Source organism: Flavobacterium restrictum, from assembly GCF_007097245.1.
Lineage (GTDB): Bacteria > Bacteroidota > Bacteroidia > Flavobacteriales > Flavobacteriaceae > Flavobacterium > Flavobacterium restrictum.
The window spans coordinates 1-57671 of record NZ_VJZT01000016.1; the positions used below are offsets into that span (position 1 = coordinate 1).

Consider the following 57671-nt stretch of genomic DNA (forward strand, 5'->3'; position numbering starts at 1 on the left):
ACATATCTAGAAACGCTTAAATAGGATACAGAAGGAAGGATGTTCCAATTGTCTTTTACAGCAAATGGTTGAGAGAAGTGCTTCTCAAAAAAGCCTAATTTGCCATTACTTGCACTTGTTCTTGTGTCTACGGCATTAACTCCTATTGAGACTGCCCATGGGTTGTTACTGTCTTGTGCGTGAGAAGTTAAACCCATCACCATTAAAGCAGCAACTAAAAGTTTGTTAAGGTGTTTCATACTTAAATTTGTTAAGTTTTTTAATTAATAAAATTTTGAAGATTAAATCATGTCAAATAGTAAAAAAAGATGCAATCTTTATTTTTGTTTCCATTCGAGTATTTTAATTTTCTTTTATATGTACAAACCGATATAGGTTTGAAATATTCGGTAAAAGTACTGTTTTTTATTAATAAAAAAGCAGTATTTATTTTGCATTAAAACATTTTGTAAAAAACAAAATTTTAATCCCTATTAATTGAGAAATAATGATCAAGCATAAGATTATTGAATTAAAATCGAAAATTATTCAAAAACACAAGGCGTGTGTAATTTTATAAATAGACAATAAATTTAGATTAATGATGATGTATTTACTCAAACACGTTTTTGTTTGCGTTTTATAAATAAAAAAAAGCCGTTCAATTAAGAACGGCTTTTTAAAATATTTTTTTTTAATATTATTTGATATTAACTTTCATTCCATCAACACCACCAACATAAATAACTTCTGTTCTTCTGTTTGTAGCTCTACCTTCTTTAGTTTTATTAGAAGCAACTGGTTGCGTTTCTCCATAACCATGAGACTCTAAATTAGCAGCAGAAATTCCTCTTGCAATTAAAGCGTCAACAACAACTTTAGCTCTATCTTCAGAAAGTTTTTGGTTTAATTTGTCAGAACCTGTACTATCAGTGTGACCATTAATACTGAATTTAGCAGTTGGGTAGTTTTTTAGTATTTCTTTGATAGCATCTAATCTAGTAGAGTTTTCACCTTTTCTAGCATCGCTTAAAGTAGCTTTACTTGATGTAAAATAAATAGCTCTTGCATTAACTCTAAGTGCTTCAACATCAGTTTGAGTTAGTTCTGGACACCCTTTGTTGCTAGCAGGACCAGCCACTATAGGACAATCATCTTCAGTATCTGGAACACCATCTTTGTCTGCATCTAATATTGGACATCCTTGGTTAGCTATAGGGCCAGCTACAGTAGGACATTTGTCATCTTTATCAGCAAGACCATCTCCGTCAGTATCAGGACATCCTTTGAAAGCAGCTAAACCAGCAACTTCAGGACAAGCATCATCTTTATCAGCAATTCCGTCTCCATCAGTATCAGGACAACCGTTCAAAGCAGCTAAACCAGCAACTTCAGGACAAGCATCGCTACCGTCAATGATTCCGTCTCCATCTGTATCAGGACAACCGTTGAATTGTTTCAAACCAGCAACTTCAGGACAAGCGTCGTCTTTGTCATAAATACCATCTCCGTCTGTATCTTTTCCTCCAAATTTGAAAGTAAGACCTAAAACGTGTTGTACATATGAAGGAGAATCAATTACTCCCATATTATCTTCTCTATCTCCAAACGATTTTTTGTAAGTAGAAGAGAAAGAAAGACCTACATTTTCAGTAAACCATAGTGTCAAACCTAAACCCATATTTACAGTACCATAGCTATCTTTTCCTAGGAAAGTATAACCACCACCAACATGAAGATCTGGATCGATTACTTTTGATTTAATTAATTCCATGAAACTGTATTTTACGGTACCATCAACACCATAATACATTAAATCACCAGGATTAGTTACATAGATAAATCTTGAATCTCTAATAGCGGCATGACTATTTGAAATATCATAATAAACAGCTTTAGTGATTTTGTTAACAGATCCAGCAAGTCCGAAAGTAAATCCAGAGCCTACATATCTAGAAACGCTTAAATAGGATACAGAAGGAAGGATGTTCCAATTGTCTTTTACAGCAAATGGTTGAGAGAAATGCTTCTCAAAAAAGCCTAATTTGCCATTACTTGCACTTGTTCTTGTGTCTACGGCATTAACTCCTATTGAGACTGCCCATGGGTTGTTACTGTCTTGTGCGTGAGAAGTTAAACCCATCACCATTAAAGCAGCAACTAAAAGTTTGTTAAGGTGTTTCATACTTAAATTTTTTAATTACAATTTAGTTAATTACAGGCAAAAGTAATACGTAATTTTTAAAATACAAAATGAAATGTTAAAAAAAACCTACAAACTGAAAAAAATTTAACTATTAAAGCAATTTAAGTTCGTTTCCTACGGCTATAAATGCTTCTATTGCGGTATCTAAATGCTGTTTTGTATGACTTGCAGATAGTTGCACTCTAATTCTAGCTTTCTCTTTTGGCACTACAGGAAAAAAGAACCCAATTACATAAATCCCTCTTTTTAATAATTCATTTGCCATATTTTGTGCTAATTTGGCTTCATAAAGCATTACAGGAACAATTGCGGAGTCACCATTTATGATGTCAAAACCTGCTTTTATCATTCCGTTTTTGAAATAATTGGTATTCCATTCCAGTTGGTCTCGCAAAGAATTGTCTTTTTCTAGCAATTCGAAAACCTTTATAGATGCTCCAACTATTGCTGGTGCTAACGAATTGGAAAATAAATACGGTCTGGAACGCTGCCGCAAAATTTCAATAATTTCTTTCTTGGCAGTTGTATAACCCCCCATTGCTCCACCAAGTGCCTTGCCTAAAGTGCCTGTTATGATATCAACTCTACCCAATACTCCTTTGGCTTCTAGTGTTCCTTTGCCCGTTGCACCTATAAAACCGGCAGCATGACATTCATCGACCATGACCATTGCGTCGTATTGATCGGCTAGATCGCAAATTTTATCTAGCGGTGCTACCACGCCATCCATAGAGAAAACGCCATCGGTAACTATGAGTTTAAAACGAGTTCCTTTTTGGGTAGCTGCTATTAATTGCTTTTCGAGATCCTCCATATTCGAGTTTTCGTATCGATATCGTGCCGCTTTACACAAACGAACCCCATCAATTATTGAAGCATGATTCAAACTGTCCGAAATGATACAATCCAATTCGCCTAACAAGGGTTCAAAAACGCCGCCATTGGCATCAAATGCTGCGGCATACAATATTGTATCTTCGGTGCCGTAGAAATCAGCTATTTTTTTTTCTAATTTTTTATGAATATCCTGCGTGCCACAAATGAATCGCACCGATGACATTCCAAAACCATGCGAATCCAAAGCGTCTTTTGCCGCTTGAATTACTTCGGGATGTGACGACAATCCAAGATAATTATTAGAACAAAAATTCAAAACCGTTTTGCCATTTACAATGATTTCGGCTCCTTGTGGCGAAGTAATAATTCGCTCCGATTTGAAAATTCCGTTGTCTTCTATACTTTGAAGTTCGGATTGCAAGTAGTGTTGAATTTTTCCGTACATGATTTTAATTCTTTTGGTTTACAATTTAAAGTGACACATTGAACAATACAAAAATACGTTTTTGTAGCTTCCAATTTCTTTCTTTGGTGACTAGGATGCTAAATTTACAACAGCAATTTTTGCTCCTATATATACAAGTGCTTTCTTGACCACTTTCAAACCCATTTTTTCAATGGCTTGTTGGTAGTTTTCTAATTGCGTTTGGTATTTGGGCTGATGGCTTCCCGTTTTATAATCTAACAGAAAAACGTCTCGCTTTTTGGTCACCACCATTCGGTCTGGCTTGATGGTAGTTCCTTCTTTTTGAATAATTGTTTGCTCATTCAGCACTTCATTTCCAGCTTCAAAATAGCTAGAAAGTTCCGGATGATTTACAATTTCTAAAATCGTTTTAGCAACGGTTTCCTTTTGATTAAAAGTAATCAACCCGTTTTCGATGGCTTTTGTAATGGCCAAATCCACGTCGGTTTTGGTTTTTACAAACGATAAAATTTCGTGAATTACATTACCGTATTCAATGGCTTCTTGCTGATGCGTTCCCCACATGAGCGATTCGCGTTGGGCAATTTTTATGTTTTTGGGGTCTAAAATTCTAGAAACAAACGGAATCACTTTTAGTTCTTTTAATTTTTGACTTTCGGCTGACAATTTTTTAGATTCTCCAAAATGGTATTCCAATTGGTCCTCGCTATAAAGTTGCAAATGAATTAAATAATGAATAAAAAAAGTAGCCATATTATTAGGGAAAACGCCTTCTTTATTGGGTTTGAAATTTTGCGAAATGACATACAATTGCTCCTCGGCTCTGGTCAAAGCCACATACAAAACATTAATATTATCCAGTAATTGCTCCTCTATTTTTTGATCGTAAACCAATTTTGCTTCTTTGCCAAAACCTTCTACCGCTTTGCTATTATCAATCAAAACTTTAGGTAAATTGATATTTTCTTCCTCAAAATTTATCCAAAGTTTATCCTTTCTTTGGGAACTATAATTTTCTTCTGCAAAAGGGAAAATCACCACAGGAAACTCCAATCCTTTGGATTTGTGAATGGTCATAATATGAACGGCATCGCTTCCTTCTGGCGATGGAATTCGGAATTTCTCGGAGTTTTTGCTCCAAAAATCCAAAAAGTCAACGATTCCTGCTTGGTTGCGAATGTCTCTTTCGAGAACAATATCTAGAAAATGTTGCAAATACGCATTTCCATTTTTTAGGGTCAAAAATTTTGAAATTATGATTTCTACCGCTTCATAAAGTGCTTTCTTGCGCATGTTTTCAAAGGTTAATTCAATGTCAAATTGAAGCAACCATTGCTCAAAATCGGATTCCTTTACTTGTTTCATTCCTTCCGAAATAAAATCATGAATTCCCATTCCTGTTGTATTATTTTGAGCTAAATATTCCAAGAAATACGCCTTTGATTCTAAATCGGCATTGTTATTCAAATATTTTAATAAATGAATGATGAAGCGAACTTCGGTGGCATTTTGAATCAACAAAGTCTCGGACGAAAGTATGGGAATGCCTTGCTCGATAAGGTAATTGGCAATGGCAGTTCCGTTTTTTTTATGCCGAATCAAAACGGCTATATCGCTGTATTTGAACCCTTTTTGACGTACTTTTATAATCGTATTTAAAGTCCCCAAAACATACAAATCGGTTTTGTCTAAAGCTTCCTCATCGTCATCGTCTGTTTTTTCGATTTCTGGTAAAAAAGAAATATTCACATAACCGCCCGTTTTGGAATTTGGTTTTTGATGGCTGTGATTTTCATATAAATCCTTGTAATCTTCCTCCTTAAAATCTGCTGACAAAAGCTTAAAAAACCGGTTGTTGAAAGCAATCACTTCGGAGTAACTGCGGTAATTTTTATCGAGATGTTCCAGTACTTTCTCGGGATTATTAAATGGATTTTGGTCTTTGCTCAAGGCAATAAATTGTTCCGCTTTGCCACCACGCCAGCGGTAAATAGATTGTTTAGGATCGCCCACAATCATCAACGTTCCTTTTTCGCCATCAATTTCGCTGGATGTGGCGTTGTCAATAAGCGGAATCAGGTTTTGCCATTGCATCTCGGACGTGTCCTGAAATTCGTCTATAAAAAAATGGCGGTAGCGTTCGCCCAATCGTTCGTAAATAAAAGGGGCAGGCTGGTTTTGAATTTCCCTGTAAATAATAGCGTTGAATTTCGAGATAGAAAGCACGTTTTGTTCCTCTTGAATTTTAGCCAATTCGTTGCTAACGGTGTTCAATAACGACAAAGGCGTGATGTTTTTCAGGAACGCCTTATAAAAATTTATCTTTTCAAAAGCTTTATAAATACGAGCTAAAAACTGCAATAAATCAGGAATTATGTTTTCGATAATCGCTCTGTCTTTGGCGGTTTTATTGATTTTTATGTCGTCAAATTCGTGGTAGGTTTTGTTTTTAGGATTGAATTTTCCTTCTTGAATGCTCAATAAATGCTTGGGAAAATGTCCTGCCGAAAAGGATTTAATATCAATACCATTTTTATCTATAAGCGCTAATGCTTCGGTGGCAAAATCGGCACTTTCCTTTTCTAAAACGGTACACAGTTTTGCTAATTTGGTTTTAATTTCGATAAAATCACCAATGGATTTGTCCTGAAAATGGGTAATTTCGTTTCTGTTATTTTCGTTCAAAACCAACCGTCCTGTTTCGAGAATTTCTCGTGAAATATCCCAAGATTTATCGTCATCGGTTTTTTCCATCGTGAAATCAATGAGCAATTTGGTCAAGGTTTCATCCTCGCCAGCTTGTGCTATGATGGCATCAACGGCTTCAATAAGAAGATTTTCGGTGTCTAAAGTCACTTCAAAAGTCATGGGTAAACCCAAATCATGGGCAAACGCCCGAATGACTTTGTGCGTAAATTTATCGATGGTCGAAATATCAAAAGCAGCATAATTATGAATGATATGCTTGATTATTTGTTGGGATTTGGTCTTGATTTGAATAATCGAAAGCTCCGTGTCAACGGCTAAATCTTGCATCAAATCCTGTGCTTTTTCGCTAGGTTCGTCCTTGGCAAATTCAGATAAACTGCCTACGATTCTGGACTTCATTTCGTGAACCGCTTTGTTGGTAAACGTTATGGCCAGAATGTTGCGGTAGGCATCATTTTTTTTGGCAACAAGAATAATTTTAAGGTATTCTTTGACCAGTGCGTAAGTTTTTCCGGATCCCGCCGAGGCGTCGTATATGGAGAAGGAGGGTCTTTGCATCTATATTTTTGATTGATGATTAATGATTTTAGATTTTTTTGTATCAAATACCCTAGCCCTAATGGAAGTGAAAATCCTCATGAGTCGGGTTTCGGCTCATAAGATTACGTCACTTTGCGTTTATTTTCAAGGAGTTCAGTGAACTTCGTTTGTAGCATACAGCAGGAAATAGCTTGAAAAAACGCAACTATCCCTAGGTTGCTTTTAAAATTTGTTCGAATAAAATTTAAAAGTAGTATTTTTGCAGCATGGAAACAAATAGACAGAAAAAAATAGGCGGTGTGATCCAAAAAGATTTGGTTGACATTTTGCAAGGTGAAGTGAGAAAAAACGGAGTTACAAATTTGATAATTTCGGTATCCAAGGTAGTTGTAACTTCTGATTTATCAGTAGCGACGGTACATTTAAGCATTTTTCCGCAGGAGAAAGCCAAGGAAACTTTGGCAGCGATTAAAACCAATTCGACTTTGATAAAACATGATTTATCGCAACGGGTGCGCTTGCAATTGCGCAAAGTACCTAATTTGGTTTTCTTTATTGATGACTCTTTGGACTACATCGAGAAGATTGACAATGCTTTGAAAAACCAAGAAAACCCTATTGAAAACAGGGATTTACTAGAAAAACGCAGACATTCTTAAACTTGAATTTTCCCCTTTACATAGCCAAACGGTATATTTTTAGCAACAGCAAAAATAATGCTATCAATATCATTAATCGTATTGCTAGCATGGGAATTATTGTGGGTGCCATGGCTTTGTTTGTGGTATTGTCGGTTTTTAGTGGTTTAAAAGTTTTTAGTCTTTCGTTTACCAATGCTATTGATCCGGACTTAAAAATAAGCAGTACGTTGGGGAAATCGTTTTTGGTTTCGCCCCAACAAGAAAACCAAATTAAGCACATTGAGGGTGTGGCATCCTACACCAAAATCATCGAAGAACGGGTTTTGTTTACCTTTAATGGCAAGCAGGAAGTAACGTACTTGAAAGGAGTTGATGCTAATTTTACGAAAGTAAATGCGATTCAACAAAAACTTTTCAACGGGCAATGGTTCAAACCCGATACCTACCAAGTGGTTGTTGGGTACGGAATTGCCCAAAAATTTTCGATGGGATTGTTGGATTTCAATAATTTACTCGAGGTGATGGCGCCAAAACCCGGAAAAGGAGCAATCGAAAATCCGCAAGATGCCTTCAACACCACTGATTTGCTGCCTGTGGGGATTTATGCCATCAGCGAAGACTTGGATTCGAAATATGTTTTTGCCGACTTGGGTTTGGCGCAAGAATTACTGCAATACCAAACCAACCAGATTTCGGGAATGGAGTTTAAGACAAAAATAGGTGCCGATGAAAGTGCTATTACCACTAAACTTCAAACAATTTTCAATCGGAAAATAAGAGTAAAAAATAGAGCGCAACTCAATGAATCGCTTTATAAAATGTTGAATACCGAGAATATTGCGGTGTATTTAATTTTTACTCTTGTTATTATTGTGGCACTTTTTAACTTGATTGGTGCCTTAATCATGATGATTTTGGACAAAAAAGGAAACCTAAAAACCTTGTTCAATCTAGGGACAGAAATCAAAGATTTACGAAAAATATTCCTGCTTCAAGGCACTCTGTTGAGTGTTTTTGGCGGTATTATTGGGTTGGTTTTAGGGATTCTAATTGTGCTATTGCAAGAGCATTTTCAATTGATTATGATTACACCTACGCTAGCATATCCTGTAGTTTTTACACTAGAAAACGTGTTGCTTGTTATGGGAACTATTGTTATTCTTGGGTTTATTGCATCGTTGATTGCGAGCAGTAGAGTGAGTAAAAAGTTGTTGGATTGAGGTTTCACCGCTGATTTTCTGTGAAGATTTCACTTTAATTTTGACAGTGTTTTTTAAGTGAATCAAAAAAAAGCAATTAAGGATATGGATTTAAAATAGTTGCTATTTTAAACCACTTCATATCCTGCGTAAGCCTCTTCGATTTCATTCAAAACGGCAAATAATTCTTCTGGATGGTCTAGGGTTACTAGTTTTAGTTTGAAAGCTTTAAAAAAATTGAATCCTATTTCAAATAAAGCCCAATAACCATTAGGGATAGAGCAAAAAACATTCCTATAAACCATTTTAAAAGTTCCGTTTTATTCTGCTCCATTTTCAATTCGAGTTTTAAAAAATCCTCTCTTACGGAGCTTTTGAAGTCAATATTTTCGTACTTTATATCGTTCTGAACTTCCTCTTTTATCGCTTCTGCAAATTCTTTTGCTTTAGCATCAGTTAGGTGAAATTCAGTTTTTAAAAAATTATATAAATTAAGATTTACCGTACTCATTTTTTATCTCTTTAGATTGCACAAATATAATGAAAATTAGAAAACAAAATTTAGTTTTTCAAATTTTAAACCACTTCGTATCCAGCGTATTCAGCTTCAATCTCATTCAAAACGGCAAATAATTCTTCGGGATGATCTAGGGTTACTAGTTTTTGTTTGAAAGGTTTAAAAGAATGAATTCCTTTGAAATAATTGGTGTAATGAGGACGCGTTTCAACAATACCCAAACGTTCGCCTTTCCAATCCATTGCCCAAGTGAGGTGATTTCGCACGGCTTCGGCTCTGTCGGCAACGGTGGGTTTTGCAAGATGTTCGCCCGTTTTGAAGAAATGTTTGATTTCGTTAAAAATCCAAGGATAACCAATAGCGGCACGACCAATCATAATTCCGTCGATGCCGTATTCGTTTTTATATTCTAAAGCTTTTTCGGGAGAATCGATATCTCCGTTACCAAAAATGGGCATGGTAATTCTCGGGTTGTTTTTGACACGGGCAATGTGTGACCAATCGGAATGGCCTTTGTACATTTGGGCACGAGTACGGGCGTGAATGCTCAATGCGGCTACGCCTATATCCTGCAAACGCTCGGCAACTTCATCAATATTAATAGAATTGTCATCCCAACCCAAACGGGTTTTTACCGTTACGGGCAAATGGGTGCTGTCGATAACGGCTTGCGTTAAGCGAATCATTAAATCAACGTCCTTAAGGACTCCTGCTCCAGCGCCTTTACAAACTACTTTCTTAACAGGACAGCCAAAGTTGATATCAATCAAATCGGGGTTTACGGTAGAAACTATCTTTGAAGAAAGTGCCATTGCCTCTTCGTCTCCACCAAAAATTTGGATTCCAACTGGGCGTTCGTAATCGAAAATGTCTAATTTCATTCGGCTTTTGATGGCGTCACGAATAAGTCCTTCGGAAGAAATAAATTCGGAATACATCATATCGGCTCCGTGTTGTTTGCACAATCTGCGAAATGGAGGGTCGCTTACATCTTCCATAGGTGCTAACAGTAGGGGAAATTCGGGTAATATAATGTTGCCAATCTTGATCATCGTCCTTAATTTTTTGCAAAATTACAACTTTTAGACTTAAAAAAACGGACTAACAACAATGGACTGATATTGTGGTGTTAAAGATTATTAAAAAGGCGGTTTAAATTTACGAAACCCTAAACTTCGCAATTCAATTCGTCTTCTACTACTTTTCGCAATTCTTTTCTTTTGGGCAAATGCAATTAAACGATTATCTAGGTTTCTAATTGTTGCGACGCTGACGCACTAATTGATGTTTGCTTATTTTTAGTCTCTTGAAAAAGGTGCGGAGCTACCATACTTATTGGATAAGTTAAATAAAACTGTCTAAAACGCGTGTTGTCAATAAGGTTAAAACCCTTTACCATTAAATTAAATGTCCGTTTCCCCTTTACTTAACTTTTCAATCTCTTTCTTCACTTCGTCTATCAATTGTTGTTCGGTTGGCAAATACAATTGGTATTTACTGGCTATAATTTTCGAATTGTTCTCGGGCAATGTTATTTTTACTACTGCATCGTTTTTGTCGGTACACAACAAAATTCCGATGGTTGTGTTTTCAAATTCCTGCTTTTCATATCGGTCATAATAATTGACATACATTTGCAATTGTCCAATATCCTGATGTGTGAGTTTTGTAGTTTTTATTTCTATTAGAACAAAACATTGTAATAATCGATTAAAGAAAACAAGGTCTATAAAAAATTCGTCACCCTCTATGTGAATTCGTTTTTGTCGTGCCACAAATGCAAAACCATTGCCTAGTTCTAAAATAAAATCCTGCAAATGAGTAATAATGGCAGTTTTTAAGTCTTTTTCATAGTAGGCACTTTCTCTTTTAAGGCCTAAAAATTCCAATACCATCGGGTCTTTGATGATTTCTTTGGCATCTGTAGGGTATTTTTCTTCACGTGCTACCGCCAACACATCTTTTATATTATTGCTTAACAAAAGACGTTCAAAAAGCTGGCTATTTACTTGTCTTTCCAATTGCCTTGCTGTCCAATTATTTTTTGTCGTTTCGGCTATGTAAAATTCTCTTTTATCTTCATTATCAATGCGAATAAGCATACGATAATGTGTCCAGCTGAATTGTGAACGCAGTGCGTTCACAATTGGAAAAATGCGAAAGAACTGTCGGAATAAGTTTAGTTGCCTATATGAAAAACTCGAACCATATTCAGGTTCGAGTGTGTTTGCTAACGATTTTATAAGAAAATCACCATAGCCCGCCCTTTCTCTTCCTTGCTGTTCTTCCTCAAAAATCACCTTGCCAATTTGCCAGTACATCAACACTCTTTCGGTATCGACAGAACGAATGGCTCTATCTCTTGCCGTAGCAATGATAGCGTGTATTTCGTGTATGAGTTCTTTTTTTAATTCCATTTTTAATTTTTTTATCGATTACCATTCACAATCTTCTTCCCCTTCTCCACTAATCCCATAAACCATTGTGCCCACATTATCTATTATACGAATTGTCATCTTTGTCTTTGCCAAAAATCCATTGACCAATACTTTTACCGAATAACCATCCCCCACCAACCAAAACAACAAATAACACCAAAATAAATAGTAGTGCTCCCATAACTTTTCTCTTTAATTTGAACTTTCAACTATCCCAATCTCCTCCTCCGTCAACCCATACAACTCATAAACCATCTTATCAATTGCCGCATCGGTGTTGTCAATTTGTGTTTTTAGGGTAATGGCTTTTTTCTGTTCTTGGATAAAATAATCCTCCCATTCCGATTCTTGCGATAGAGAGAGTTTTACTTTCTTTTTGCCCAATTCCTTGATAAAATCGCCATAAGACAACAAATACCAATCTTGCAGTTTTTTGGGCAATGTAACAGCATCAACAAGGGGTTTAAACCCCTTGTCATCGGTAATGTCGAAAAATTTCCTTTGAAGGGTTCTTTGGAATTTTTGCGCAAGGAGTTGAAACTCCTTGTTGAGTGTTAGCATCAAATCTGCTTTTTCTATGAAAGAGTGTTCTTGCTCTTCATTAATTATAGGAATAGGGATTTGTTCAAAATATTGTGGTTTTACTTCAATATAACCACCACTTCTTACAACACAAATAGACAATAGAAATTTCCAAACAATTTTAGAATTTAAAATACACAGCAAAGCTTTACTTGCTACGGGTAAAAATACAGCGGGTGCATTGATATAAACACCTTCAGCATCAAAAGCAAATTTATTTGAGTTTTGAAGGTTCGGAAATATAATTTTAGGCTTTTCAAATAAATCATAATAAGCGCAATTTCTTAATTCCCACCAAAAATCGCCTTTGTCATATCTTTTTTTAGCCAAGTCTTCAAAAGGCAGAAGAATTTTCATTATTTTAGGAAAATCAATCTTTAATTTCTCTAATGCTTCGCTTTCGTTAATTTCATTTCCGTAAGTTCTCTTAGTCCATTTGCTTTCAAAAAAAATCAAGTTTTGTTCTGAATTTGGAGTAAGCCATTTCTTAATTTCTTTCCCTTCATAAATAGGTTTTATATGATTTGAGTTATTTTCCCCTTTTACTATAAAGGCATCATTTAAACCTGTAATAATTCCTCGATAGCATTTACCATATTTCTCTTTTATCGTTGGGAAATCTGATATTTTCTTTAATAAAACAGTCTCATTTGAACCCGAAAAAGACCAAGCTTCGGCTGATAATAAATCTTGGTTTACCGCAACATTTTTATGAAGTGCAATGTCTATTGTTTTTGCTTGACTTGATTTAGGAATTTTCACAAACTCGAATTCCCTTTCTTTAGAAGTTAGTTTTTTGTTTAGTGTAATAATAACAGGATAAGTTGTAGCTCCTTCAAAAATTTGAACTTCTGTAAAATCGATGTATTTTTCGAAATTTGTTTTGCTTTGGAGATAATTTCTCAAAACAAATCCCGCATTAGTTTTATCAAAAGTATTAGAGATAAATCCCATAATTCCATTGTCTTTAATCAATGAAACACTTAATTCATAGAAATACGAAAACAAATCACTTGCAGAATGATAGACTTCAAATTTTTTGGAAAAATAATCTTTATAGATACTCAATAATTCAGCTCTCACGTAAGGCGGATTCCCGATAATCACATCAAAACCACCTTTGTACTCGTCTCGAAAAGCATAATCATGGTCACAAGCGATACTTTCGACAAGGGGTTTAAACCCCTTGTTGCTATGCGGTGGCAAATTATGTTTTGCTCTATTGTTTTTTACGTATTCGATGGTGTTCGACAATTGATTTTCGTCAACAATTTCTTTGCAACCAAATTTTTGTGTCCATAGAGGAACGCTTTTTTCTGCTTTTTTTGAGGCAATGGGCTGAAGCCTATTGTTGTTGTCTTCTGTTGCGTTGGCAATGGGCTTAAGCCCATTGTTACTATGATATTCCTTGTTGATGACAGGATTTACCCCATGACTTTTATTTACTTCTCTCGCTGTACGCCCTTTTATTTTTCTGACAATCTCGTCAACCGCTTCCTCTTCACAAACTAAAATGATATGAATATGGTCTTTACAGACATTAAAGCCCAAGATATTTAAATTTTGTTCTTTTACCAATGTAGAAACCGTTTCTGCAATTACCATTTCATCATCATCAGTAAGATAATTTATTTGAGGTTCGGGCATAGTTCCCATTGCCCTTTTTTCTCGTACTTTATGGTCAATCATACGTTGAGATGTTCGACTATCGTGAATGGCAGTTGTAATATGAAATGCTTTTTTCTGCTTTTCTTTAAAAACTTGCGGAAAGGCAGTTTGCCAATTAAAGGCTTTGTCTCCCGCTACTGCAACATCGTCAATTAATGAGTTTCCGCACTTGATGTTGTTGTTCAGGTCATTGAGTTTTCTATTGGACTGTGCGGTGCGTAGCCAAAGAGATAGTTTGGCAATTTCAACACTTTCCTCGTTTAGGTCAACGCCAAAGAGGTTGTTCTCCAAAATGCTTTTCTCCGCATCGCTCAAAACCATTGCATCGCCAAAGAGTTTGGCTTGTAGTTCGTCTATGTATCGATGCTCCTCAATCAAGAAATCCAAGGCTTGGTTTAAGAACGCACCACTACCGCAGGCAGGGTCACAAATGGTCAATTGCAAAAGCCAATTCCTATAATCGGTCAGTTTCTCCAGTAACGGTTGCTTGAGTTTTTTTGCAAGGGGCTTAAGCCCCTTGTTGCTATGATAGTCTTCCTCAATGATATTTACTTCGGCTTTCTTTTCTTCGCAAAGTTTACCAATAGTATTTTCGACTATATATTTGGTAATGTATTTTGGGGTGTAGAAAACACCGTCTTTCTTGCGTTTGGTTTTGGTCTTGTCTATTTCCTGACCTTCGAGTTGCGCTTTTATTTCGTCTAACTCATTCAGGGAGTTTTCAAAAATATGCCCCAAAATATTTACATCGACTTCGCTTGCAAAGTCATATTCGGACAGCTTAAGCGTATGGTTGTAGAGTAAATTATCGTCTATTTTTATGCTGTCTAAAATTTCATCAGGCTTGAAAAGTCCACCATTATAGGCAAAAACATCATATTGTTTCCCTTTGTATCCCGTATTCAGATAACCAAAATACTTTTTGAAACGGTCGTAAAGTGGTGTGTATTCATCCAATTCTCTTAACTGATTCCATTGTGCCAAAATAAGCCTAACCGAATTTGGAGGTAATAAATGTCGGTCTTCGCCAAAAAACAAAAACAGAAACCGGTCTAAAAGCTTTTGGGATTTTTTGAACAGCTCCAAAGGCTCATAATCGGGATTCAACTCTACCAAATTTTGGTGTAACTCTCTTTTAAAAAGTGAGTAATCTTTGTAGAGTTTTTTGGTAATTACGTCTTCTTCGCTTAGCGATTCGTCCTTGATTTTCTTGGCAATGTTTTTTGCAATGTTATCAAATCCCAAACACAAATAAAGCAAATCAAAATCGGCCTCGGTAAGCGTGAAGAGATTGAATTCGATGTGTTCTATAGCGTTGTCAATATAAAAACGAATTTTCTCAAAATTGGAGGTAACGATATAAGTACAGTCGGGTTGGTTGTTTTTATACCCAAACGCCTGTGTTTCTATTTTTCCTAAATCGGTGGTGTTCGTTCCTTTTAGTTCAATAACGGCTCTTACCTTTTCTTCGATAATAATAGCGCCGTCAGCTTTCTTACTGTCCTTTACGTTTTTGTATTCGGTGGTAAGGTTAAAATTGGCATCAGGATTAAGGCTGTAACCGAGAATTTTTACGAATAAATCCCTCAAAAATCCCTCTTGGTATCGCTCTTCCTTGCTGTTTCGGATATTCTCTTGGATAGTCGGATTGTGAAAATGATTTTTGAAGTCATTCCATAGCTTTGTAAGTATCGTTTTATCTTGAGTTTTTAAGTATTTTGCGATTACCGATTTTTGGAATAATGGCATTTCTGAAAGATTAAGATTTTAATTCCTAAAATTAGTAAAGTATGGGCAATAAATAGGAGTTAAAGTTTTTAGTTTTTAACAAGTACTGAACGATATTTGAAAAAAATGTTGCAAAAAGAAGTATAACGTTTTTTTTGGATTGTTGTAATGCGAAGAATTATACCAGAAACTAAAAAAAGATTGTTTATTTATGGATTTTTATAGTGGGATTCGCTGTTGTTTGGAATAAAAAATAGGCTTATGTAAACGACATTGAATTGTTAATCTAAAATCAACTATTAAAATTGCTTATATTTGCAGATTAATTGTCGTTTTACGGCATGCGCGTGAGGGATAGAAGTGGAAAGCCCACAGCAAAGTGTAGCGATAGCGAAACTTTGCGAGGACTTGTAGCGTATAGCCCGACGGCTTTTTCTGCCGTCACGCCCATACTTCGACTACGCTCAGCAGGACATAAAATTTGATATTATTTACAACATGAAACATATAAGGAATTTTTGCATTATTGCACATATTGATCACGGAAAAAGTACATTGGCAGACCGATTATTGGGAGCAACCCAAACGGTAACTGCCCGTGAGGAAAAGGCACAATTGCTTGATAATATGGACTTGGAACGCGAACGTGGTATCACGATTAAGAGTCACGCCATACAAATGGAATACACGTATAAAGGACAAGAGTACATTTTGAACTTGATTGATACTCCGGGTCACGTGGATTTTTCTTATGAAGTTTCCCGTTCGATTGCGGCTTGCGAAGGAGCGTTATTGATTGTAGATGCTGCTCAAAGTATTCAGGCACAAACGATTTCTAATTTGTACTTAGCTCTAGAAAACGACTTGGAAATTATTCCGGTTTTGAACAAAGTAGATTTACCAAGTGCTAATCCAGAGGAAGTAAGTGACGATATTATTGATTTGCTTGGCTGTAAATTGGAAGATATTATTCATGCTTCGGGTAAAACTGGTTTTGGTGTAGAAAATATATTGGCAGCGATTATCGAAAAAATTCCGCCTCCGTCAGGAAATGTTGATGAGCCTTTGCAAGCTTTGATTTTTGACTCGCATTACAATCCGTTTCGTGGAATTGAGGTTATTTTCCGTGTAAAAAACGGTCAAATCAAAAAAGGGCAAAAAATTAAGTTCATGGCTACCGGCAATGAATATTTTGCAGATGAAATTGGAACTTTAAAATTAAACCAAGTTCCGAAACAAGTGATTTCGGCAGGAGATGTTGGATATTTGATTTCGGGTATAAAGGAAGCCAAAGAAGTAAAAGTTGGAGACACATTGACGGATGCAAAAACGCCAACTACCAATATAATTACGGGTTTTGAAGATGTGAAACCAATGGTTTTTGCGGGAATTTATCCTGTGGACACCGAAGATTATGAAGAGTTGCGGAACTCGATGGAAAAATTGCAGTTGAATGATGCTTCGTTGGTATTTTTACCAGAAAGCTCAGCAGCATTGGGATTTGGTTTCCGTTGTGGATTTTTAGGAATGTTGCACATGGAAATTATCCAAGAGCGTTTGGAGCGAGAGTTTAACATGACGGTGATTACTACGGTTCCCAATGTTTCGTATTTGGCGTATACCAAGAAACATCCAGAAACACCGCTTGTTGTCAATAATCCTTCCGACTTACCGGAGCCTTCTCGTTTGAACCATGTGGAAGAGCCTTTTATAAAAGCTACCATAATTACCAAAGCGGATTATGTGGGGAATGTAATGAGTTTGTGTATCGAAAAACGTGGTTTAATTACCAACCAAACCTATTTGACTACGGAACGTGTGGAGTTGACTTTTGATATGCCGTTGGCCGAGATTGTATTCGATTTTTATGACCGTTTGAAAACCGTTTCCAAAGGCTATGCGTCATTTGATTATACGCCAATTGGAATGCGAACTTCTAATTTGGTCAAAGTAGATATTTTATTGAATGCTACTATTGTGGATGCTTTGTCTTCGTTGATGCATACTGATAATGCCTATTCGATTGGTAAAAAAATGTGCGAGAAACTGAAAGAGTTAATTCCGCGCCAGCAATTTGATATTCCTGTTCAAGCAGCAATTGGTGTGAAAGTAATCTCTCGTGAAACGATAAAAGCCTTGCGTAAAGATGTAACTGCCAAATGTTATGGTGGCGATATTTCCCGTAAACGAAAATTATTGGAAAAACAGAAAAAAGGGAAGAAACGCATGCGATTGGTAGGAAATGTAGAAATCCCGCAAGAAGCGTTTATGGCGGTGTTGAAATTGAATGATTAATCTTTTTATATAGCAAAGAAGAAAGAAAAAAGAACAAAGAGAAAACCTGATGATGAAAATTGTCAGGTTTTTTTGTTTTATTGCTTGAAAGAACTCTTTTTTAATTTCCTAAAACAAAAAACCCGATACAATGATTGTATCGGGTTTTTATATGAATTAACCTTTATTCACTTCAAAAACAACTAGTAATTAAATTGGCTTCTGTTGTCTTCGATTTTTGCAATTCCTTTCAAAGCAGGAATAACTCTGTTGGCATCGTTTGCGTTTTGAGCCTTTAATTTAGCAACGTAAGCTGCATGTTCTTTTAAAACTGGTGCTTTTACAGTTGCTAGATTTTTAACTACGTAAACGCCTGTATTTCCTTCAATAGGTGACGAAAGTGTATTGGCAGCTAATGCAAATGCGTTTCCTACTACTTTTGGCTCTTGACCCACGCCACCTGCCAACACTGGATTTTCCATTGTTACAGCAACTGCTTGTTGTACTGGAGCTCCTACTGCTTTTGCAATGGCATCAATTGATGTCCCAGACATTTTTGCTTTGATCAATTCGGCTTTTTTCTTGTTTTTAAGAATTGGCTCTACATAAGGTCTAGCGCTAGTTACCGCAACTAAACCAGATTTATCTTCGCTTTTTAATTTTGCAATAACGTAACCTACATTAGCTACTTCAAATCTTTTTACGCTACCTACTTTTGTGTCGGCTTCAAAAGCCCATCTTACAATCGTTCTTTGATTTCCTAATGAACCAAAATTTTCATCCATTGCTTTTACGCTTACTGGAGGAGCGACAGTTAATTTCATGTCTTTGGCTACTTTGTCAAAATCTTTATCGGCTACAGCTAACTCAAATTGACCCGCTTGTTCGAATACTTTATTTGACGTAGCTTCAGAAGCTTCTACTTTTTGAGCTACCGTTGCTAAACGAATTCCGTCTTGCTTATCGGTAATTTTGATGATGTGAAATCCAAAAGGAGTTTCTACTAATCCAACTTTTCCGATAGGATTGCTAAATACAAAATCATTAAACGGTTTTACCATTTGGTTAGGACCAAAATAACCCAAATCACCACCTTGTTGCGCCGAAGAATCATCGGAACTTGTAAAAGCCAACATCAAGAAACTATCTGGATTGGCATTTACTTGTGCCAAAATTGCTTCTGCTTTGGCTTTAGCTTCTTCTTTGGTTCTTTTCTCTTTTTTATTTGGCACTTGCGTTCCTTCGTAACTAATCAAGATATGACTTGCTTTTGCATTTACTCCAGCTTTCATTCCTAAAGATTTAGAAATACAGTAGTAATTTCCAAATTTATAAGGCCCATAAACAGCCCCTGGAGCCAAGCTAAACAGTTGGTCTGCATCTACAGCTGGCAAATCTTTTTTGGCAACATAAGTAGAATCATAAGGCACATCTGAATTTGAATTTACAAATTCAACAGTGTTTGTAGCGGCTTTAAATCCTGGTAAAGTATCATTTTTGGAAGTTGCTTGATTGTAAACAACACTTCCGTTTAACAATCCAGCAATTTTGGTTTTAATTTCATTTTCATCCGCAACAGAGGCCTTGTCTTCGATCAAAGCATAGGAAACTTCACGAGATTCGTCTGCTTTGTATTTTTTTTCATTTTTCTTCATGAAATCAGTAATCTCGGCATCAGTAACTTTGACATCACTGTCTTTGATGGTAGAATACAATCCAGCAACGTAAGCAAAATTCACTTTGTTGGATTCCATTTCATATTTCAATTTTCCTTCTGCTTCGGTAGTATAAATGGCTGATTTTATCAACGTATTGTAGAGTTGGTATTTGGCGTTTAGTTCCGCATCTTTCTCTCTGTCTTTTAGATATTGGGCTTGCTCTGGATTTGATTTGAAATATTCTTTGAATTTTACAATATCAAAAACTCCTGCGGCATTCATAAACAATGGATTTTTTCCAATGTTTTGATCTGCTTTCAAAACTTCTAAAATGTGTTTTTCACCAACTCGCAATCCTAATTTATCAAATTCAGAAGTAAGTAAAGCGATTGAAACTTCTTGATCCCAAACACGATTAGCAGCTGCAGTTGAGGTAATTCCTTGACCACTTTTCTCTACATTACTTACTTTGACTCTAAAATCTTCAAATGCGATATCTTTTCCATTGATGTTCCCTACATCTTTTGAACTGGTGCCAAACCCTCCTTTTCTAAAAAGATCTTGTATTATAAATGCAAATAATGCAAGTGCAATAACTGCTATCATTAAAGCGGAACGTTGTCTAATTTTTGCTAAAACTGCCATTTTTATTGTTGTTAATTTTTAAATTCAGTTTGCGAAAATACAATTATCTAATTAATAATTATACTAGTAGCGTTTTATTTTACAAGAATTTTTATTTTCTCAAAAAAAATCACTCTCGAATGCTCATTTTAACTAATTCTATTTTCTTATTTGTGGCTTCTTCAATACTAAAATGAAAGATTCCAATGGTAATATTTGCCCCTTTTTGAGGGATTTCTTTAGTGAAATCGACTATAAAACCGCCGAGTGTTCCATACGAATCACTTTCGGGAATATTCAACTTATAGGTTTCGTTTAAGTAAGCAACATCCAATCGGGTCGAGAATAAATAAACACCTTCTTGAACCACTTTTTCTATTAATTCCTCATCAAAATCATGTTCGTCTTCAATTTCACCAAAAAGTTCTTCTACAATATCTTCAATGGTTATAATTCCTGATGTGCCTCCGTATTCGTCAAGAACTACGGCAACACTTTTTCGTTTTTTGGTCAATAATTTCAGTACATCTTTGATAAAAATGGTTTCGGGAACAAATTCTACTGGAATTACAATTTCGGATACTGTTTTTGGTTTTTTGAACAAATCAAAAGAGTGAATATAACCCAGAATATCGTCCAAGGAGTTTTGATAAACCACAATTTTAGAATACCCTGTTGTGATAAAAATAGTTTTTAGTCCCTCGATTGTATCCACCAAATCGATGGCGGCAATTTCGGTTCTTGGCGTCATCACATCTCTGGCACGCACGCCTGAAAATTCTAAAGCATTCTGGAAAATTTGTATTTCGGAATCTACTTCCTCATGATCCTCTACGGTGCTCATTTGCTCTGTTATGTAATTGCCTAGTTCTACTTTACTAAAATACAATTGCACTTGATCGCCTTGGGTTTTAAAGAATTTTCGTAGCACAAAATCAGAAACCCAAATAAAAAATGTAGAAATAAAATAGAACAGGAGGTAGAAAATATAGGCTGGAATGGCAAAAAATTTGATAAGTGTATTGGCATAAATTTGAAAAAACACTTTGGGCAAAAATTCAGCTGTGATCAAAACAATTAGGGTAGAAAGCACGGTTTGCAGGAACAAATTCGATAAATCCGAAAAATGATACGGCAAAGAATGAATCCAATTCATGAGCATTTCGCCCATAAAAAACCCATAAACAACCAAGGCGATATTGTTGCCAATAAGCATTGCCGCAATAAATTTAGATGGTTTTTCGGTTAATTTAGTTAATGTCCGAGAAAGGAAATTATCCTGTTTTTTTTCTATTTCAAGATAAATTTTATTGGAGGAAATAAATGCAATTTCCATTCCAGAGAAGAAGGCGCATAGTATTAAACAAAGTATTATAATACTAATTTCCATGTTTTAGGATTTATTATTTCGGTCTTCAAATTTCTTCGAAAAACGTTGTCTGAAGAAAAACATAAAAATGGCTGAACCTGCAATTATTAAACTCAACCAAGAGCCATCGGTACCATTATTCCATTTTGAAATACCGTCGTAAACGAAATAAGCGGCAAAAACGAGGTAAATATAGGCGGTAAATTTTAAATAATTCATGGTATTTGGTGTCTTTTTATTATTCGGTCGAAGCTACTTCTCCTGATATTTTTTGAGAATTAACGACTTTAAAATCCTTGCTAAAATCAATTCCTTGTCCATTCGAAACGCCTTTTGGGCTGGTAAATTTAAACTTTTTTTCGGTATAAAACCATTCGTTTTTTTGATCAAAAAACAATTGTTCGGTTTCTAATATTTGTCCGTCTTCGGTGGTGATTTTTACTTTTCCTTGTAAATCGATAATTCCTGTTGGTTGGTAGGAAATGGCATAGTTGGATCGTACAAAGGTTTTTTTGGCTTTTTTGTCATACAAAGTAACGTCAATGCCTTTTGGAAATTCAGTAAAAGGAAAGTCAACACTGGAGTAATCTAACATTTTTGGACTGACCAAAATAGCAGTTATCTTACCAGAATCTGTGTATTTTAAATTCAGTGATTCGGCTTCACCACTTGGTGCAAATTCCGAAAAATGTATTTTTTGAACTTCTTTAAAGTTACTTTCACAGCTCATAAATCCTGTCAAAAGCAGAGTGATGACGGCTGTAAATAGCACTTTGTTTTTTAAGAAATTCATTAGGAAAGGTTGGTTTAATTGAATTTTCTTCTTTCAAACCATCGGTCATTTAGCGAGAAACTCACGCTTACATTAGCATAATTTTCTTGAATCAAACCAGCTGCTGTAGTTCCTTTTTTGCCTATTTCTAAACCAAAATTAAAATTAGAAAACGATCCAGATGAAGGCAATCCAAATCCTAATGTTACTGCTCTGTCATTAATGGATTGATTGTTAACAATTAAGCCCGTTTTCTCGTACCGAAATCCACCACGGTAGGTAATCCTTTTGGCGTAACTAGTAAATGAATTGTAGTTTGGAATATAATAACCACCTAAACTGTATTTAGCATATTTGCCAAAGGTAGCATCGCCTACGTTATTATAATTATTGGAAAAATTTCCTTTATCTCGTAAGGCAACTTGCCCACCCAAAAGCCATTTTCTTGTTTCGCCAACACCTAAACCAAAAGTTATTTTACTTGGTAATTTAAGGTCGTTTTTGGTTTTTACCGCATCAAAAGAATCGCTAACCACTAAATCAAATGCCGAATTGTATTTTACGGTCGCTATATTTCGCTCATTAGTAGCAGACAAAGTGCTTTCAATCATATAACTTACAGAACTGAAAAGGCTTAATTTTTTGGTGATTTTAGTTTGATACATCGAACCAATATTGTAATTCACTCCTGATAAATTAGCCACATTAGATTCACGAGTACCTACAGGCACATCCGTTATGAACTCTAAATTACTGGCTTCAATTTTTCCAAAATTGTAGCTTACATCAGCACCAATAGTAAAGTTTGGTGTGATTTTATATCCTAATCCTGCAAAAACTTTATTCAAGCCTCCGCTACCTTCAAGTCGTTTGTTGGTTTCCCCTACAACGGATGTCAACGATTCGATTTTGTATCCCACAGAAGAATACGGAATCAAACCAAAACCAAAACCCAACTTTCCTATGGGAATACCAATTCCTAAATAGTCCAAGGTCGTTCTTTTGGCTGTTGCTTTATCACTATCGGTTTTAAGTTTTGTTGTCCCGTAAGTTGCACTCATGGTAAAAGTGGTTAGCTTGAGACTGGCATAACTGGCTGGATTATCAAAATTCATGTGAATACTGTCCTGCTCAACGCTCACACCACCCATAGAACGGGTTTCAAGCGCTCCTTTGTATCGAATATCACCAATACCATAATACGAATAAGGGGATGAAGTTCCTTGTTGTGCTGCTGCAACTAGCGATAAAAGCAAACAAGCAGTTATTATAATTCTTTTAATCATTGTTGATTTTATATTGAAAAGTTTGGTTCATACTTTCTAAAAGAAAATTTGAATTGGCAAATATGGTATTTTTTAATCGGTTAGCCAAAAAATCTGCGTCTCCACCCGTTAAAATTATTATAAAATTTGGATACTTTGCTTTGTATTCATCGATAAAACCGTCAATTTCATATACCAAACCGTTTACAACTCCGGAATGAATGGATGCCTCCGTTGAGGAGCCTGTTAAACCATGGGGTGCTTGCAAGGATAGTAGAGGAAGTTTTTCGGTGTAATTATGCAAACTTTCATAGCGCAATCGCAATCCTGGTGCAATGGCACCGCCCCAATAGTCGTTATTTGTGTCAATAAAGTCATAAGTCACACAAGTTCCTGCGTCTATTATCAATCTATTTCTATTAGGATGCAGCATTGTTGCTCCAGCTGCAAGCACCATTCGGTCGATTCCTAATGTATGGGGTGTTTCATACTTGTTTACAAACGGAAAAGGATTGTTACGAGTAATAAAATGAACTTTTAGCGTTGCTTCAAAGGTAGAAAAAGCCTTTTTTTCGATACTTCCTACGCTAGAAACGACCAAATAAGTCACATTTGGAAATTTTTTTAAACTATTTTGAATATTTTTTTGAAGTTTATTTTCGTCAAAAATAAAAAAATCCAAAAGAGTATGCCCCTCAAAAACAGCACCTTTAATCCGTGTATTGCCAACATCTATTACTAAAACCATACTAATTATTTAGAAGTTGCAAAGATACGAATTGATTTTTTTTAAAATTTGTTTTGGATAAATTAAAAATGGTTCTATATTTGCACCCGCAACAAGCACGGTGCCTTAGCTCAGATGGTAGAGCAATGGACTGAAAATCCATGTGTCCCTGGTTCGATCCCTGGAGGCACCACCAAAACCCACTCAACCGAGTGGGTTTTTTGTTTATAATTGTTTTTTAAGTTTACTTTTTTAAAATCAAAGTTTGCAAATCAAACCCATCAGGGAGTAATTCGCCTGTGATACCTCTTAAAACCAAAAAAACCGCTTCTTTCGAAGCGGTTTTGTACCCGGAGCCGGAGTCGAACCGGCACGGTTTCCCACAGGTGTTTGAGACCAGCGCGTCTACCAATTCCGCCATCCGGGCGAAGCAGACCGAAGTAACAACAGTTACTTCACGCAATAAAGAACTATTTAGTGGTAGCTAAACAGCTTTTCCCTTTAACACGGTGCAAATGTAAAAAATAAAATTAAAAATTCTACTAAAATTACTTAAATTTTTGCTTTCAGAGTGAAATAATTTTTATAAATTTGCACCTCTTTTAAAAAGAAACACTCAACTAACTACAAAACAACAAATTAAAATGTCGCACCTAGAACCAGAAGCTAAAATTTTTGCGTGTTCACAAAGTGTTTACCTTGCAGAGAAAATAGCAAAAGAGTACGGAATCCCTTTAGGAAAAATCACCATGTCTACCTATAGCGACGGCGAATTTCAACCTTCTTATGAGGAGTCTATCAGAGGGTTACGTGTATTTATTGTGTGTTCTACATTTCCTACTGCCGATAATTTAATGGAAATGTTACTTATGATTGATGCTGCAAAAAGAGCTTCGGCTAGACATATAACAGCTGTGATTCCTTATTTTGGTTGGGCTAGACAAGATAGAAAAGACAAGCCAAGAGTTCCGATAGGAGCAAAATTGGTGGCCAACTTATTGGATGCTGCGGGCGCAACACGAGTTATGACAATGGATTTGCACGCGGATCAAATACAAGGTTTTTTCGAGAAACCAGTAGATCATCTTTTTGCTTCTACTATCTTTTTACCTTATGTAGAGAGTTTGGGTCTGGACAATTTGACCATTGCTTCTCCTGATATGGGTGGTTCAAAAAGAGCTTATGCCTATTCTAAATTTTTAGAATCCGATGTGGTTATTTGTTACAAACAAAGAAAAGCCGCCAATGTAATCGATACCATGGAACTAATTGGTGAAGTAAAAGGTCGCAACGTAATATTGGTGGATGATATGATTGATACCGGAGGCACTTTGGCGAAAGCCGCCGATTTGATGATGGAAAAAGGAGCATTGAGCGTAAGAGCCATTTGTACGCACGCCATTTTATCGGGTGGTGCTTACGAAAAAATAGAAAATTCTCAATTATTAGAATTAATAGTTACCGATTCTATTCCGTTAAAAAAAGAATCCAAAAAAATAAGAGTGTTGAGTTGTGCACCTCTTTTTGCCGAAGTTATGCACATGGTGCACCACAACAATTCCATTAGTGGAAAATTTATAATGTAAAACAACCGTTTAACTTTATAAACCCTGCCGACAGCCATAAGCGAAACGGTCAAACAAGTAATATTATTAATAACTATATTTTTTTACAATGAAATCGATTACAATTAAAGGATCAGAAAGAGAAAGCGTGGGTAAAGTAGCAACTAAAGCCCTACGTAATGCTGGATTGGTTCCTTGCGTATTATACGGAGGAAATCAGGCAGTTCATTTCTCAGCAGAAGTTATGGCATTCAAAACCTTGGTTTACACTCCAAACGCACACACTGTTGTGATTGAACTTGGAAAAGGAAAATCATTCAATGCCATTTTACAAGACATTCAGGTACACCCAGTATCTGACAAAATTTTACATATTGATTTCTTTCAACTTTTTGATGATAAAGAAATCACTATGGAAGTGCCTGTAAAAATCGTTGGTAACTCAAAAGGAGTTATGGCAGGTGGAGATTTACGTTTGAACACTCGTAAATTAAAAGTAAAAGCGTTACCAAAAAATCTTCCCGATGTTATTGAGGCTGATATTACACCACTAGACATGGGTAACAAATTGTATGTTACTAAAGTAGCTTCTCCGGATTACAAAATCATGCACCCTGACAATACTGTTATTTGTCAAGTGAAGATTTCTCGTGCTGCTATGAAAGCGGCTCAAGAAGCAGCAAAAGCAGCAAAAGCTCCTGCAGGAAAAAAGAAAAAATAATCTTTTTTCAATCCATATCAAAAGCGTCAGTTGTACAACTGACGCTTTTTTTATGCTTTGATTTTGAAAAATACCAATACTGTTTACAATAGTTTACAGCAATTAATTCAACTTAAAATTAACTTGCATTTTTTCTAATTCTTGCAACAACTCATTCGAAATAGCAACCTTTAATTTTCGGCTAGGCATGGTGAGTTTGGTTACTACTTTGGTTTCTTCAATTTCTTCTAGCTTTTCAGCTGCATTCGTTGGTAAAATTTCCAATGGCTCCGTTTCAACATCATCTGCATCCTCAACATCTGCATCTACTACAAAATCGTCTTCGTTTTCTATTTCTAATGGGGCAACCGTAATTAACCGTTTGGTTTTTTCGAGTTCCATTACTTCAAAAGTCACGGTGTTATCGCCTCTATTTTCTTGAAAAAGATGGCTCAATTTATGGATAAAATCGGTCTTTAAATCGGTAATATTTAATAATAAGGTTATTTTTTTGGCAAAAGCATCTAGGACATCCTGCAATTGTCGAACTTCTACAAATTGTAATTTTGGGTCTGATTTTTTCCCTGTTTCTCTATCAGTCCAACCTTCTTTTACGATTATTTTTAAATAGGTGAAATAGTTTTGTATAAAATAATGACGAAATTTTATATAATCATCCCCAAAAACCTTGAACTCATAACTTTCATCATAGCCTTCAAGAGTAAAAATGCCCCAGCCTTTTCCGTTTTTAGCAATACGATGCTGTACATTGTTTACAATTCCGCCAAATGCTAAAGTTTTACCTACATAAAGCTCCATGTTTTTGAGCGTTTCTAGTTTAGAATTGCAAAAATATTTCATTTCAAATCTAAAATCGTCTAGCGGATGCCCCGAAATATAAATTCCAACCACTTCTTTTTCTTTGGCGAGTTTTTCCATAGTGCTCCAGTCTTCGCATGGTGGCACAACAGGCTCGGCGATTTGCACATCGCTACTTTCGCCAAACAAACTTATTTGTGATGAATTTTCATTTTCTTGAAATTTAGAACCATACCGAATCGCTTTTTCATAAAACGTAATGCCGTCCCCATCAGTATGGAAATATTGTGCTCGTGTAGTACCTTGAAAGGAATCAAAACCACCAGCTAAAACCAAATTTTCCAACGCTTTTTTGTTGGCAGCACGCAGGTCAATTCTCTTGGTTAAATCGAAAATTGATTTGTATTTCCCATCCTTTCTATTCTCTACAATCGTTGCCACAGCGCCAGATCCCACGCCTTTTACAGCTCCCATCCCAAAACGCACGGCATAATCATCGTTGACCGTAAATTTATAAAACGACTCGTTGACATCGGGACCCAAAACCTGCAAACCCATGCGTTTGCATTCTTCCATAAAAAACGAAACCTGCTTAATATCGCTCATATTATTAGACAAAACAGCTGCCATATATTCGGCGGGATAATTGGCTTTCAAATATGCCGTTTGGTACGCTACCCAAGCATAGCAAGTAGAGTGCGATTTGTTGAAGGCATACTCGGCAAAGGCCTCCCAGTCTTTCCAAATTTTTTCTAATTTGTCAGCGGCATGACCTTTGGCCACAGCCTGATTAACAAATTTAGGTTTCATTTTGTCCAAAACATCCTTTTGTTTTTTCCCCATTGCTTTACGCAAAACGTCGGCATCTCCCTTGGAAAAATCCGCCAATTTTTGCGACAAAAGCATTACTTGTTCCTGATATACCGTGATTCCGTAGGTATCTTTTAGCAATTCTTCGCAGGCCTCGAGATCGTAAACTATTTCTTCTTCTCCATTTTTTCGTTTTACAAAACTTGGAATATAAGCAATAGGTCCCGGGCGGTACAAGGCGTTCATGGCAATTAAATCCGGAAAAACGGTGGGTTTTAGTTCCTTCATGTATTTTTGCATTCCGGCACTTTCGTACTGAAAAATCCCTACCGTTTCGCCACGCTGAAAGAGTTCGTAGGTTTTGACATCGTCAATCGGGAAGGTATCCGGATCGAGGTCGATATTGCTGCGGTATTTTACTAGTTTTACCGTATCTTTTATCAGAGTTAGGGTTTTTAATCCCAAGAAATCCATCTTAAGCAAACCGGCACTTTCGACCACCGAGTTGTCGAACTGGGTTACAAACAAATCCGAATCTTTGGCGGTAGCCACGGGTACAAAATCGGTAATATCGCTTGGTGTAATAATAACACCACAGGCATGAATTCCAGTGTTTCGCAAATTTCCTTCGAGCACTCGGGCTTGCTGAATGGTTTCTCCACCCAAATCGCCTTCACCAGCAATGGCAATTAATTCTTGAATTTTTTCGAACTCTTCGGGGCGAACCGCTTTTTTGATAACATCTTCGCTTTCGTTCAAGAAACGAGCCAAATTCCATTTCGATGGCATCATTCCGGGAATCAATTTGGCAATTTTATCGGCTTCAAAAAGTGGTAAATCCAGCACTCTAGCGGTATCTCGTATGGCGGATTTGGTGGCCATTTTTCCGTAAGTAATAATTTGTGCTACTTGCTTCGAGCCGTATTTTCTAATTACATAATCCATCACGCTGCTGCGGCCTTCGTCATCAAAATCGATATCAATATCGGGCAAGGACACCCTGTCTGGATTCAGGAACCGCTCAAAAAGGAGGTTGTAGAGTAGGGGATCTATGTTAGTAATTTTCAAGCAATACGCCACCACCGATCCCGCCGCCGATCCCCGTCCTGGACCTACGGAAACGCCCATACTTCGTGCTTCGGCAATTAAATCTTGTACAATCAAGAAGTAACCAGGATACCCCGAGTTTTTGATGGTAAGCAATTCAAAATCCAATCGTTCCTGAATTTCGTCGGTAATTTCGGGGTATCTTCGGTTGGCGCCTTCAAAAGTAAGGTGACGCAAATAGACATTTTCGCCCCGAACGCCGCCGTCAATGGCATCCTCGGGATCGTTGAATTCGACAGGAATTTCAAATTTGGGGAGCAAGACTTCGCGTGCCAAATTGTATATTTCTATTTTTGCAACAATTTCGGAAATGTTAGCAATGGCTTCGGGCAAATTGGCAAAAAGTTGCTTCATCTCGTCGGCCGACTTAAAATAATATTCCTGATTGGGCAGCCCGTATCTATAGCCACGTCCGCGTCCTATTGGGGTAGCTTGTTTTTCGCCATCCCGAACGCAAAGTAAAATATCGTGTGCGTTGGCATTTTCTTTGTCGATATAAAAAATATTGTTGGTAGCAATCAATTTTACTTCGTGTTTTTTGGCCAAGGTAATCAAGGAGGTATTAACCCGATTCTCGTCCTCTTGATTGTGGCGCATGAGTTCGATATAAAAATCGGAGCCAAATTCGTTTTTCCACCACACCAAGGCTTCTTCGGCTTGATTTTCGCCCATATTGAGGACTTTGTTCGGAATTTCTCCGTAGAGATTTCCAGACAAAACAATAATATCGTCTTTGTATTTTTGAATTACTTTTCGGTCTATTCGCGGCACATAATAAAAGCCTTCGGTATAGGCAATGGACGACATTTTGGCCAAATTATGGTAGCCTTTTTTGGTTTTGGCCAACATTACAATTTGGTAGCCGTTGTCTTTTACGGATTTGTTTTTGTGGTCTTCGCACACATAAAATTCGCAACCCACAATGGGCTTCATGGGTATTTCGGTAGGGATTTCACCATTTTCGATGGCGGCTTTGTTTTTGGCTTCGGCATTTTTATTGTGAGCCAAAATATCGCGTACAAAATGAAAAGCCCCCATAAGGTTGGCGTGATCCGTCATCGCCACCGCTGGCATTTTGTGTTGTGCGGCTGCCTTAACCAAGGCTGCAATGCTAATGGTGGATTGCAAAACCGAAAATTGGGTATGGTTGTGCAAGTGCACAAATGGCGCATCGGTTAGGATTTTTTTGTTCTCGTTGAGCTCCTCTTTAGACACCGAAACGGCTTGGTTGTCGCCAAACTGCTGTCTGATTTTGTTCGAAGCTTCCTTTAGATTAATGTGTTTTAAACCAATAAGATCTACTTCGTATGGGTTTTTATTTTTAAAATCCCTGAAATAACCTAAATCGACATCGAGTTCTTCTTTGGTAAAAATATCGGTACGAATCAGCTCGAAAAAACAACGTGTGGTGGCCTCGACATCGGCAGTAGCGTTGTGTGCTTCGGCAAAAGGCGTGTTAAAAAGGTATTGGTGTAATTCCGTTAAAGTTGGTAATTTGAATTTGCCTCCACGACCTCCGGGAAGTTTTAATAAAGCAGCAGTAACTTCGGTACAGGTATCCAAGATGGGCATGGTTCCCATGGGACTTTCGATGCCCAATCGATAGAATTCGCACCCCATAATATTGATGTCAAAACCTAGATTTTGACCTACAATAAATTTGGTTTTGGATAAAGCGATATTGAATTTTTCTAAAACTTCGGCTAAAGGAATACCTTCGGCTTGTGCTAATTCGGTCGAAATGCCGTGAATTTTTTCGGCATCGTACGGAATATTGAATCCCTCGGGCTGGATTAAATAATCCTGATGCTCGATGAGTTTACCCATATCGTCGTGGAGTTGCCACGCAATTTGGATGCATCTAGGCCAGTTGTCGGTGTCGGATATGGGTGCGCCCCAACGTTTGGGTAATCCTGTGGTTTCGGTATCGAATATTAAGTACATAATCCCTCCCCAGCCCTCCCCGAAGGAGAGGGAGCCAAAACTAAAAGGTTTGACTGTTTATTTAATGGGTTGCTAAACTTTTAAAAATGAATATAAAAAACGAATTCCAATTTTCGACAAGCTTTAAAATACTGATTTATTGAACTATAAAAAGCATTCCAATTCAGAATAGTGGAAATTCAAATTTAGGTTTTTTATGGGGATTGAAAATAGGAAGTTATGAACAAAAAAGGATGTTTTGTAACAGGATAAAAAACAGGAATGGTTTTTATGGAACTTTAAATTGTTGGCGATTTTGTTTCCAACGGATTGAAATCCGTTGCTACAATACAAATCGTTCTTATGGGAACTTTCAAGACAAAGAGCCATCGGCTCTAAATATATTGTAGGGATGGATTTTAATCCATCCAAATTTAAAAACACCACATAAAAGAACCGTATGTTCGACTCATATTACTAATTTCAATCTCTAATTTTTGCTCTTAATTTTATAAAAAATTCCAAAATTCTATTTTTTGGATGTCGTAGTATTTTATCAAAAAAATACTGTTTGTAACAAATGTAATAATTCTTATTTTACCTCATAAAAAACCAAATTAGCTTTTTGTTGTTCCCAAACAAAAGATCTAATTTTTGTGAATTATTGCTATTTTCTATTTTTATGTTACATTTTATATGTAATAAGGCGTTTATTTGTATTCAAATAGCAATAAATTTGCAGAAAATTAAAAACTAAAATAGTTCATTTGAAACAACATTAAAAAGAGAATCAAAGTAAAAAATAAAAATAGATAGCTGTACTAGGAATACATATAAGAACGAGTTCGCAGTTGTAAAAACGGTTTGGGTATCGTATATAAGTAAATAGTATAATTGACAGTTTTATTTCTTTTTATAAATTTGTTCCCAATGCTATAATTTTAAGGAAATTAACCTGATTATAAAATAGAAATACACTAAAAAATAGTTAAAAATGAGTACTACATTATTCGACAAAGTATGGGATGCGCACGTGGTGCGTAAAATTGAGGATGGACCAGACGTGTTTTTTATTGACCGCCATTTCATTCACGAAGTGACTAGTCCCGTTGCTTTTTTAGGTTTAAAAGGAAGAGGAATTAAAGTTTTGTACCCAGAACGCACATTTGCAACTGCGGATCACAACACACCAACTATAAACCAACACTTACCTGTTGCGGATGCATTATCTGCTAATCAATTGAAAGCATTAGAGGATAACGCTGCAGAATATGGCATTTCTCACTGGGGATTGGGTCATCAAAAAAATGGAATCGTTCACGTGGTAGGACCTGAAAACGGAATTACTTTGCCAGGTGCCACTATCGTTTGTGGAGATTCACATACTTCTACTCACGGTGCTTTTGGAGCGATAGCTTTTGGTATTGGAACTTCAGAAGTGGAAATGGTGATGGCTACGCAATGTATTATGCAGCCAAAACCAAAGAAAATGCGCATCAACGTAAACGGAACTTTGAGTAAAGGTGTGGGGCCAAAAGATGTGGCACTATACATTATTTCAAAATTAACAACTTCGGGCGGAACAGGTTATTTTGCTGAATATGCTGGAAATGTTTTTGAAGAAATGTCTATGGAAGGGCGTATGACGGTGTGTAACCTTTCTATCGAAATGGGTGCTCGTGGTGGGATGATTGCTCCAGATCAAAAAACGTTTGATTTCTTGGAAGGACGTTTATTTGCTCCCAAAGGAGAAGCTTGGACAAAAGCAGTTGAATATTGGAGAACTTTGAAAACCGATGCTGACGCTATTTTCGATGCAGAATTAAACATCGATGCAGCCGATATCGAACCAATGATTACTTATGGAACCAATCCTGGAATGGGAATTGGTATTTCACAAAATATTCCAAACGCCAACCAAGTAGAAGGTGGCGAAGAAACATACAAAAAGTCTTTGGCGTATATGGGCTTCAACGAAGATGATGTAATGATTGGAAAACAAATCGATTACGTTTTCTTGGGAAGTTGTACCAATGGTCGTATTGAAGATTTTAGAGCTTTTACCGAAATTGTAAAAGGTCGCAAAAAAGCAGACAACGTAACCGCTTGGTTGGTTCCAGGTTCACACGTTGTTGAAGCTCAAATCAAAGAAGAAGGATTGTTAGCTATTCTTACTGAAGCTGGTTTTGTATTGCGTCAGCCAGGTTGCTCCGCTTGTTTAGCAATGAACGACGATAAAGTCCCTGCTGGAAAATATGCAGTAAGTACATCAAACAGAAACTTCGAAGGTCGTCAGGGTCCAGGCTCAAGAACGTTGTTAGCATCTCCAATTATGGCAGCAGCAGCAGCAGTTACTGGAAAATTGACTGATCCAAGAGACTTATTTTAGATTGAAGATTTTAGATTAACGATTTTTGATTTCAGATTTCGTTAATCGACAAATTCCTTTTAAAACATTCAATTTACAACATAATTTAGATTATACAAAATAACATTAGCGATTGCGATTTCATTTTCCTTAGGGTAAATCTAAAATCAGAAATCGTTAATCAAAAATCAAAAATCAAATGGCATACGATAAATTTAATATCCTGACCAGTAGTGCGGTGCCACTACCAATAGAAAACGTAGATACCGATCAAATCATCCCAGCTCGTTTCCTGAAAGCTACCGAGCGTGTTGGTTTTGGCGATAACCTTTTCCGTGACTGGAGATACAATGGAGACGATACTCCAAAAGCAGATTTCGTACTAAACGATGCAACTTATTCCGGTAAAATACTTGTTGGAGGAAAAAACTTTGGTTCAGGTTCTTCTCGTGAGCACGCTGCTTGGGCGGTTTACGATTACGGATTCCGTGCTGTAGTTTCTAGTTTCTTTGCAGATATCTTCAAAGGAAACTGTTTAAACATTGGTGTTTTGCCAGTACAAATTAGCCCTGAATTTGCTGAAACTATTTTCAAAGCTATAGAAGCTGATCCAAACACCCAATTGGAAATCAATTTACCAGAGCAAACCATTACTTTATTGGCTACTGGTCAAAAAGAATCTTTCGATATCAACGGATACAAAAAGAACAATATGATCAATGGTTTTGATGATATTGATTATTTACAAAACATCAAAGGAGATATTGTAGCATTTGCTGACAAATTGCCTTTTTAAACATATTCTTTCTTTTAATTAAGGTTTTTGAAAAAATAAAGGTTAATTGTAATAACACCCGACAGGTTTTTAAAACCTGTCGGGTTTGTAAATAAAATACGTATGGTTTTAGAAATGGCTATTCTACAGGTAATAAAAGGAGAAGAAGTTTATTTCGAAAAAGATTTTGCAATGGCAAGTCAAATCATACAATCAATTTCAGGGTATATAAGTCATAGTTTAAGCAAATGTATTGAAGCAGAAAATAAATACCTATTGCTCGTTGATTGGGAAAAACTTGAAGACCACACCATTGGATTCAGAACTTCCGAAGCGTATTTAGAATGGAAAAAGTTATTGCATCATTATTATAATCCGTTTCCAGTTGTGGAACATTATGAAATGATTTTGGAGAATCGAAAATAAGTTTAAGTTACAAAAAATGAAATCAACATTAACTGAAATTCAACAGCGTTTTGACAATGAAGTAGCTCGTTTTTCCAATTTGGAAACCGGACAAATTAGTACCGTTGATGCCACTTTGAGTCTGGAATTGCTGACTCAAGCCGCAACGGCTATTTGTCCAGAAGCCAAACAAGTTTTGGATTTGGGCTGTGGAGCGGGCAATTTTACATTGAAATTATTAGAACAAATTCCTGATTTGAATTGTACTTTGATTGATTTGAGCTTGCCGATGTTGGAGAAAGCTAACGAAAGGATTTCAAACGTTTCTAAAGGAAAAATTACGGCTATTCAAACTGATTTTTTGAATATGGAATTGACTGATGATACTTTTGATATAGTGGTAACAGGAGCAGCAATGCACCATTTGAGAACCGATGAAGAATGGGAAATGGTTTTTTCTAAAATATATAAAAGCCTCAAAAAGGGAGGTTGTTTTTGGATTTCGGATTTAATAAAACACGACCATCCAGCCATCGACCAATTAATGTGGAAACGGTATTCCGTTTATTTAGAAGGTGTTGGTGGTAAAGAATATCAAGAAAATGTATTTGATTATATTGCCAAAGAGGACACGCCAAGATCAGTAATGTATCAATTGGAAGTGTTGCAAAAAGTAGGTTTTTCATACGTGGATGTATTACATAAAAATAGTAATTTTTCGGTTTTTGGAGGTATAAAGTAAAAATGAAAGCAAACAAATACATTCAAAGAGACGAAAAAGCGATCCAAATATTTGACTACAGAAGTCTAATAAACGATTACCGGCATCTTGGTCAAGTTATAAAATCAGGAATGAAAATTTTGGATGTGGGTTGCGGAACGGGTTCGATTTCTAAAGACATTGCCACTATTGTTGGTTCAAACGGTAATGTTACTGGAATTGATAATACAGAAAGTTTTATTTTGAGTGGAAAAAAATCACATCAAAATATAGCAAATTTAGAATTAATTCACGTTGATTTATTTGATTTCAATCCAGAGGAAAAATTTGATTTAATTGTTTCAGCCAGAGTAATACAATGGTTGAGTAATCCAAGAGAAGCTTTGTCAAAAATGAAATCGTTGTTGAAGCCTAACGGTCAAATTTCGATTTTGGATTACAATCATGAGGCTATAATTTGGAATCCAGCACCTCCAGAAAGCATGCGAATTTTTTATAATACGTTTCTGAAATGGAGACAAGAGGCCGGAATGAATAATAGAATTGCCGAAGATTTGCCTAATTTATTGAAAGAAGTCGGTTTTCATTCGATAGAAAAAATCAATTCGGATGAGTTTTATAATCAAGAAAGACACGATTATAAATCAAAAATAGGAATTTGGTCGAAAGTGGCGAGTTCTAGCCAAATGGTGGAAGAAGGCTATTTGGATAATGATTTGCGACTGAAAGCCATAGAAGATTACAACCATTGGATAGCAACAGAAGCTATTTCGATGACGATGAAATTGAATGAAGTGCGAGGGAAATTGTAATTCAAAAAATAAAAAACGGTCACAACTGACTTTATCAATATGGAAAAAAGAAAAATTGAAATAATGGATACCACACTCCGTGATGGCGAACAAACCTCGGGAGTATCATTTTCTGCTGCAGAAAAATTAACCATTGCGCAATTATTGCTAGAAGAATTAAATATTGATCGTATTGAAATAGCTTCTGCTCGTGTGAGTGAAGGCGAATTTCAAGGTGTAAAAGGCATTATGTCATGGGCAGCCGAAAAAGGATACAGCAATCGCATTGAAGTTTTAGGCTTCGTGGATGGCGGTATTTCTATCGAATGGATGAAAAAAGCGGGAGCCAAAGTGCAAAATTTATTGACCAAAGGTTCTTTAAACCATTTGACACACCAACTAAAGAAAACACCCGAACAGCATTTTTCTGAAATTGCCGAAGCTATCGCTTTAGCCCAAGAAAACGGAATCGAAACCAATGTTTACCTCGAAGATTGGAGTAACGGGATGCGTAATTCTCCGGATTATGTTTTTCAGTATTTGGATTTTTTAGTAACGCAACCTGTAAAAAGAATATTATTACCGGATACTTTAGGCGTGCTTATTCCGTCCGATACTTTTGAATTTATTGCTAAAATTACCACAAGATATCCCGGAATTCATTTTGATTTTCACGCGCATAACGATTACGATTTGAGCATTGCCAATGTGATGGAAGCTATAAAAGCAGGAATTCATGGCTTGCACGTAACCGTAAACGGAATGGGAGAACGTGCTGGAAATGCACCTTTAGAAAGTACCGTTGCGGTAATTAATGACTTTATGCCCGAGGTAAAAATCAACATCAAAGAAACGTCATTATATACGGTAAGTAAATTGGTAGAGACTTTTACGGGCTATCGAATTCCCGCCAACAAACCCATTGTAGGCGATAACGTTTTTACGCAAACCGCAGGTATTCATGCTGATGGCGACAATAAAAACAACTTGTATTTCAATAATTTACTGCCAGAACGTTTTGGTAGAAAACGAAAATATGCTTTAGGGAAAACTTCGGGCAAAGCCAATATCGAAAAAAACTTGCAAGAGTTAGGATTGAAATTAAATCCTGAAGATTTAAAATTAGTAACCCAACGCATCATTGAGTTGGGCGACAAAAAAGAAACTGTTACCAAGGAAGATTTGCCCTATATCATTTCGGATGTTTTGGATAGTCATACCTATGAGGACAAAATTGTAGTCGAATCTTATGTATTGGTTCACGCCAAAGGCTTGCGTCCCTCCACTACTTTATGCCTAAAAATTGATGGCGAAATAGTTGAAGAAAATGCGCAAGGCGATGGGCAATTTGATGCTTTTATGAATGCACTTTCTAAAATTTACAAAAGTAAAAAAATGTCGTTGCCTAAATTAATTGATTATGCAGTGCGAATTCCGCCCGGCAGCAGCTCGGATGCGTTGTGCGAAACGATCATTACTTGGACAAATAATGGAAAGGAATTTAAAACCAGAGGATTGGATTCAGATCAAACTGTAGCTGCGATTATTGCTACGCAGAAGATGTTGAATGTGGTCTAGCTTATGACTTTTAGCTATTAGCCATTGGCTCTTGGGATTTTAGAAAAATAATAATAATGACAGCTATAATATGCCAATAGCTAAAAGCAACTATTGATTAAAATTTAAGAAATAATAAATAATTCCTATAATATGCTAAAAGCTAAAAGCCAATAGCTCAAAATTAAAAATATGAAATTCAACATCGCCCTTTTAGCCGGAGACGGAATCGGACCAGAAGTTATCAACGAAGCTGTAAAAGTTTCGGATGCTATTGCCAAAAAATTCAACCACGAAATTACTTGGACACCTGCGCTTACAGGCGCTTGTGCTATTGATGCTGTAGGAGTTCCTTATCCAGACGAAACTCACGAAATATGTATGGCTGCCGATGCAGTTCTTTTTGGCGCTATCGGACACCCAAAATACGATAACGATCCAAGCGCTCCTGTTAGACCAGAGCAAGGATTATTGTTGATGCGTAAAAAATTAGGTTTGTTTGCTAATGTTCGCCCAACCTTTACTTTCCCGTCTTTGATTGACAATTCCCCTTTAAAAAGAGAACGAATCGAAGGAACGGATTTAGTTTTCTTAAGAGAGTTAACAGGCGGAATTTATTTTGGAGAAAAAGGCAGAAAAGACGGTGGCGAAACTGCTTTTGATAATTGCGTTTACACTAGAGTGGAAGTGCAGCGTTTGGCTAAAAAAGGATTTGAATTGGCTATGACGCGTTCCAAAAAATTATGTTGTGTGGACAAAGCCAATGTGCTAGAAACCTCTCGTTTGTGGAGAGAAACCGTTCAGGCCATGGAAAAAGACTATCCAGAAGTAGCGGTTTCTTACGAATTTGTGGATGCTGTTGCCATGCGTTTGGTACAATGGCCTAACTCGTATGATGTATTAATTACCGAAAATTTATTTGGAGATATTTTAACTGACGAAGCTTCGGTAATTTCTGGTTCAATGGGATTAATGCCATCTGCATCTGTTGGAGAGCACACTTCATTATACGAACCAATCCACGGTTCCTACCCACAAGCTACTGGATTAAACATTGCTAATCCATTGGCAACTGTTTTATCGGCAGCGATGATGTTTGAAGATGCTTTTGGATTAAAAGAAGAAGCCGAAGCCATTAGAGCTGTAGTCAACAAATCATTAGAGCAAGGAATTGTCACCGAAGATTTAGTTGTAAAAGGTGCTAAACCATATTCTACTAGCGAAGTTGGTGATTGGTTAGTGGCTAATTTATAATATATTGTATGTAGAGACGTTGCACCGCAATGTCTCTACCATAAATATAGAATAAAACAAAAAAGGTGTCAATTTTCATTGACACCTTTTTTATATATGATTGAAAAGAATTAATATCTTCCTCCTCTGTCTCCACCTCCACGGTTGTTTCCACCACCATAACCACCACGTGAATCTCCACCACGGCTGTTATTGTTAAAACTTCTTCTTTCGCCTTCTGGTTTTGGCTCAGATTTGTTAACAACTATTGCACGTCCTTGAACAGTTGCACCGTTCAATTCGTCAATTGCTTTTTGAGCTTCGTCATCGTTTGTCATTTCAACAAAACCAAATCCTTTACTTCTTCCTGTAAATTTATCTGTGATAATTTTAACTGAATCAACTGCTCCGTAAGCCTCGAAAGACTCTCTTAAATCTGCTTCCTCAATACTGAATGGAAGGCTTCCAACAAAAATATTCATATGTACTTATTTAAATAATAAGACAAATGTAGTCTTATTTTTCTGTAATCAACTACAAATAAGCTTATTTATAGATTTTATTTTTGTTGCGAAATTTAGAATCAAACAAAAAAGCAAAAAATAGTTAGAATTAAGCGAACTTAAAAGGGTTAGTTTGGTGTTAGAGTGCGCTTACGGGCACTTTATAAAAAACGCCTTGGCTATAATTAAGACTTGCTGCGTCTAGTGGGTCGCTGTAGCTATTTACTGCGTTAAATTTAAAAGTACCTGAAACCGTTTTATTTACAGCATCATATTCGGTAATTGTAATTTGCCCATTTCCAAGTCCAAATCCAGTTAAGAATGTAACCTTTGTTCCGTCAGCATTTGTCAATACATAAGTGGCTTTTTTAGAATCGCTAGCTCCCAAAGTATAGGTTTGAACCGCAGTCGAAGTTGTTTTTAAAGTTAAAACTTCAGTAGCAGTGTAGGCTTGAATCGTCAAAGAACCATTAGCTGCAAGAGTCGCTTGTGAATCAACCGCTCTCCAAAAAACAGTATCCTTTAGTCCTTGTACCGATGGATTATTAAATTTTACATCGTCTTGACAAGAGATAAAAGCAACTATTGTTATAAAATAAAAAACTATTTTTTTCATAGAATGGATTTTTTAGACTCACAAAAGTATATTTTTCTGCTTTAAAAACCGAAAAAAAATCAGAAAAAACCCAATTCAAAATAGCGTAACTCTTTACTATTCATTAAAATAAATTCACAACTAGTATTTGTAAATAAAAAATGTATCTTTGCACCCTTAATTAATCGAGGTCGAGTACCTCAAAATTTAATCACAAGATTATGTCAGTAAAAATTAGATTACAAAGACACGGTAAAAAACAAAAACCGTTTTACTGGGTTGTAGCAGCAGATGCTCGCTCAAAAAGAGATGGTAAATACCTAGAAAAAATAGGTACTTACAATCCAAATACAAATCCAGCAACTATCGAATTGAACTTGGATAGTGCCGTAAAATGGTTGCACAATGGTGCACAACCTACTGATACTGCCAAAGCTATTCTTTCTTACAAAGGAGCTTTATTGAAACACCACCTTGATGGCGGTATTCGTAAAGGAGCTTTAACTCAAGAACAAGCTGATGCAAAATTAGCTGCTTGGTTAGAAGCGAAAGCTGGAAAAGTAGATGCTAAAAAAGAAGGTTTGACTCAAGCGCAAGCTGCTGATAAAGCAAAAGCATTCAAAGCAGAACAAGAAGTTAACGCAAAACGTTTAGCTGCTGCTGCACAAGCAGAGGCTGATGCTATTGCTGCTGCAACTCCTGCTGTTGAAGAAGAAGTTGTTGCTGAAGCAGAAGAAACTCCTGCTGCAGAAGAAAATAACGAAACAACTGAAGCTTAATTTTAGTCAGCGAAGATGCGTAAAGAAGATTGTTTCTATTTAGGTAAAATCGCTAAAAAATTTAGTTTCAAAGGGGAAGTTCTAGCTTATTTAGATACGGACGAGCCCGAGTTATACGAAAACTTGGAATCAGTGTTTGTTGAATGCAACAAACACTTGGTTCCTTTTTTTATTGAAAATAGTTCACTTCACAAGAATGATTTCCTCCGCATCCGTTTTGAGGATATGACTACCGAAGAGGATGCCGATGCCATACTAGGCAATGATATTTATCTGCCTCTAAAAATGTTACCCAAACTTACAGGTAACAAATTCTACTTTCACGAAGTAATTGGTTTTGAAGTCGAGGACAAACGTCTAGGATATGTAGGCGAAATCCAATCGATAAACGACACCACCGCACAACCGCTTTTTGAAGTTTTGAAAGGCGATACCGAAATCCTAATTCCAATGATTGATCATTTCTTGGTAAAAATTGACCGAGAAAACAAAAAAGTCATCATGGATTTGCCCGAAGGATTGATTGAAATGTACCTTTAAAAAACTTCCTCATTAAGTCGCACTTTTTAGTTGTTGTCCTATATACAATCAAAAATAGTTAATCTATAATCTGAAATCGTATGTTTCAATTTAAGCAGTTTTCAATAGAACAAGATCATTGCGCTATGAAAATTGGCACCGATGGCGTTTTGCTTGGTGCTTGGACACCTATAAATCACAATCCCAATAGCATCCTCGATATTGGAACTGGAACTGGAATTATTGCTTTGATGCTATCGCAAAGAAGTGCCGCCCAACAAATTGACGCTCTTGAGATTGACGAACAAGCTTATGAACAAGCCGTTACTAATTTTGAAAATTCCCCTTGGAGCGACCGCCTATTTTGTTTTCATGCTGGTTTAGACGAGTTTATTGAAGAGCCCGAAGACGAATATGATTTAATTGTGTCAAATCCTCCTTTTTATACCGAAACGTACAAAACAAACGACGAACAACGTGATTTAGCTCGTTTTCAAGATGCCATGCCTTTTGAGCAATTGGTTGAAGCTGCCGATTTATTACTTTCTGAAAACGGAATATTTTCTGTAATAATTCCTTTTAAAGAGGAAGAAAATTTTTTGGCTTTAGCTCGAGAATTTGAACTTTATCCTGTAAGAACAACTCGAGTAAAAGGAACGCCAACGTCTGAAATCAAAAGGAGTCTTTTGGCTTTTAGCCGAAATGAAAAACTTAATTTTCCCATTGATGAATTAATCATCGAAACGGCACGTCATATCTATACTTCAGAATATATTGATTTGACAAAAGATTTTTATTTTAAAATGTAGTTCATAACTAGAAAGTAAGGCTATTAGTGAACGCTTTTATAGCTGATTTTAAAAAGAAAATTTTTCAATCAAATAACCTTTTCAAAAACAATCCTCCCTTTCAAAAAAAGTCTAACTTTAGAAAATAAAATACTATTTTTAAAAATATAACATTTGTTATTGGTTTTGTTATATTTCTTTACTTATTTTTGTTTTTTAAAATTAGCCAACTATGAAACCAGATTTATTTCAAGCCCCAGATTATTACAACCTTGACGATTTATTGACCGATGAACACAAACTCGTTCGTGATGCGGCGCGTGCTTGGGTAAAACGAGAAGTTTCGCCAATTATAGAAGAATATGCTCAAAAAGCCGAATTTCCAAAACAAATCATCAAAGGTTTGGGTGAAATTGGCGGATTTGGCCCCTATATTCCCGAAGAATATGGTGGCGCAGGTTTGGATCAAATTTCGTATGGACTCATCATGCAAGAAATTGAGCGTGGGGATTCTGGTGTTCGCTCTACGTCATCCGTTCAATCTTCGCTGGTAATGTATCCCATCTGGAAGTACGGCAACGAAGAACAACGTCAAAAATATTTGCCGAAATTAGCCACGGGAGAATTTATGGGTTGCTTTGGCTTGACCGAACCCAATTATGGTTCTGACCCAGGGAGTATGATAACCAATTTCAAGGACAAAGGAGACCACTACCTTTTGAACGGTGCCAAAATGTGGATTTCGAATGCACCCTTTGCTGATATAGCAGTCGTTTGGGCCAAAAATGAAGCAGGCAGAATTCATGGTTTGATTGTAGAACGCGGCATGGAAGGATTTACCACGCCCGAAACACACAACAAATGGTCGCTTCGTGCCTCATCAACTGGAGAACTGATTTTTGATAATGTAAAAGTTCCTAAAGAAAATCTATTGCCAAACAAATCTGGACTTGGCGCACCGCTTGGCTGCTTGGATTCGGCACGTTATGGTATTGCTTGGGGTGCTATTGGTGCTGCAATGGATTGCTACGATACCGCTTTGCGTTATGCCAAAGAGCGCATCCAGTTTGACAAACCAATTGCTGGGACACAATTGCAACAAAAAAAACTAGCCGAAATGATTACCGAAATTACCAAAGCGCAATTGTTGACTTGGCGTTTGGGGGTTTTACGAAATGAAGGAAGAGCAACCACCGCACAAATCTCGATGGCCAAAAGAAACAATGTAGACATGGCCATTCATATTGCTCGCAAAGCCAGACAAATGCTAGGCGGAATGGGGATTACAGGTGAATATTCGATTATGCGACACATGATGAACCTGGAAAGTGTCATTACGTATGAAGGTACACACGACATCCATTTGCTCATTACAGGAATGGACATTACTGGCATTCCAGCTTTCAAATAGCAACTACTGCCATTTTGAATTCTCATTCCCGTAAATGCAAATTTAAAATGGTGTAAACAATTATTAAAGTATTGGTAAAATCAATTGTAAAAGCTTCTTGGAAACAGGAAGCTTTTTTATATTTACATTAAAAAAATACCTCATGACAATCGAAAATGTTACCGCCAAAATTGCGCCTTATAAACGCCAATTATTGCACCATTCGTTGTACCAAAAAGTACAAACTATAGATGATTTGCACTGTTTTTTAGAAAATCATGTTTATGCGGTTTGGGATTTTATGTCATTACTAAAAGCTTTGCAAACTAAATTAACGTGTACTACAACGCCTTGGTTTGCTACAAAAAATCCAGAAACAAGATACTTGATTAACGAAATTGTTCTTGCCGAAGAAAGTGATTTGAGTTTAGATGGTCGTCGATTGAGTCATTACGAAATGTATGTAGAATCCATGCACGCTTGTGGTGCCAATACTAGGGGTATCGAGCAGCTTATAGCCGATGTGCATTCCTTAAAAAATATTTTTGTAGCCATCAAAAAAAGTGATTTACATCCTAACATCAAGGCTTTTTTGGACTTTACCTTTAGTGTTATCGAACAAGGAAAGCCACACGAAATTGCCGCTGCTTTTACCTTTGGAAGAGAAGATTTAATTCCGAGTATGTTTACCGAAATCCTAGCTAATTTCCAGAAAAATTTTCCCGAAATTGACTTGAATCAATTGGTTTACTATTTTGAAAGACACATCGAATTAGATGCTGATGAGCATGGCCCAATGGCATTGCAAATGATTACGGATCTTTGCGGTACTGATGCTCAAAAATGGGAAGAGGTAATTGCTGTTTCTGTAGAAGCTTTGGAAAAAAGAATAGGTCTTTGGGATGCGATTGACGAACAATTATTGGTCAAAGAAGCAATTATTTAAATGAATAAAACCAAGTGCTACCCTTTTTACGTATCTACAATTATGAAAAACAGCGTTAAATGGATAGCAGTATTACTTGGACTAATTCTCTCTATAGGTTGTAGCAACGACGATAGTACTAGGGTCACAAATCCTATTCCTATTGTCATTCAACCAATTCCTACACCTATACCCACGCCAACTCCAGCGCCTAATCCTTCCACTAAATCGTTTCGCTATTTAGCACTTGGCGATAGTTATACGATTGGTCAAAGTGTGTGCGAAACCTGTCGCTTTCCGGAACAACTCAAAGCGAGTTTGCAAACCAGAAGTCCAAAAGATGCTTTTTCCTTAAAAATAATTGCTCAAACGGGTTGGACAACGACTAATTTACTGTCGGTGATAAACGGAAACAGTTTGGAGTCCAATTACGATTTAGTTACGCTCTTAATTGGAGTGAATAACCAATACCAAAACAGACCTTTTGCTTTGTACGAAAAGGAATTTCCTGAATTAGTGACTAAAGCCATCGCCCTGGCCAAAGGAGATAAAACCAATGTAATTGTGGTTTCAATACCAGATTATGCCTACACTCCCTTTGGAGAACAAACGGGGAATCAGTCAAAAATATCGACCGAAATTGATGCGTATAATGCTTTCGCCGAAAAATATTGCTTGGAAAACGCCATAGTCTATGTGTATATTACTGACATTACTCGCACGGGACTTCAAAATCCAAGTTTTGTGGCAACAGATGGATTGCATCCTTCCGAGTTGGCTTATGCTCAATTTGTAAGTCGGATTATGCCAAAAGCGGTCGTTGCTTTAGAAAATTAACAAGTAAAAAAAAAACCGCTTCCTAGTTTGGAAACGGCTTTAGTTACGTTTTTGTATTCTTTAAAACTCATTCAGCATTTTAGAAATTTCGTCTAATCTTGGCGTTAATATAATTTCGATTCTACGGTTTTTGGCTTTGCCTTCGGGAGTGGCGTTGCTCATTAATGGAGAAAATTCACCACGACCTGCAGCTGTTACGTTTTGTTTGTTTACCTTTTTGTTTTCGCTCAAAATAGCGACAATTGCGGTAGCTCTTTTGGTTGATAAATCCCAATTATCAGCAATTGGCCCTGATGCGGTAAAAGGATCATCATCGGTATGGCCTTCTATCAATACCGAAATATCAGGATTGTCGCCCAGTACTTTGGCTACTTCTACCACTGCTTTTTTGCCTTCGGAACTTACAGCCCAACTTCCGGAATTGAACAGCAATTTGTTCTCCATAGAAACGTATACTTTTCCGTTTTTTTGTTCTACAGTAAGTCCTTTTCCTTCAAATCCATTTAAGGCCTTGGAGAGGGTTTCTTTTAGTTTTTTCATACTTGCTTCCTTGGCTGCAATTTGCGCTTCGAGTTCTTGTAGTTTTTGGGCGTTTTTATTCAATCGCTCTTGCTCCATTGCTAATGCTTTGCTTTTGGCGTCTAATTGATCCAGCAAATCATGATTTTTTTTCATGTTGGCTTGTAGCGCATCCCCGCTATTTTTTTCTAAAGCAGCGTAGGAGTCCTGCAAAACATTGAATTTATTTTGCGAAGCGGCATAATCAGCTTTGAGTTTTTCGAGTTCCGCTTTGGATTTAGACAAATCGGTTTTCAATGCGTCTCGATCCAGTTCCACTTGATTTTTGGCTTTGAGCAATTCGGCATTCTCATCGGCCATGGTGCGATTTTCTTTTTTAAGGTCGGCAAATTTAGTTTCTAAATCATTGTATATTTTTTTGGATACACAAGAAGTGGAAAGGGCTACAAATAGTAATCCTATTGCAATTTTTTTTGTCATTTGATAAGCTGTTTTATACTAATTTTTTGTTTCTAAAATGCGAAAATTTATCCTAGTCCAATTCGACCAATACGGGACAATGATCAGAGTGAACGGCATCAGGAAGTATAACGGCTCTTTTGAGTTTGTGTTTCAAGGAATCGCTAACTAAATTGTAATCAATGCGCCAACCTTTGTTGTTGCTACGGGCTCCAGCACGGTAACTCCACCACGAATACTGGTGTGGCTCGCTGTTGAAATGACGAAAACTATCAACAAATCCAGACTTCATAAAGGCATCCAACCAAGCGCGCTCTTCGGGCAAAAATCCAGAAACAGTTTTGTTGCGAACGGGATCATGAATGTCTATGGCTTGATGGCAAATGTTGTAATCCCCACAAATAATAAGGTTTGGAATTTCCTTTTTGAGTGTATCAATATAGTTTTGAAAATCATCCATAAACATAAATTTGTGGTCTAATCGTTCGCCATTGGTTCCTGAAGGCAGGTACAAACTCATTACGGAGCAATTTTCAAAATCAGCACGAAGGTTACGACCTTCAAAATCCATGTGGTGAATTCCTGTTCCATAAACCACATTTTTGGGTGGCGTTTTAGACAAAATAGCCACACCGCTATAGCCTTTTTTTGTTGCCGAAAAATAATATTGGTATGGATATCCTGCTGCCGTAATGGCCTCGGTAGGAATTTGTTCCTCGGTGGCTTTGATCTCCTGAAGGCAAATTACATCGGGGTTAGCGTGTTGCAACCACTCGATAAATCCTTTGGAAATTGCGGCGCGAATGCCGTTTACATTATAAGAAATAATCTTCATTTTGATGGTTTTTGTGTTTCAAAAGTAGTAAAAAAGTAGAAGTTTGTTCAAGAAAAGAGAAAGAAATTAGGCTTTTTTGCTATCTTTGTTTTTAGCTCTAAAATAAAAAAAAATGGGTTTAGTTACCGCCAAAGAAGTTTCAAAAGCGATAAATGCGGATAAGTACGGGGTTCTTGGTACATTTTCAGGATGGATCTTGATGAAGGTATTAAAAATTTCTACGTTAAACAAAGTATACGACAGGAACAAACATTTGAAAGATGTTGACTTTCTCAATGGCATATTAGATGACCTTCAAATAAAATTTGAAATTCCCGAAGAAGACTTTAAACGGTTGCCCAAAGAGGGCGCGTATATTACCATTTCTAATCATCCGCTTGGAGGAATTGATGGGGTTTTGTTATTAAAATTAATGCTCGAAAGAGAGCCCGATTTTAAAATTATTGCTAATTTCCTGTTGCATAGAATCGAGCCACTCAAAAAATACATCATGCCTGTAAACCCGTTCGAAAATCATAAAGATGCCAAGTCGAGCGTGGTAGGAATCAAGGAAACCTTGCGCCATTTGAGCGATGGGAAACCGTTAGGTATGTTTCCTGCCGGAGAAGTTTCTACTTACAAAGATGGGAAATTAATGGTCGATAAACCATGGGAAGAAGGGGTTATTAAAGTCATTAGAAAAGCACAAGTTCCCGTTGTTCCTATTTATTTTCATGCCAAAAACAGCAAATTGTTTTATTTGCTTTCTAAAATTAGCGGCACGTTTAGAACGGCAAAATTGCCTTCGGAAGTATTTAGCCAAAAACACCGAATTATAAAAGTGAGGATTGGAAAACCCATTTCGGTAAACGAGCAAAATGAGCACAAATCAATCGAAGAGTATGGCGAATTCTTGAGAAAGAAAACCTATATGCTGGCAAATCCTTTTGAAAAAGACAATAATTTTCTAGCCTCATCTGGGTTGAAAAACCCAAAAAGTCCCAAGAAAATTGTCACTCCTGCCAATAGCGAAAAAATGATCCTCGAAGTCAACAATTTGAGAGCCACGGATTGTAGACTTTTGCAAAGCAAAAACTACGAAGTCTTTTTTGCAGAAGCCAAAAACATACCTAATATCCTTCATGAAATAGGGCGTTTGCGAGAAATAACCTTTCGAGAAGTGGGCGAGGGGACTAATGAATCAATAGATTTAGACAAATACGATAAATATTACCGCCATCTTTTTCTTTGGGATGACGATACCAAAAAAATCGCTGGTGCGTACCGAATGGGATTGGGTTGCGAGATTTATCCCAAGTATGGAATGGATGGTTTTTACCTCAATGGGTTGTTCCGTTTTGAGCCCGAATTACACGATATGATGCATAAATCTATCGAAATGGGGCGTGCTTTTATCATCAAGGAATACCAGCAAAAACCAATGCCTTTGTTCCTGTTGTGGCGTGGTATTATTCATACCACTTTGCATTATCCAGAGCATAAATTCCTTTTGGGAGGCGTGAGCATAAGCAATCAGTTCTCGGATTTTTCAAAATCGTTGATGATTGAGTTTATGAAATCGCATTACTATGATCCCTATATTGCGCAATACATTCATCCCAAAAAAGAATACAAAGTCAAACTAAAAGACGCCGATAAAGATTTTGTTTTTAACGAAACCGAAGCCGATTTGAACAAATTCGACAAAATCATCGATGAGTTAGAGCCAGGAGTTTTGCGTTTGCCTGTTTTGATCAAAAAATACATCAAACAAAACGCACGATTGGTAGCCTTTAACGTAGATCCCCTGTTTAATAATGCCATTGATGGGCTTATTTATTTACAAATTTCGGATATTCCAGAGAGCACCATGAAACCTGTTATGGAAGAATACCAAGCCGAATTAGAGCGAAAAATGACTGATAAGGAAGAGTAGGTTAAATAGTTTTTAGTGGTTTGAAAATGATGGTTTTGGGTAGGAGCGAGGCGCCATAAGTGTTCGAAACATGATATGCATATTGATTTTGACCATTATTTTTACTCAAATTGAGCTTTTTTCATCAGAAAAACAAAACCTTTTAGCCGATTTAATTAGGTGTAAAATTTTAAAGACAAGGTTTCGAACACTTATGATTTGCAATCTGTGCCCACAAACGAGGGCATACAAAACAAGTCAAGAAACGAAAAAGCAACTCGGTAAAAGGAGTTGCTTTTGTTGGTTTTAAAAAGAAAACCCCGCCAGTCCGAGCATTAGGTAACACAGGGCTAGTGCGAGCTTCAAGCTCGTACCCACAAAGTAGAGATTAAAAAAAAACAGGCAAATTTGCCTGTTTTTTTAGTTATCTATTCGAATAATCTTTAGGGTTTCTGTAGGCGTGAATCACAGCTAAAACAACGATTTGTTTTTGAAATCATCAACGATGTAATGAATGTGATTGGGAATAAATCAAAACCCCCTTCAAATCATACGATGTAAAGGGGGTTTTTAGGTTTTGTGAAACAATCAGCAGAGAGGAAGGGATTCGAACCCTCGATGCAGTTACCCACATACTAGCTTTCCAGGCTAGCTCCTTCAACCACTCGGACACCTCTCTATTTATTTTGGTGTGCAAATAACTTAAAAAAAAACGAGGTAGAAAAATAAAATGCACTTATTATGTCATTTCTCCTCGTAAAGCAGTCTCAAATACTGATTTGAATGCTGTAGGAGCAACTGGGGAAGCTAATAGATACATCAACTTTGTAATTGCGGCTTCGGTTGTGATGTCTTTTCCCGAAATAACTCCTATTTTTTTCATAGCCGAACTGGTTTCATATTGCCCCATATTTACGCTTCCTGCGGCACATTGCGTAACATTTACTATTTGGATTCCATTTGCTATGGCTTGGGTCAAAATAGCCACAAACCAAGCTTCGGTTGAGGCGTTGCCAGCTCCGTAAGTTTCTAGTACAATTCCTTTGAGATTAGGAATGGCAATGATAGCCCCTAGAACTGCTTCGCTTATGCCTGGAAACATTTTTATAATGACAACATTTGCATCCAGCGTTTTGTGTACGTCTAGTTCTGCATGGGGTTTGGGACGCAAAAATGAATCTGAATTTGATTTTAAATGCACACCAGATTCAATTAAATGTGGGAAATTAGGCGATACAAAAGCCTTAAAATGTTCAGCATTTATTTTGGTAGTGCGGTTGCCTCGGTACAATTTATATTCAAAGTACAAACAGACTTCTTGTATTGTAGGTTGCCCGTTTTCGCGTAAGGAGGCAATTTGAATGGCGGTAATCAAATTCTCTTTGGCATCGGTGCGTAAATCACCTATGGGCAGTTGCGAGCCTGTAAAAATAACTGGTTTGGCTAAATTTTCGACCATGAAACTCAATGCCGATGCCGAGTACGACATAGTATCCGAGCCGTGAAGTACTACAAAACCATCAAATGAATCATAATTGTCCTCGATTAGTGTAGCCATTTTTACCCAAGCTGCTGGATTCATATTCGAAGAATCTATTGGTTCTTCGAATGATATGGTTTCAATCTGGCATTCTAATAGTTTTAACTCTGGAATTCGTTTCAAAATCTTGCTGAAATCGAATGCTTTGAGCGCACCTGTTTCAAAATCTTTTTTCATACCAATGGTGCCACCAGTATAAATCAAGAGGATTTTAGGATTTTTAGATAGCATTGATGTATTTTAATTTATTCACAACTGGATTGGAATACATGGCCAAAAATCCTTCTAAAGCAATTGGATTGTCTTGGTCAATTCGCATTTCGAGTCTTCTTTCAAAAAGGGACTTTTCGTTTTCGGTGTATAAATGAGCGTATTCTTGTGATTTATTTACAATATCATACGCAATATAGTTAGTTGGCCAAAGGTGGTAATTCGTCAAAATGGCATCATCAATAACTTGAGCCAAGGCTTGAATTTGTTTGTTTCCGTTATCGTTTTCGGCGGCAATGGCGGTTATTTCTTCTTTTAAAACTTTGCCAACATGAATGTGAATTCGTTTTTTTTGCCCCATGGCACCGCTCAAAATCGTCATGAAATCCTCGTTTTTTTCTTTAATATAGATTTCGTTATTGGCTTCGGCCATCAGTTGCGGCATTTTTAGCACATCGGTAGGGTCGTATTCGTAGGAAATGGAAACAGGAACAATTTTTATTTTCTTGAAATAATCCATTAAATTTTTTTCGTCAGATCCCATTCCTATCATTTTCAAAACACCTGGATTGGTTGCGTCATTACCATCTTTGGTTCTGCCTTCTCGTTGTGCAATCCAAACGGAACGATTTTCGTGAAGCAATAAATTACCAATATATTCCGATAATAATTTAGAGCTTTGTAGCATTTCGCGTGGTGTTAAACCTCGTTGTACTAGGAAATTTCGATTTAATTTAGCCAATGTGTTCAAAAATGATTTCTTGACTAAATTATCCCCAATTGCGGATGCTGTCATGACAAATCCATGCTCAAATAAAGCGGCGTTCAACAAAGTGGTATCCAAAAGAATGTCACGATGATTTGATACAAATAAATAAGAAGTATTTTTCTCTAAATGTTCAAATCCCGATGTAGTCAAGCCTTCCGAGCTTTTTTCGAGTACTTTTTGAACAGATTGGTAAATAAAATTACATTGAAAATCACGTATGGAATGCGTTTTTTTGAGTTGTTCTTTCCAAACATCGTCAGCAAGATCTGGGAAAGAAAAATTCATCAATGCCTTCATCATTGGGTGGTGGAGAACATTTAGAATGGCTTCGTTTATTTCGGTGTCATAAAACGGCCGAATAGCGTCAAATTTTTGCATTTAGATTTTCAATTTTAATAATCACAAAAGAACAAAAAAAAAGTTAAACAAAAGTAAAAACCAGTTTAAATCCCAAAAACTACTTTAGAATTTTGGGTGGTTATTGTAGCAATATCAGTTGCTGTAACTCCGTAAATGTGGGCTAATTTTGCAACAATTGCTACTAAATAACTGCTTTCATTTCGTTTACCTCTAAAGGGAATTGGTGCTAAATAAGGCGAATCGGTTTCTAGAACAATATGTTTCAAGTCAATTTGAGCTAGAAATTGGTCTATTTTTCCGTTTTTAAAAGTTGCTACTCCGCCAATTCCTAGTTTCATATTGTATGAAATGGCTTGTAAGGCTTGCTCGTAAGTTCCCGAGAAACAATGAAAAATTCCAAATAAATCCTCCGATTTTTCGTCCTCTAGAATTTCGAAAATTTCCTCAAAAGCTTCTCGACAATGAATTACAATGGGCAGTTTATACTGTTTGGCAAGTTGGATTTGTTTCCTAAAGACAGTTTGTTGTGGGATCAAATGGGTTTTGTCCCAATACAAATCGATTCCTATTTCGCCAACGGCATAAAACTTACGTTGGGCTAATTCGTGCTCCACATGCTGCAATTCTGCTTCGTAATTCTCTTTTACATAAGTGGGATGCAAGCCCATCATCAAGAACACATTTTCGGGATAATTATCGGCTAGGGCATACATTGCTGGTGTGCAGGAAGCGTCAATTGCGGGAACAAAAAAACGAGAAACGCCAGCATCTATGGCGCGCTGTATCATTTCGTTTCGATCCTGATCAAATTCTTCGGAATATAAATGGGTGTGTGTGTCAGTAATAGTCATTTTGCTTTGTTGCTTTGTACCTGCAAAATTACAATTATTATGTTATAAAAACTTTACGTACTTTGCGATAAAATGGAACCGAATTTCTGAAAAGAGATTCTGAAATAAATTTAGAATAAATGAAAAAACTCCAAGAAATTCTTGAAAAAGAAAAGTATTATAAAATAAAATTTAAAATTACCAAAACCCAACATCTTTTGATTAAAGCCAAAATCAATGGTGTTTCAGGGAATTTTATTCTGGATACGGGTGCTTCTAATAGTTGTGTTGGTTTTGAAAGTATTGATTTGTTTGGGCTTGACGCCAAAAAATCGAAAACCAAAGCAGCGGGTGCTGGTGCCACGGGAATGTTTACGCAAATTGCGGTAGCGAACAAATTACAACTAAACCGCTGGAAAGATACCCGTTTTGATTTGGTTATTTTTGATTTGTCACACGTAAATGAGGCTTTGATGTGCCATAAATCAAAAGCAGTGCACGGTATTATTGGTGCCGATGTGTTGCTAAAAGGCAAAGGAATTATCGATTACTACAACCATTATTTGTATTTACGGTCTTTTTAGAAAGCGGTATGAAAAACTCAAATGGTTATAAATAAAGAGCGCATCGGATTACCGATGCGCTCTTTTCAACTACAACAAACTTAAAAAAAATATTATTCTTTGATGATTTTGGTAGTACTTACTTTTCCATCAATATCCGTTTTTACAATATAAACACCTTTTTGCAATGCACTTGTTTGAACAGTTGTTGAATTGCTTTTTGGTGTTCTTGACAATACTTCTTGACCTAATACATTGTAAACTGATACTTTTTTGATAGTGCTGTTAGCATCTATTGTCAACATATTTTTTACTGGATTAGGATACATTTTTACATTTGATTTTTCAAATTGGGTAGTTCCTAATGTAGTGTTTTTATGTAAATAGATGTTATCATACCATACATGATCTACTTTAGCAGTTGTAATCCCTATTTGCGCAACATCGTTTCTTGCTAAATTGTTGGTTATAATACCGCCTAAAGCAGTAATAGGAACGTCAACAGATACCCATTGATTAGCTACTAATTGAGGAGTAGTTCCCCCGTTTATGGTCACTTCCAAGGCTGATTGTTCTTTATCCGTTCCGTTGAAATTTACCAATTTTACACTAAAAACATCACCCACTAAATCAGTATCAGTAACATAGAAATCAAAATGAAGGTATGTAAAATCAGTTAAATTTTGTCTGTGGGTACTAAAATCAATCCCTTGACAGCTAACACCAGTATTTTTTTGCAAAGTTTTATTTCCGTCAATTAACACTTCAGTTGTGGCAGCACCACCGCACCATCCAGCATCAAAATTATCAAAGTTAATATTAGTATAAGCATCACCGTAAATAGATACAACATCAGCAGTTGGTCGTGCAGGTGGCATAGGTGCGTGGACTAAAGGCGTTACTAAACAAGCAGTACAAGAACCTCCACAGTCAATGCCAGTTTCATCACCATCTTGAACACCATTGTTACATGTTGTGGTTACTGCTTCAAGAACTACATTATCAATTCCCACAAAACCAGTTGCGTTACCCATATCAAAGATAATACGACTTGTTGTGCTAGCAAAGTTTGCTGTAAGGTTCAATACAAATACTTGAGGTTCAGTAGTAAGTGTAACTGTTTGAGTTGTATTCGTCCAAGGATCTTGATTTAAACCAATACCAGCTATTAAAGGTCTACTTGTGTCTGACCATGCTTTGAAAGTTAGTTTGTAAGCAGCACCTTGAGCAGGAATAGATAAAACATAACTCAAATTGGCGTCCCATGGGTTTCCAGCAATGGCAACATTTGCTGCGTTGTAGGTGTTTCCTCCTTCGGTAACTGCATTTGCGGAATTACCAGACCAGCCAGTGCTGCCGTTCTCAAAATCTCCGTTGGTAATCAGGTTTTGTGAAAAACCAAGTGTGCACAATAATAATGCAAACAATAAAGTAATTTTTTTCATGATAATTGATTTTAGTTATATTCAAATGTAGAAATGTAATTCCGTAAACTTTAAAAATGGTACTATGCAAAAACTATACGGTATCTTAAAATCAATACTATTTTTTAAATCCAAGCAAACACTGGCTTTATAACACATAAAATTTTGTTGCGTAGTGCTATAAAGAGCAGTTTTTTTGGTGAAATGAAAAAATGTTGTGGTATTGTATAGGTAAAAATCGCTATTGAGCTAATAATAAATAAGACAATCCTATTTATTTTTAAATAAAAAAATCAATCCTGTAAAAAATGTGTAAAAAAAATGGATTATTAATAATTAGATTTCAACAGTATTGCGCAAAAAAATAGCCTGTCCTTTTTTTAAAGGACAGGCTATTGGTGTATAAAGTGGTTGTTTTACAACTCAAATGCTTTTTTAGGATTGTTGTCACATAACAAAGCAACTGGATTTTCTAACGCTTCTTTTACAGCAACCAAAAAACCAACAGACTCACGTCCGTCAATAATTCTATGGTCATAAGAAAGTGCTACGTACATCATTGGGTGAATTTCTACTTTGCCATTTACAGCAATTGGACGTTCAATAATGTTATGCATTCCAAGTATTCCAGATTGTGGTGGATTGATGATTGGAGTACTCAACATACTACCAAATACACCTCCATTAGTGATGGTAAAAGTTCCGCCTGTCATATCATCAACGGTGATTTGTCCGTCACGTGCTTTTAGGGCCAAACGTTTAATATCGGCTTCAATTCCACGGAAAGTCAAATTTTCAGCATTACGAACTACAGGAACCATTAATCCTTTTGGACCTGAAACTGCAATTGAAATATCGCAAAAATCAAATCCTATTTTATAATCACCATCCATCATGGAGTTTACGTCAGGATACAATTGTAAGGCTCTAGTTACCGCTTTTGTAAAAAAGGACATATATCCTAGTCCTATTCCGCCATGTTTGGCTTTGAAAGCATCTTTGTATTCGTTACGCAAAGTATTGATAGGCGTCATGTTAACTTCGTTAAAAGTAGTTAACATAGCGGTTTCATTTTTGGCAGCAACCAATCTTTCGGCTACTTTCCTGCGCAACATAGATAATTTTGTTCTTTCGGAACCACGTGAACCTCCTGTAGGCGTTCCCATTGAGGGTACGGCATTTACAGCATCATCCTTTGTGATTCTTCCGTCTTTTCCTGTTCCAGTTACAGTTGTTGGAGCAATATTTTTTTCGTCTAATATTTTTCTAGCTGCTGGCGAAGGTGTTCCTGATGCGTAAGTTACAGGTGCTACAGGAGTTGGTTTTGGAGCTTCTGCTTTTGGAGCTTCAACAACTACTACTTTTTCTGCAACAACTGGTGCTGCACCAGAAGGTTTTGCTGCTGCTGTATCAATAAGACAAACCACTGCGCCCACGGCTATTGCGTCTCCTTCTTCTGCTTTGAGCGTAATAATTCCGCTAGCTTCTGCTGGAAGTTCTAATGTTGCTTTGTCAGAATCAACCTCTGCAATTGCTTGGTCTTTCTCTACATAATCGCCGTCTTTTACTAACCAAGTTGCAATTTCAACTTCTTTTATAGATTCCCCTGGTGATGGGACTTTCATTTCTAAAATCATTGTGTATTTATTTTAAATGATGAATTAATCTCGTTCAGTTCGGGCGTTGCCCTCGAGTTTATACTTTAAATTACTTTTTTATTCTAATAAATTTTCTATCGAAATATCTTCGTCAATTTCATTCCAATGAACTCCTTCTCCGTTTCCAATAAATCTCCATTTGTTCAATTGTTCAATAGTAGCTTTTCTCAATCTAGGAAACCATTCTAAAGGAATTGACAATTCACGACCATCTTCCAAAAAAACAATCATTTTAGAATCTGAAAAAACAATATTAATTGCCTTTTTTGACTTACTAATTACTGAAAAACTCATCCCATTTTTGTATTAAAAGTTCTTGATTTTCTTCAACTAAATTACGAATTTGTTTTAATTCTGATGCGTTACATCTTGAAGATTTTATTAATTCCACAAATTCCAAATTAAATTTCGCCGTTTTTTCTGCCTTTTCAACATGAATATGTTTAGGCAAATGCTCATTACTATAAAAGAAAAATCGAAATCCTGCTGTAGTAATTACTGTGGGCATTATCTAAATAAATTTTTATCAAAAACCATTCGTATTGCATCAACTTGACGACGTTTTGCACGCGTATAACTTCCTGCTGCTGGAGCGGCGTATGCTTTCAACGAAGCTAATCTCCATTTTACCAAATCAAAATTCATTAACATATAACTGTAAGCCCCCATGTTTTTTGGCTCTTCTTGTGCCCAAACATAATCATCTACATTTGGATATTGTGCTATAATGGCTTTTAATTGTGCAACTGGCAATGGAAATAATTGCTCGATTCGTACTACGGCAACATCTTTTCTGCCATTTTTCTCTCTCTCGGCAGTAATGTCGTAATAGAATTTTCCCGTACAGAAAACTAATGATTTCACCTCGTTTTTGTCAACTAAAACATCGTCTATTGTTTCTTGAAAACTTCCGTTGGCCAAGTCGTCTTGTGTAGAAACGCATCTTGGGTCACGCAACAAACTTTTTGGCGTAAAAACAACTAATGGTTTACGGTATTTAGTTAGCATTTGTCTTCGCAACAAGTGAAAAAAGTTGGCTGGCGTGGTACAATCGGCAACAAACATATTATGTCTGGCGCACAATTGTAAATAGCGTTCCATTCTTGCCGAAGAGTGTTCAGCTCCTTGCCCTTCATATCCGTGTGGCAACAACAAAACTATTCCGTTTTGATTGTTCCATTTGTCCTCGCCACAGGAAATATATTGGTCAATCATAATTTGCGCTCCATTACTGAAATCACCAAATTGTGCTTCCCAGATAGTTAAAGTCTTGGGATTGGCCAAAGCATATCCATAGTCAAAACCTAAAACTCCGTACTCTGATAACAACGAATTGAAAA

General features: G+C 36.6%; 47 protein-coding genes, 3 tRNA genes and 1 pseudogene (1 of these 51 running past the window's edge). 21 read left to right on the forward strand and 30 right to left on the reverse strand.

The genetic code is table 11. The features are described from left to right. The 4 genes and pseudogenes from FNW21_RS13445 to FNW21_RS13460 form a co-directional block, all read right to left on the reverse strand. Positions 1-239, reverse strand: a pseudogene (locus tag FNW21_RS13445) (OmpA family protein); the annotation flags it as partial. A gap of 440 nt (positions 240-679) precedes the next feature. Then, positions 680-2164, reverse strand: coding sequence for an OmpA family protein (locus tag FNW21_RS13450; protein ID WP_144257277.1), 1485 nt, complete (start codon positions 2162-2164; stop codon positions 680-682). A 112-nt stretch (positions 2165-2276) separates the two neighbouring features. Further along, positions 2277-3467 (reverse strand): glycine C-acetyltransferase, encoded by a 1191-nt coding sequence (kbl, locus tag FNW21_RS13455; protein WP_144257278.1) that lies wholly within the window; start codon positions 3465-3467, stop codon positions 2277-2279. A 90-nt stretch (positions 3468-3557) separates the two neighbouring features. Further along, a complete protein-coding gene (locus tag FNW21_RS13460; protein WP_144257279.1) occupies positions 3558-6716 on the reverse strand; it encodes a UvrD-helicase domain-containing protein in 3159 nt (1052 codons plus the stop codon). 248 nt (positions 6717-6964) lie between these two features. Between FNW21_RS13460 and rbfA the strand changes: the two genes are divergently transcribed. Continuing rightward, a complete protein-coding gene (gene rbfA / locus FNW21_RS13465) occupies positions 6965-7357 on the forward strand; it encodes a 30S ribosome-binding factor RbfA (RefSeq protein WP_144257280.1) in 393 nt (130 codons plus the stop codon). Positions 7358-7359: 2 nt separating this feature from the next. Further along, positions 7360-8559, forward strand: a complete 1200-nt coding sequence (locus FNW21_RS13470) for an ABC transporter permease (RefSeq protein WP_144257281.1) — start codon at positions 7360-7362, stop codon at positions 8557-8559. A gap of 107 nt (positions 8560-8666) precedes the next feature. Here FNW21_RS13470 and FNW21_RS13475 read toward each other — a convergent pair whose 3' ends face one another. From FNW21_RS13475 to FNW21_RS13495, 5 genes are all read right to left on the reverse strand, one after another. Further along, complete coding sequence (locus tag FNW21_RS13475) at positions 8667-8843, reverse strand: hypothetical protein (protein WP_185963934.1); 177 nt, start codon at positions 8841-8843, stop codon at positions 8667-8669. A 271-nt stretch (positions 8844-9114) separates the two neighbouring features. Next, complete coding sequence (gene dusB, locus FNW21_RS13485) at positions 9115-10107, reverse strand: tRNA dihydrouridine synthase DusB (protein WP_144257283.1); 993 nt, start codon at positions 10105-10107, stop codon at positions 9115-9117. 351 nt (positions 10108-10458) lie between these two features. Further along, positions 10459-11472 carry a PDDEXK nuclease domain-containing protein gene (locus FNW21_RS13490; RefSeq protein ID WP_144257284.1) on the reverse strand — a complete coding sequence of 338 codons (1014 nt, stop codon included), beginning with the start codon at positions 11470-11472 and terminating at the stop codon, positions 10459-10461. A gap of 76 nt (positions 11473-11548) precedes the next feature. Then, the gene (locus tag FNW21_RS16710) at positions 11549-11674 is read right to left on the reverse strand and encodes a hypothetical protein (RefSeq protein ID WP_262710627.1); all 126 of its coding nucleotides are present in this window, start codon (positions 11672-11674) and stop codon (positions 11549-11551) included. Positions 11675-11685: 11 nt separating this feature from the next. Continuing rightward, complete coding sequence (locus tag FNW21_RS13495; protein ID WP_144257285.1) at positions 11686-15492, reverse strand: Eco57I restriction-modification methylase domain-containing protein; 3807 nt, start codon at positions 15490-15492, stop codon at positions 11686-11688. Positions 15493-15969: 477 nt separating this feature from the next. Here FNW21_RS13495 and lepA point away from each other — a divergent pair, with 477 nt between their 5' ends. Beyond that, complete coding sequence (gene lepA, locus FNW21_RS13500) at positions 15970-17766, forward strand: translation elongation factor 4 (RefSeq protein WP_144257286.1); 1797 nt, start codon at positions 15970-15972, stop codon at positions 17764-17766. A gap of 182 nt (positions 17767-17948) precedes the next feature. On the opposite strand, the gene FNW21_RS13505 is transcribed toward lepA, so the two are convergent. From FNW21_RS13505 to FNW21_RS13530, 6 genes are all read right to left on the reverse strand, one after another. After that, positions 17949-20048, reverse strand: a complete 2100-nt coding sequence (locus FNW21_RS13505) for a peptidylprolyl isomerase (RefSeq protein ID WP_144257287.1) — start codon at positions 20046-20048, stop codon at positions 17949-17951. Positions 20049-20157: 109 nt separating this feature from the next. Further along, positions 20158-21417 carry a hemolysin family protein gene (locus tag FNW21_RS13510; protein ID WP_144257288.1) on the reverse strand — a complete coding sequence of 420 codons (1260 nt, stop codon included), beginning with the start codon at positions 21415-21417 and terminating at the stop codon, positions 20158-20160. 3 nt (positions 21418-21420) lie between these two features. Beyond that, positions 21421-21615, reverse strand: coding sequence for a hypothetical protein (locus tag FNW21_RS13515; RefSeq protein WP_144257289.1), 195 nt, complete (start codon positions 21613-21615; stop codon positions 21421-21423). A 19-nt stretch (positions 21616-21634) separates the two neighbouring features. Beyond that, positions 21635-22189 (reverse strand): LPS export ABC transporter periplasmic protein LptC, encoded by a 555-nt coding sequence (gene lptC, locus FNW21_RS13520; RefSeq protein WP_144257290.1) that lies wholly within the window; start codon positions 22187-22189, stop codon positions 21635-21637. A gap of 14 nt (positions 22190-22203) precedes the next feature. Beyond that, positions 22204-23454, reverse strand: coding sequence for a hypothetical protein (locus tag FNW21_RS13525; protein ID WP_144257291.1), 1251 nt, complete (start codon positions 23452-23454; stop codon positions 22204-22206). Further along, the gene (locus FNW21_RS13530; RefSeq protein WP_144257292.1) at positions 23447-24181 is read right to left on the reverse strand and encodes a type III pantothenate kinase; all 735 of its coding nucleotides are present in this window, start codon (positions 24179-24181) and stop codon (positions 23447-23449) included. The genes FNW21_RS13525 and FNW21_RS13530 overlap by 8 nt, the downstream gene beginning before the upstream one ends. A 99-nt stretch (positions 24182-24280) precedes the next feature. Here FNW21_RS13530 and FNW21_RS13535 point away from each other — a divergent pair. Beyond that, positions 24281-24356, forward strand: a tRNA-Phe gene (locus FNW21_RS13535). A 151-nt stretch (positions 24357-24507) separates the two neighbouring features. Here the strand turns inward: FNW21_RS13535 and FNW21_RS13540 are convergent. Then, positions 24508-24587 (reverse strand) — tRNA-Leu (locus tag FNW21_RS13540). Between the two features lie 217 nt (positions 24588-24804). Here FNW21_RS13540 and FNW21_RS13545 point away from each other — a divergent pair. Further along, positions 24805-25746: a ribose-phosphate pyrophosphokinase gene (locus FNW21_RS13545; RefSeq protein ID WP_144257293.1), complete on the forward strand. Its 942-nt coding sequence runs from the start codon at positions 24805-24807 to the stop codon at positions 25744-25746. 88 nt (positions 25747-25834) lie between these two features. Continuing rightward, positions 25835-26446 (forward strand): 50S ribosomal protein L25/general stress protein Ctc, encoded by a 612-nt coding sequence (locus tag FNW21_RS13550; RefSeq protein ID WP_144257294.1) that lies wholly within the window; start codon positions 25835-25837, stop codon positions 26444-26446. Positions 26447-26548: 102 nt separating this feature from the next. On the opposite strand, the gene dnaE is transcribed toward FNW21_RS13550, so the two are convergent. Then, positions 26549-31105, reverse strand: a complete 4557-nt coding sequence (gene dnaE, locus FNW21_RS13555; RefSeq protein ID WP_144257295.1) for a DNA polymerase III subunit alpha — start codon at positions 31103-31105, stop codon at positions 26549-26551. A 973-nt stretch (positions 31106-32078) separates the two neighbouring features. Here dnaE and leuC point away from each other — a divergent pair. From leuC to leuB, 7 genes are all read left to right on the forward strand, one after another. Next, the gene (leuC, locus tag FNW21_RS13560; protein ID WP_144257296.1) at positions 32079-33473 is read left to right on the forward strand and encodes a 3-isopropylmalate dehydratase large subunit; all 1395 of its coding nucleotides are present in this window, start codon (positions 32079-32081) and stop codon (positions 33471-33473) included. Between the two features lie 178 nt (positions 33474-33651). After that, positions 33652-34248: a 3-isopropylmalate dehydratase small subunit gene (gene leuD, locus FNW21_RS13565; RefSeq protein WP_144257297.1), complete on the forward strand. Its 597-nt coding sequence runs from the start codon at positions 33652-33654 to the stop codon at positions 34246-34248. 114 nt (positions 34249-34362) lie between these two features. Continuing rightward, positions 34363-34653, forward strand: coding sequence for an antibiotic biosynthesis monooxygenase family protein (locus tag FNW21_RS13570; protein WP_235889635.1), 291 nt, complete (start codon positions 34363-34365; stop codon positions 34651-34653). A 16-nt stretch (positions 34654-34669) separates the two neighbouring features. Continuing rightward, positions 34670-35374 (forward strand): class I SAM-dependent methyltransferase, encoded by a 705-nt coding sequence (locus FNW21_RS13575; protein ID WP_144257299.1) that lies wholly within the window; start codon positions 34670-34672, stop codon positions 35372-35374. A gap of 2 nt (positions 35375-35376) precedes the next feature. Beyond that, positions 35377-36165, forward strand: coding sequence for a methyltransferase domain-containing protein (locus FNW21_RS13580; RefSeq protein ID WP_144257300.1), 789 nt, complete (start codon positions 35377-35379; stop codon positions 36163-36165). Positions 36166-36204: 39 nt separating this feature from the next. Further along, positions 36205-37722 carry an alpha-isopropylmalate synthase regulatory domain-containing protein gene (locus FNW21_RS13585; protein ID WP_144257301.1) on the forward strand — a complete coding sequence of 506 codons (1518 nt, stop codon included), beginning with the start codon at positions 36205-36207 and terminating at the stop codon, positions 37720-37722. A 171-nt stretch (positions 37723-37893) separates the two neighbouring features. Beyond that, complete coding sequence (gene leuB / locus FNW21_RS13590) at positions 37894-38955, forward strand: 3-isopropylmalate dehydrogenase (RefSeq protein WP_144257302.1); 1062 nt, start codon at positions 37894-37896, stop codon at positions 38953-38955. 110 nt (positions 38956-39065) lie between these two features. On the opposite strand, the gene FNW21_RS13595 is transcribed toward leuB, so the two are convergent. Both FNW21_RS13595 and FNW21_RS13600 read right to left on the reverse strand, forming a co-directional pair. Next, complete coding sequence (locus FNW21_RS13595) at positions 39066-39416, reverse strand: RNA recognition motif domain-containing protein (protein WP_144257303.1); 351 nt, start codon at positions 39414-39416, stop codon at positions 39066-39068. A gap of 160 nt (positions 39417-39576) precedes the next feature. Next, positions 39577-40053, reverse strand: coding sequence for a DUF6252 family protein (locus tag FNW21_RS13600; protein WP_144257304.1), 477 nt, complete (start codon positions 40051-40053; stop codon positions 39577-39579). A 200-nt stretch (positions 40054-40253) separates the two neighbouring features. Here FNW21_RS13600 and FNW21_RS13605 point away from each other — a divergent pair, with 200 nt between their 5' ends. From FNW21_RS13605 to FNW21_RS13630, 6 genes are all read left to right on the forward strand, one after another. Next, on the forward strand, positions 40254-40811 hold the full coding sequence (locus tag FNW21_RS13605; protein WP_144257305.1) for a 30S ribosomal protein S16: 558 nt from the start codon (positions 40254-40256) through the stop codon (positions 40809-40811). Positions 40812-40826: 15 nt separating this feature from the next. Next, positions 40827-41351 (forward strand): ribosome maturation factor RimM, encoded by a 525-nt coding sequence (rimM, locus tag FNW21_RS13610; protein ID WP_144257306.1) that lies wholly within the window; start codon positions 40827-40829, stop codon positions 41349-41351. Between the two features lie 80 nt (positions 41352-41431). Next, on the forward strand, positions 41432-42139 hold the full coding sequence (locus tag FNW21_RS13615; protein WP_144257307.1) for a tRNA1(Val) (adenine(37)-N6)-methyltransferase: 708 nt from the start codon (positions 41432-41434) through the stop codon (positions 42137-42139). Between the two features lie 211 nt (positions 42140-42350). Further along, positions 42351-43529 (forward strand): acyl-CoA dehydrogenase family protein, encoded by a 1179-nt coding sequence (locus FNW21_RS13620; RefSeq protein ID WP_144257308.1) that lies wholly within the window; start codon positions 42351-42353, stop codon positions 43527-43529. Positions 43530-43671: 142 nt separating this feature from the next. Continuing rightward, the gene (locus FNW21_RS13625; protein WP_144257309.1) at positions 43672-44454 is read left to right on the forward strand and encodes a DUF3050 domain-containing protein; all 783 of its coding nucleotides are present in this window, start codon (positions 43672-43674) and stop codon (positions 44452-44454) included. 42 nt (positions 44455-44496) lie between these two features. Then, positions 44497-45270, forward strand: coding sequence for an SGNH/GDSL hydrolase family protein (locus FNW21_RS13630; RefSeq protein WP_144257310.1), 774 nt, complete (start codon positions 44497-44499; stop codon positions 45268-45270). A gap of 60 nt (positions 45271-45330) precedes the next feature. Here FNW21_RS13630 and FNW21_RS13635 read toward each other — a convergent pair whose 3' ends face one another. Together FNW21_RS13635 and FNW21_RS13640 are read right to left on the reverse strand one after the other, a co-directional pair. Further along, complete coding sequence (locus FNW21_RS13635; RefSeq protein WP_144257311.1) at positions 45331-46269, reverse strand: OmpA/MotB family protein; 939 nt, start codon at positions 46267-46269, stop codon at positions 45331-45333. A 52-nt stretch (positions 46270-46321) separates the two neighbouring features. After that, a complete protein-coding gene (locus tag FNW21_RS13640) occupies positions 46322-47083 on the reverse strand; it encodes an exodeoxyribonuclease III (RefSeq protein WP_144257312.1) in 762 nt (253 codons plus the stop codon). A 112-nt stretch (positions 47084-47195) separates the two neighbouring features. Between FNW21_RS13640 and FNW21_RS13645 the strand changes: the two genes are divergently transcribed. Further along, positions 47196-48998: a GNAT family N-acyltransferase gene (locus FNW21_RS13645; protein WP_144257313.1), complete on the forward strand. Its 1803-nt coding sequence runs from the start codon at positions 47196-47198 to the stop codon at positions 48996-48998. 571 nt (positions 48999-49569) lie between these two features. Here the strand turns inward: FNW21_RS13645 and FNW21_RS13650 are convergent. From FNW21_RS13650 to FNW21_RS13665, 4 genes are all read right to left on the reverse strand, one after another. Then, positions 49570-49656: transfer RNA gene (locus tag FNW21_RS13650), tRNA-Ser, on the reverse strand. A 60-nt stretch (positions 49657-49716) separates the two neighbouring features. Further along, entirely contained in the window at positions 49717-50748 is a 1032-nt protein-coding gene (locus FNW21_RS13655) for an asparaginase (protein WP_144257314.1), read from the reverse strand. Next, on the reverse strand, positions 50738-51874 hold the full coding sequence (locus tag FNW21_RS13660) for a 1-acyl-sn-glycerol-3-phosphate acyltransferase (RefSeq protein ID WP_144257315.1): 1137 nt from the start codon (positions 51872-51874) through the stop codon (positions 50738-50740). Before FNW21_RS13660 ends, FNW21_RS13655 begins: the two co-directional genes overlap by 11 nt. 65 nt (positions 51875-51939) lie before the next feature. Then, entirely contained in the window at positions 51940-52707 is a 768-nt protein-coding gene (locus tag FNW21_RS13665; RefSeq protein WP_144257316.1) for a TatD family hydrolase, read from the reverse strand. 119 nt (positions 52708-52826) lie between these two features. Here FNW21_RS13665 and FNW21_RS13670 point away from each other — a divergent pair, with 119 nt between their 5' ends. Then, positions 52827-53270, forward strand: a complete 444-nt coding sequence (locus FNW21_RS13670) for a retropepsin-like aspartic protease (RefSeq protein ID WP_144257317.1) — start codon at positions 52827-52829, stop codon at positions 53268-53270. A 92-nt stretch (positions 53271-53362) separates the two neighbouring features. On the opposite strand, the gene FNW21_RS13675 is transcribed toward FNW21_RS13670, so the two are convergent. The 5 genes from FNW21_RS13675 to FNW21_RS13695 all read right to left on the reverse strand — a co-directional run. Then, entirely contained in the window at positions 53363-54694 is a 1332-nt protein-coding gene (locus FNW21_RS13675) for a T9SS type A sorting domain-containing protein (RefSeq protein ID WP_144257318.1), read from the reverse strand. A gap of 395 nt (positions 54695-55089) precedes the next feature. Next, positions 55090-56310, reverse strand: coding sequence for a 2-oxoglutarate dehydrogenase complex dihydrolipoyllysine-residue succinyltransferase (gene odhB, locus FNW21_RS13680; protein ID WP_144257319.1), 1221 nt, complete (start codon positions 56308-56310; stop codon positions 55090-55092). A 78-nt stretch (positions 56311-56388) separates the two neighbouring features. Further along, positions 56389-56625, reverse strand: a complete 237-nt coding sequence (locus FNW21_RS13685) for a DUF2442 domain-containing protein (protein ID WP_144257320.1) — start codon at positions 56623-56625, stop codon at positions 56389-56391. Next, entirely contained in the window at positions 56606-56839 is a 234-nt protein-coding gene (locus tag FNW21_RS13690; RefSeq protein WP_144257321.1) for a DUF4160 domain-containing protein, read from the reverse strand. Before FNW21_RS13690 ends, FNW21_RS13685 begins: the two co-directional genes overlap by 20 nt. After that, a protein-coding gene (locus tag FNW21_RS13695) for a 2-oxoglutarate dehydrogenase E1 component (RefSeq protein WP_144257322.1) crosses the window boundary here: on the reverse strand, positions 56839-57671 show its 3' portion. It continues 1951 nt past the right edge of the window; the window shows 833 of its 2784 coding nt (coding positions 1952-2784); the start codon falls outside the window, past its right edge; the stop codon is at positions 56839-56841. Before FNW21_RS13695 ends, FNW21_RS13690 begins: the two co-directional genes overlap by 1 nt.

Excerpts from the sequence above, each read along its gene's own strand:
- FNW21_RS13450 (WP_144257277.1), bottom strand. The coding sequence starts at position 2,164 with ATGAAACACCTTAACAAACTTTTAGTTGCTGCTTTAATGGTGATGGGT.
- kbl (WP_144257278.1), bottom strand. The coding sequence starts at position 3,467 with ATGTACGGAAAAATTCAACACTACTTGCAATCCGAACTTCAAAGTATA.
- FNW21_RS13460 (WP_144257279.1), bottom strand. The coding sequence starts at position 6,716 with ATGCAAAGACCCTCCTTCTCCATATACGACGCCTCGGCGGGATCCGGA.
- rbfA (WP_144257280.1), top strand. The coding sequence starts at position 6,965 with ATGGAAACAAATAGACAGAAAAAAATAGGCGGTGTGATCCAAAAAGAT.
- FNW21_RS13475 (WP_185963934.1), bottom strand. The coding sequence starts at position 8,843 with ATGGTTTATAGGAATGTTTTTTGCTCTATCCCTAATGGTTATTGGGCT.
- dusB (WP_144257283.1), bottom strand. The coding sequence starts at position 10,107 with ATGATCAAGATTGGCAACATTATATTACCCGAATTTCCCCTACTGTTA.
- FNW21_RS13490 (WP_144257284.1), bottom strand. The coding sequence starts at position 11,472 with ATGGAATTAAAAAAAGAACTCATACACGAAATACACGCTATCATTGCT.
- FNW21_RS16710 (WP_262710627.1), bottom strand. The coding sequence starts at position 11,674 with ATGGGAGCACTACTATTTATTTTGGTGTTATTTGTTGTTTTGGTTGGT.
- FNW21_RS13495 (WP_144257285.1), bottom strand. The coding sequence starts at position 15,492 with ATGCCATTATTCCAAAAATCGGTAATCGCAAAATACTTAAAAACTCAA.
- lepA (WP_144257286.1), top strand. The coding sequence starts at position 15,970 with ATGAAACATATAAGGAATTTTTGCATTATTGCACATATTGATCACGGA.
- FNW21_RS13505 (WP_144257287.1), bottom strand. The coding sequence starts at position 20,048 with ATGGCAGTTTTAGCAAAAATTAGACAACGTTCCGCTTTAATGATAGCA.
- FNW21_RS13510 (WP_144257288.1), bottom strand. The coding sequence starts at position 21,417 with ATGGAAATTAGTATTATAATACTTTGTTTAATACTATGCGCCTTCTTC.
- FNW21_RS13515 (WP_144257289.1), bottom strand. The coding sequence starts at position 21,615 with ATGAATTATTTAAAATTTACCGCCTATATTTACCTCGTTTTTGCCGCT.
- lptC (WP_144257290.1), bottom strand. The coding sequence starts at position 22,189 with ATGAATTTCTTAAAAAACAAAGTGCTATTTACAGCCGTCATCACTCTG.
- FNW21_RS13525 (WP_144257291.1), bottom strand. The coding sequence starts at position 23,454 with ATGATTAAAAGAATTATAATAACTGCTTGTTTGCTTTTATCGCTAGTT.
- FNW21_RS13530 (WP_144257292.1), bottom strand. The coding sequence starts at position 24,181 with ATGGTTTTAGTAATAGATGTTGGCAATACACGGATTAAAGGTGCTGTT.
- FNW21_RS13545 (WP_144257293.1), top strand. The coding sequence starts at position 24,805 with ATGTCGCACCTAGAACCAGAAGCTAAAATTTTTGCGTGTTCACAAAGT.
- FNW21_RS13550 (WP_144257294.1), top strand. The coding sequence starts at position 25,835 with ATGAAATCGATTACAATTAAAGGATCAGAAAGAGAAAGCGTGGGTAAA.
- dnaE (WP_144257295.1), bottom strand. The coding sequence starts at position 31,105 with ATGTACTTAATATTCGATACCGAAACCACAGGATTACCCAAACGTTGG.
- leuC (WP_144257296.1), top strand. The coding sequence starts at position 32,079 with ATGAGTACTACATTATTCGACAAAGTATGGGATGCGCACGTGGTGCGT.
- leuD (WP_144257297.1), top strand. The coding sequence starts at position 33,652 with ATGGCATACGATAAATTTAATATCCTGACCAGTAGTGCGGTGCCACTA.
- FNW21_RS13570 (WP_235889635.1), top strand. The coding sequence starts at position 34,363 with ATGGCTATTCTACAGGTAATAAAAGGAGAAGAAGTTTATTTCGAAAAA.
- FNW21_RS13575 (WP_144257299.1), top strand. The coding sequence starts at position 34,670 with ATGAAATCAACATTAACTGAAATTCAACAGCGTTTTGACAATGAAGTA.
- FNW21_RS13580 (WP_144257300.1), top strand. The coding sequence starts at position 35,377 with ATGAAAGCAAACAAATACATTCAAAGAGACGAAAAAGCGATCCAAATA.
- FNW21_RS13585 (WP_144257301.1), top strand. The coding sequence starts at position 36,205 with ATGGAAAAAAGAAAAATTGAAATAATGGATACCACACTCCGTGATGGC.
- leuB (WP_144257302.1), top strand. The coding sequence starts at position 37,894 with ATGAAATTCAACATCGCCCTTTTAGCCGGAGACGGAATCGGACCAGAA.
- FNW21_RS13595 (WP_144257303.1), bottom strand. The coding sequence starts at position 39,416 with ATGAATATTTTTGTTGGAAGCCTTCCATTCAGTATTGAGGAAGCAGAT.
- FNW21_RS13600 (WP_144257304.1), bottom strand. The coding sequence starts at position 40,053 with ATGAAAAAAATAGTTTTTTATTTTATAACAATAGTTGCTTTTATCTCT.
- FNW21_RS13605 (WP_144257305.1), top strand. The coding sequence starts at position 40,254 with ATGTCAGTAAAAATTAGATTACAAAGACACGGTAAAAAACAAAAACCG.
- rimM (WP_144257306.1), top strand. The coding sequence starts at position 40,827 with ATGCGTAAAGAAGATTGTTTCTATTTAGGTAAAATCGCTAAAAAATTT.
- FNW21_RS13615 (WP_144257307.1), top strand. The coding sequence starts at position 41,432 with ATGTTTCAATTTAAGCAGTTTTCAATAGAACAAGATCATTGCGCTATG.
- FNW21_RS13620 (WP_144257308.1), top strand. The coding sequence starts at position 42,351 with ATGAAACCAGATTTATTTCAAGCCCCAGATTATTACAACCTTGACGAT.
- FNW21_RS13625 (WP_144257309.1), top strand. The coding sequence starts at position 43,672 with ATGACAATCGAAAATGTTACCGCCAAAATTGCGCCTTATAAACGCCAA.
- FNW21_RS13630 (WP_144257310.1), top strand. The coding sequence starts at position 44,497 with ATGAAAAACAGCGTTAAATGGATAGCAGTATTACTTGGACTAATTCTC.
- FNW21_RS13635 (WP_144257311.1), bottom strand. The coding sequence starts at position 46,269 with ATGACAAAAAAAATTGCAATAGGATTACTATTTGTAGCCCTTTCCACT.
- FNW21_RS13640 (WP_144257312.1), bottom strand. The coding sequence starts at position 47,083 with ATGAAGATTATTTCTTATAATGTAAACGGCATTCGCGCCGCAATTTCC.
- FNW21_RS13645 (WP_144257313.1), top strand. The coding sequence starts at position 47,196 with ATGGGTTTAGTTACCGCCAAAGAAGTTTCAAAAGCGATAAATGCGGAT.
- FNW21_RS13655 (WP_144257314.1), bottom strand. The coding sequence starts at position 50,748 with ATGCTATCTAAAAATCCTAAAATCCTCTTGATTTATACTGGTGGCACC.
- FNW21_RS13660 (WP_144257315.1), bottom strand. The coding sequence starts at position 51,874 with ATGCAAAAATTTGACGCTATTCGGCCGTTTTATGACACCGAAATAAAC.
- FNW21_RS13665 (WP_144257316.1), bottom strand. The coding sequence starts at position 52,707 with ATGACTATTACTGACACACACACCCATTTATATTCCGAAGAATTTGAT.
- FNW21_RS13670 (WP_144257317.1), top strand. The coding sequence starts at position 52,827 with ATGAAAAAACTCCAAGAAATTCTTGAAAAAGAAAAGTATTATAAAATA.
- FNW21_RS13675 (WP_144257318.1), bottom strand. The coding sequence starts at position 54,694 with ATGAAAAAAATTACTTTATTGTTTGCATTATTATTGTGCACACTTGGT.
- odhB (WP_144257319.1), bottom strand. The coding sequence starts at position 56,310 with ATGATTTTAGAAATGAAAGTCCCATCACCAGGGGAATCTATAAAAGAA.
- FNW21_RS13685 (WP_144257320.1), bottom strand. The coding sequence starts at position 56,625 with ATGAGTTTTTCAGTAATTAGTAAGTCAAAAAAGGCAATTAATATTGTT.
- FNW21_RS13690 (WP_144257321.1), bottom strand. The coding sequence starts at position 56,839 with ATGCCCACAGTAATTACTACAGCAGGATTTCGATTTTTCTTTTATAGT.